This is a genomic window from Calothrix sp. CCY 0018 (assembly GCF_963920925.1).
Lineage (GTDB): Bacteria > Cyanobacteriota > Cyanobacteriia > Cyanobacteriales > Nostocaceae > Rivularia.
Map to the genome: position 1 here is coordinate 1 of NZ_CAWUDI010000044.1, position 57,671 is coordinate 57,671.

Below are 57,671 nucleotides of genomic sequence, written 5' to 3' on the forward strand. Positions count from 1 at the left end.
AAAATTTATCTTCCCCTTCCCTTGCCGATTTACAAGCATTCAATACAAAAATCGGTACGCCACAATCTGCTAAATTCTGAGCAATTTGTGCTGCTGTCACAACCTGCGGTGAACCATCAAGGTTTTCAAATACCAATACTCCTTGTCCCAAACCACCCAAACTATGCTGAAACCCTTGGCTGTTGGGGTCAAAATTTCCATGTCCGTCAAAGTGGACGATGTGATAAAATCCTTTGTTAGCGCTTAATTCCCGTTCAAATTCTTCAAAACTGGGGGGACGCAATACTTTTATATTGACTTTGTGACGTATTTCTGCTATAGAATCCAGCAGCGGACGCGCAATAGTTTTTAGAGCAATATCTCTTTCCCCATAGGGACGAGCAATTACCAAAAGTATATTTAGCTTATCTTGAGGTAGTGTCGGAATTTCTCCCCTTACCGCATAATCGCTCAAACTACGCGACATTCCCGCCAAAGAAGGTGCAAGAAATTGTCTGTCGCTAGGAGAATAAATCAACTCCCAAGGTAAATTTAAAATAGCGAAATCATCGGATGCGATCGCCAATTCGCAGTTATGCAAACCATCATAAGTAGCAGCTTGAAAAAACTCCCGCGCTTTCTCGCTACTGCGAAAAACCAAGTTAAATAATTGTTCTCCCCAAGTCTGTAATTTTTGCTCTATTTTTGCAGCGTCATCTGGGAAGATGCCATAAGGAAAGCGTAAATACTCTTCTAAATACCAGCGTAAATCTGTTAAAGCTTTTTTGTTAAATGGATGCTCAAATGTTACCGCATCGGCAAATCGAGGTGCTGCTTGCCCGCGCTGCCAGGAAAGTTGGATATTTTCGCCTTGATGAGTGATTCGCAAGCAGTTTTTCGCCATAGCTACGGGTAATTACTGGATCTTTATGATAACTAATAACATTGATTCACTTAGCTATAATTAAATTCCGGAAATACCTACTACCAAAACCCTGTCTCTTCCGAACGGCTGAAACTGTTGAAAAGAATGATACTAATTATGAATTAGAAGAAGCCACTGTAGCATTAGCTTGTGCTAATAATGATATTAATCTAGCTATTACTGCAAAGCAAGAACTTAGTAAGCTCTAGGTATAACCAATATCTAATTTTTCCATCGCCTTGCGCTTAGTCTCCTCCCCGCGTCGGTCATACCTACCCGTAGTAACAGGAGAAGCGTGTCCGGCTAATTTCTGCACCGTAACAATATCAACCCCCGCATCCAACAAATCAGAACAAAACGTCCTTCTAAAATCATGGGGACTAAATCGCTCAACGGACGCTTGCGTTGCCCGTTTTCTCAAAATCATCAACACAGATTGCGGAGTCATGCGCTTGTAATCTGTAAAACCCCCCTTCCTAAAAGGATGCAACAGAGGTCCCGGTCGCCTACCGCGTACACCAAGCCATTCCGTTACAGCCGCCATTGCCAGCGCAGACATATACACCGTTCTATCGACATCGCCCTTGGAACCAATAACTTCCAACTCCCCAGTCGTGACATCTAAATCCTTTAAATTCAAATTTACTACTTCCGCCCTTCTTAACCCGCACCGCAATATCCAAATTAAAGCCGCATCCCGGACACCAAGCACAGAAGAATCTTCTTGACATACCCGCATTAACGCTTTAATTTCTTCTTGTTTTAATGCCCTACCCTGCTGCTTTTTGCTAGACTTTACACAGCGTAAATCCACAGCCTTTTGGTATTGGCGTGCATCCATCAAATCCAACTTAAAAGCTTCTTCAAGTACCCTCCTCAAGGCGCACAACATCTTATTTACCGTTGCCGGGGCATATTTTTTCATCAAAGCAGAACGCACCGCAGCAGTATGCTGATACCGTAAGGATGCCCAATCAAGAGTCATGTAATCGCCCGAATTATTACTCAAAAGCTTCGCAATTACATTTAAAGCTTGTTCCATAGCTGGACGAGAACCGGGGGCAAGACTATCGAGATACACCGCCGCTGGATGCAAAGTCAGCGGAAGTGGCTCCGTTAATATTACCGTCGTAACTACCCCTGGACGCATGGATTTATCAGAATATGAGTTCTAAAAACCAATTATCCCACGCATGGGGCAAGACTATTCGCAATGAAAGTAGGCGCATAACGTGAAAATTTGAAGATCCGTTCTTTGATGCCGTTGTCTCCTTTATTTAACCGGGTGGTAAAGTTTATCTTTTTCGTTAAACCGCCACATATATTTAGCGCGATCGCGATTTTTACTCCACTCCGCGAATTCGGATGGAGTTAAGCTTTCATGTTTTTCTTTTAGCGTCGGAATGTTGACGTTAAGTCGTAATGCTAACTTTTGTTCGTCAAGCGGCTCCAATTGTGCCGGTCGTCCGCTTTGGTTGTAAGGATTGCCCGATGATTTGTATCGTCTTCCATTATTTGATGCGCCAAAATTATTATGTTGAATGGCTCCCAACGCCCCTTCTAGCTTTGCTACCCGATTGTTGAGCGCAACGAACTTTTCTTCAGTACGGGAATCTGTAGGGGTGTTATCTTTCTCGTTGATGCTACTTCTTAGTAGAATTAATTCGGATTCTAGCTTCTGCAATCGCGTTTCCGCGCTTTGCTCCACACCCGGTACTTCTCCGAGTTCGTGAATTAGCCCCCGAATTACTATATCCGTGGCGGTTTTACCCGGTTGTGGAGAAGCTGCTTTACGTAACGCGGAAGCTAAGGGCTTGGGCAATTTGAAATTCATTGACTCGCGCTCTACCCGCGTCATATCTACACCCAGGTACATACCGTATATATATAGCTTATAACGCAGTGGGGTACGAGGGAGCAATTAGCTTTACTCCGTTTGGGTGAAGTGGGTAAGAATGCAACGGATATTATGATTTTACGGAAAATTAAATATAAAGCTTCATCTGTTGTGTAAATCGTCCAACCTGCAATGGGAATTCTAGGTAAGTAGGGTGCTTATGTCTCGATTGTTATGGAATGGAAAAATTGGGCTAGCGTTGCTTTTAGTAAACGTAATCTTCTACCGTCAAGTTCTGGAATTTATATAATTATTGATGCTAATGATTGTGTATGGTATGTGGGGCAAGCTGCAAACCTTAAAAATCGGTGGATGGGTAGAACTCATCACAGGTATCCGCAATTAATTCGTTCTAACCGCAAGTTGTGTCACCGCATTTACTGGCAAGAATTTCCTTCCTATAGCTTAGACGAACGAGAAAGGTATTATATTGATTTATTTAGACCCGAATTAAACGGGTGTAAGGTTAAGAAATATTTGCCAAAACAACCGCAAGTTGAGCGAGAAATTAAGCGATTGTTAAAAGTATTAAATAAGCTAACAACGCTGTTTCCGGTAATTCGTTCTGTAGTGGTTGGCGAATATGAAGATTCAGATGGAACAACTTGTTTTTTAATATGTAGAAATATTAATGATGAGCAAATAATTTACAATTCGATGCGGAAGAGATATGCTTCTGAAGTTAGGAAAGCATGGAGTATTTATAAATACTATTGTGGTAAAGATGAGCAATTATATACTCAGGCATGGGTGTCAACTTATAATTTAGGCGGTTATAGATTTGAATTTATTGTTGTTGATTGGGAGTTTTTTAAATACCTTGAAAATAATAGGAATGCACGCACGCGATATATAGGTGAAGCGGAACTAAATGAGGTGAAGGTAAAGGCATTGAAAGACTTTAGTATTTTTGATGAACTATCTTTAGCAGAAGAGTCTACTTATACTAATAGTGAGGGTAAGAAAAGTTTAACATCTGTTGCTTATATTAATTATCGCCGACCAATACTAAGATGTATCGTACCAACTATTTAGTAGGGCTTTATTCAGCAGGCTTAGTAACATTTGGTTTACCTCGGTAGCTGAGATTGTTCCGATACAGTACGATGAAATCAACTTGCCAGATTACTTAGCAAAGGAGAATTTCTGAAATGCCCAAAGAGGTAATTGCTGCTCTGATTGCTTTAGGTGGCGTTTTCGTCTCAGTACTTGTCTCATATATTACTAGTTATAGACAAGCAAACTTAGAGATTCAGAAATTACGAGCAGAGATTCAACATCAATTCAGCAGTAAGCTTTTTGAAAAACGTCTTGAGCTATATCCTGAGCTTTACAATTATTTAAGCAAGTTTATAAGGATAATTCAGTTCAATAAAATCTCGAAAAAAGCTGTACAAGACCTTATTTCTGAAATACATGAATGGACTTCTAAGAATGCAATTTTGTTTAGTGGACCTACAGGCAGCATTAGTTACAAGCTAAGGTTATTCCTAATTGAATTATCTCAGAAATCAGATATGGAGTTGGAACAAGAGTTTTCTTCAAAAGAGGCGTTATCAGATTTAAGACGTAGAGTTCAAGAGCTAGAATTGGCATTAAAAAATGAACTTGGAATTTATGCCTTCGAGACTCCTACTGAATCTAAAGTTGCGGGGAAGTTCGGTTCATATAAAGAAATTGAGGTATGGATGAATGAACAGCGCAAAAGGCGAAGGTAAATTAAGTCTATTCTTCAGCAGACTAACAATAATGAAAAGGCGGTTACGCTTTTACTCGTGCTGATATCAAAACTTTTACCAGTTATGGTTACGTTTTTGTGTCGTTAAAATAAAAATTTATATGTTTGGTTGATGTGATTTGCCGACACCTAAATTTTATTATTCAAAAGCGATTCCTTAGCGCGTTCCGATAGTGGTTTATCATCACCTTCCACAGCCCAAAAGTAAGGACCTTGGAAAGAACCAGCACCAACTGTGCTAACGCTTAACCCTTTTTCATTAAGCGTTTGGGAATATTGTTCAATTATCCTTAAGTAATTTGGAGTACAATGATTAATGCACGAACCTTTCGTGCATAGATGGTTTATATCTCGAATTTTATTACTCGGAAGGTATATTACTCAAAGCTTCTTATTTAGATCAACTTGTGAGTATGATACGTTCATCTTCTTCACTGACCATCAAAACGTAATCTGCCATCTGTGCTGCTAAGTGGAGAACAATTGGGCGAGCTAGAGTATCTTTGTATTGCAATGCCATCCGACGTAATTCGTGTGTCAATATTGCCCAATGCTCTGGCTTATCTCCTGGTTGTATGCAAGCTACTGTTAATTCAAGTATTGCAGGGTTTGACCAGTGGAGTTGAGGTTTATCAAACTTACTGAAATCAAGCTTTTCTTTTGGCATTGTATTAGATTTTTCCCCAATACTGAGAAATATACGTTCATTATTGTCCAAATAAAATAGTCCCTCTGTTGCTACACTTATTTGTTCAAGTTCTACCAAATTATCAAACAATTTTACCTTCTGCTTTTTTGTATTATGCAGAGCATACCATTCTGGTGTTTCCCCATCCTGGCGCACTCGAACTACGCTAAGTTTTGGCATTAATTGAGGAGATTCCGTACCAAAAACTACCCCTTCTTGGGATATTTGTTTATCTTGTAACCATGTCCAATATCTTCGTATATTTTGAGCATCGCAGAGGAGTAATGTATCTTTACCTCTTAATTCTTTGCTTTGCAGCATTCGTTTAAGAAATCCTTTTATCTCCCTCTTTAATTCGTTATTATCACCTGTGATGGATATTCCTTCTGTGTTTATTTTTCTCAAGGCTTCATCGTAGGGTATCCAATTAGATAAACCATTAAAAGTAGCTTCAATTATTTGGGAATCGGAACGCATTTTTACCATAATTGGTATAAGTTGTTGTTTCCCATGAGCGCTGGTTTTAGAAGTGCGGTCAACCAACCACAAACCAACATAATTAATAGAGTCGGGAAGTGTTGCTGATGGGATAACTATGCGTGGCGGAGCTATCTGTACTCCCAGCGAACGTAGTAGGTCTAAAAAAGAAGTTATCGCTTTCTGTGGTAGTTCTTCTTGTAATTCTTTAATTTCGTTTCGCTCTCGGTTGTTTAACTCTCTACCTTTTTCTTTTGCTAGCTTCTCATATTTATTTTTAACTTCCTCATGTTCGGGGACAATAAATTTTGATACTCTGTCAATTTTTTCTTGAGCAAAGCCTAAGCGGATAGCTGCTTGGGGGTCTGTCCATTCAGGTTTCCAATGGTTTTCACCATACAATTCAACTAATACTCCTACTCTTCCTGTTACAGGTGGCATTTTATTAACTATTTCTGCTATTTCATCCATTCGGATGTTGATAGCTTTTTCTCGTGGTCCGGAAGTTGGTTTCTTCTTATTATCTGTAGATAAAGGTAAACGTTCTGCCAATTTACCTATTGCTTGGGTGCGTATAGTTACAGTCAAATCTATATCTGGGAATTTATGAGTATTTGCTGTTGATGTTTTCAATCCCAGGCAATACCATACTGCTTTTATAAGTGCATCGCGTGTTGAGGAGTTAATGTACCAAATTTCAATTGTTAGCTCTTTACCAATACAGTTACGTATGGCTTCGCAAAGTCTTTTCCCTTCCAAACTAAGTTTTTCTGCAAATTGTGCTAATAAATTTTCATACCTCACTTCAAATTCTTCATCTGTTTCAGCTTCTTTTTTAGAAAAACTTGTCCTTTCTGATTCTTGCTTTTTTAAAAGCTTATCGTATTTAACTTGGAATTTTTCTGATGATTCCGAAACTTTTTTTTGAAGAAGTTTATTTTTATCTAATTCTTGTTTTTTTAATAGATTCTCATACCGAGTTTTGAATTGCTCCTCTGATTCCGCTTTTCTTCTTTTTGGGACACCCATTGTCCAAGATGTTCCATCTGGCTTAGGTAAGTCAAATATTTTAGCGGATTTTTTGGTATTAATTTTATATTGAAACCGCTCATAGTTTATTAACTCCCAATCATCTTTTAACGATAATGCAATTTGTTCAATTAATTGACGACGGTTCTTTGGTGGTAATCCTTTCCCTACTTTATGACCTGGAATTATCCCGTCTTTATAAGTAATACAAATGTTGGGAATATCCTGAATATTAAGTGATTGTATGGGATTAGCTAAAATTTCTTGTGGAGTATAAGAAAGAGGGTTAAATTTATCTAATAAACTAGCTAAATTATTATCCCATTTAGGCTCTCCTTTCCATACCAGTGGAGCAATTTGAAAGTATTCGGTATACCCATAAGGATTTATCTTTTCGCCCCATTTAACCTTGGTACGAATATATACAGAGCTAGCTTGTCCTCCTAGTAGCAAACGAGTATCGTTCATACTGCACCACCGCCGTATGCTCATATCGCATTGCAGTTGGGGATATGGCTGGAACGGAACAGTTTGTACTTTTAAAGTCAGAACTATTGAGTAATAGTAATTACGTTTGTTGTGCGTGTGTGGCAGAGGAGGGAAAGATATCAATTCCGCTCCTCCTCCTTCCGATGGCGCACAGCGATAAAATTGAATTGTTTCATCATCCAATTTGAACTTTAAATCTGGGTCACTCAGTTGTGTTGCGAGAATGTCAGGCAATAGAATAAAACTATCTGCATCCTCGGTAATATCGGCAGTTCCGTTATCAAACTGTTTCCATAATTCTGTTTTGAGAGTCACCGATTCCCACTTGAAATTGTTGGGGGACAATAACACCCGCATTACGGCTTCTCGTTGGTCATAAGTTATCCCCTTTTTGGGTTTGCTGGGGTTCTCATCAGGAAACTCAGTATCTAGCCAATGCGAAAAAATTACTAATAATTTATCTGTTGGAATTTTAGCTGGGCTATATAACCAAAATTTCTCCCAAATTTTACCAATGTAAATTAAACCGGGTATGCTTGCCCTCAGAGCAGCATTGAGAGATGTAATGGGAATACTTACTTTGTTATTGGAACGATTGTCTCTTACTGCAACAAGATTTTTGATTAAATCTTTGGCTTCTTGTGGGAACTTCAGTGCATAAAATTGTTTTTCAGGTAAGTCGTGTTTGAGTTGGAAAGCGCACAGGCGAATTTTGTTGTATTGAGCTGACATAAATTAAATTAGGTGGTGAAATGTTTATAAAAAAATATCAGAAAAGATTTTTGGTGTTGGCGATCGCGTCATAAAATGGGCGATAAAGTGCCTGAACTATTTGCTTATCAATTTTGTTAGTTTGCTCCTCTGAGTCTTCAAAATAAGGCTGTAGCAAATCTCGGATACCAACAAGGATACTGGTTGAAGGTGTATCTTCTTGTTCGTTCATCTGTGCAACGTTTAGCCCAAATTTGGCATCGCACCAAAATAATTCTGCGTTACTACCACCGCGAATCAGACGACCTACCACTTGCCAGAGAGAAACGGTAATATCCCAATGCATCGCTTTTAGGTTCTCTTCATCAAGGGTTCTTAGTCTTATTGGTAGATGTAGCAACCGCAGCCATTGACGATAAGCTTCATCTCGAAAATTAGTACCTAACTCCTCAAGATTTTTCCCTGTAGCTGTTTTATAGTTTTCAATTGCCCAACGGTTGATGGAGTGAATTGCATAGCTGAGGTCGTCAGGGCTTGGGTGGGGTAGAACCAGGAAGTAAGCAGCCCCAATTGCTGCCATGCCATTTTCATCAACAATATTGTGACCGCGCTCCATTGCTTTTAGCGGAGCTATTAAAATTACTTTGTCAGGTTTGTAAGCTAACTCAGATACTCGTCCTCGTTGCAACGTGTCATAACTTTCGTTTTCTGAGTCATCATCTAACCACTCAGATTTATTATCATCTTTTATTAATGCTATAACTCGGTTTCCCCAACCTAAACTAATTAGATGGTCGTGGACTATTTTTACCTGTTCGTAGCTGTTAACTGCTAGTAGGATTTTCCGTCCTTTAAGGTCAGTTAGTTTTTGCTCAAGATATTCTTCTTCTACTAACTTAGTGACAATTTTCTCCAAATTCTTCTGTTTTTTATCCCCTGTTCCTGATACAAAAATTGGTTTATTTTGGTTATCGTATAGTTGTAAAAATTCTGAGTAGATTGAAAATTCCTTACCAGTATTTGGCGACAGGACTCCGGTTACTGGTATATCAACATGGTATGCCGGAGATTTACCCGCCCAACTGGTTCCTGACATCAGCAATACGTGAGGACTTGCGATGTTGTCACTGGTGAATAAATCATTGAAGTGTAAAAGCGACCAACGACCAACTCCCGTACAACGGAAGAATCGCAAACTTCCTAACTGTGCTTTGTAAGATTTGTGATACTGGAATGCAAACTGATTTCCCATTGGCATTGCTGGGATTACAGAATTATAGTCGGCGGGTGGTGCCTGAAACCACATTGAATCTTCTGCTTCTAGGTTAAGAATTTCTTGTACCTGTTTCCATCGGCTCATCATGAAACGGAGCTTCTGTTGTAAAACACAAACTAATAAAGCAAACTCTAACTTAATGGCTATTTCTTGACTCTTCTGGGGTTCTAAAGGAATTGTGGCTTTTTCATCAACCCATTTACGAAGAGCTTCCTTCTTACCACTACCTTTATGAGTTAGTGTAAAAAGTGAGTCTTTATCGTAATCTAAATTATTTATATAAGGTTCAAATATATCCTTCATTAAATTGTCGGCATTTTCAATTCCGGCTAAATCAATAGCAACTTCTCGCAACAGTAACCAATCGGTAAAATATTTTTTATTATTTTGCCATTGAATTAATTCAGGACAATCCCCTCCTAACATCCAATAAATTTGGTCTGTTACTCGTTTAGCTTGTTGACAAGCATCCCACCAATCACTAGCAATTTTTTTGCTAAGTGGTTGAGAATTTTGGCGTTTTAATTCAGTGTCAACTTTCTGTAAAACTTTATCCAACCAAGCATCTCTTGTTGGTCGGCATAATGTTTGTTCGGGGCTAAATGCTTTATCTAGATAAGCTTGATATTGGTCTACTTCATCTATAATTACTAAGTCGCTACGCTTCCAAACCAACTCAGTATAAAGTAAACTTTCTCGGTTTATCTGTTGTGGTACTCTACTGTAAATTAAACTTCCTGGTGTAGCAATCCAAATAGAAGCTTTTACTAAGTCACGTTCTTTTTGATGGTAAGAGCATACACTATAAGCAGGACAAGCCGCTTTTACTTGGGATGAATTTGACTGTTTCTCCGAAGGCTCATCATTTTCTGTGTCTGTTGCTTCTGACAAATTAATTAATTCTAAAGACGAACAAGGTTGTTGATTTATTTCAAAAGGTTTTGTCATTTCGGGCTTAACCAAACCACTTAACAGGCAAGTATTACCTAACCATTGAAAGCCAGTATGAATTTGATTAAATGGTTCTTCTGGATGGTTATTGTAAACAGCTTGATGCAAGCGATTAATATGACTCTTTCTGTTTGAATTTCCTAATATTGGAGCGACATTGGTAATTCCTACATCAGCAAAAGTCTTCGCCAATTCAAATATTTGGAGAACATCTCCTACTATTAACGTAACGTGCAGTCCTTTTCTTGCTGACCAAACTGCCAGAACTTTCATTAAATTTGATTTACCTGATGATACCATCCCTACCAGATGCATCATCCTATTTATAGTCAGGGATTCGACTGGAACTAAACAATCGTTATCACCAAATACCTGAAATTTGGTATTCTTTATCCAATTTTTCCACAGTGGTTTTAGCCCCCGCTTCTTAATTTGTTTATCCATCCATGCTGCGGTATCTTCCAGTTCTTTCCAAGTTATACTTATAGGTTCGCGCCTTTGATTACTAGTTAAATCGTGACCGTTTGGCGGAGTTTTTACTAGTGCAGAAGGAATTGTAATTGTTTCTATGATTCCGTTAACTTTACATTTATATGTTTGGTCAGCTTCAGCCCATTTTATTTCGTGTCTTTTGAACAATGGGATAGAAGATTTTAAGGTTTTAGCATATACGTCAAATCTAAAATTTGCAGTTGTTATATTGGTATTTATTTGGAAATCGTTTAGAGATTCAGATACTTCATATCCTCGCCTATCTACTGGCTCTGAGCGATAATTTTTAAGTGCTTCATCCCACAGATATGGTCTTCTGTAATTTGTCAGCAAATGACGTGCAGAGGCATACATTTTATGCTGCGAATGGTTCCAATTTTTGAATTCTGGGATAGAAAAAGGATAACCTGTTAGTAATATCCAGAGAATTTTTGCAGGTGCATTTGGAACTAAAGAACTTAATAAATATAGTCCCAATTCCACATCACATAAGATTTCGTCTAATCCTTCTTTGATTAGTCGATTTCGCCATTCCTTTGTATTTCTCATATTTATGCATTTCTCATGATTGGCATTCTGAATTTTTATGAACGTATTAATAATTTACAAATATCTAATTCAATAGATTTTATAAAGAAAATCGAAGTGCTATATTCATCAAATTGTTAGCGATTGACAACGAATTAATTTTTTCTCAACTTCTTGAATAAAAGCATCTTCAAACATTACCTGTGACTTTTTAAATTGAACTGGACAATGATTTATAAATTCTTGAATATACTCGTCCCCGTATTCTTTAATTTCGTCAGCAAAGACAAAAAATGCTTCATTATATGGCTGATGAGGAAGTTTAGGGATAGGCTCGTTAACGCTCTTTGCTAAGTTATATGCAGATTCCCAAAACTTGACATCAACTGCCCAGACGGTTTTATCAGGAAAGACAATATGCAAGTCGTATTTATCACAATCAGGATAAAGAGTAACTTCTAGCTCTAACTCTTTGATGCGTTTTTCTATTCTTAATTCCGCACACCCAGGACGGTGAACAAAATATCGCAGCCCCCTTTTTAGCCATAAAACTTCATCATCTTTATCGCACTCAAAAGGAACTGATTCTTTCCTTTGTTTCTTGCAATGCTTATTCTCGCACTTTAATTGATTGTCCGTAGTCCGATGCATTAACCCACCACAGTAACCACAGCAGTAAAACTTCCCCTGTTTTTTGTAAGAAACTGGAGCGACTGAATAGCTATCTTCTAATACTTTTTGTAATGGCTTAAGTTCGAGAACACTTTTAACATCTAAGTCTCCTTTTGTAATAACAGGATGGGTGACAAGTAAACGGCGAAACTCTACATATAAGCTTGGGTTTTCTGCCGACTTTTTAAACACTTCTTCCATCACCTCCTTTTGAATTCTGTCGGCTTCATTAATATATGACCCGTCTAACTCAATACAAAATCCACTAGGCTTTTGGTCTTCTATAAATCGAACATCCTTCCACTCTTCTGGGGAGTTAATTTCAATAGTCCAATCCTTTATAGGAAGTTCCCCCCAATTACTGAGAAATTCTGGAACCCCTTGAGGTTGGGTTTTATTTTGCATCACACAAAAAGCTTGTAACTTTTCTACTCCCAGTTGCAGAACAGGTGGATAAGGAAAAAGTTTCTGCTTTTGAATTTGTTGTGCATACTGCACTACCCCCTTAGCTATTTGACGTAGAGTTGATTCATCATCCGTTGTCTTTACATTTTTTGAACTTGCCTTTGTCTTGCGATTAGGTTTAGTACCGGGTACGTAAGAGTTTATGTCAAATCTCCTCTGCCCAGATGGTGTCCTGATTGCATGAATCTTGCCCGCTGCTTCCCACCGCCTCAAGGAATCTACACTCACCCCCAGCCGTCGTGCTGCCTCTTTGGGACTTACATACTCTGTAATAGCTTTTTCCTCAATTCTTGTTTTCTAAAATAACACAAATGCATAGTTTTTCCTATGCAAACCTATGCATTTTTACAAAATAATTCTGTGTAGTTGCTGAAAAACTTACATACTTAGACTTTTAGCTCATCAAACCTACTATTAATGGCTTCAGCTTAAATAAGTGTGTTGCTTGCATTGCTTATCAGTAGAACACCTTCCTTGTCTAGCTTGTTCGCGTTTAACCAAGCTTGCCGCTTTCTTTCTACTTTTGTAGTACTAATGTACAATTAGATTGCTGTTTTTTGGCGCGGACATCTAGACCGATTCCAGCCAAATACACAGTGACATCTACTCCTGAATTCTTGGAGGTAAGCAATGAAAGAATTTAATGATGCTCAGGAATTAACTCAACTGCAAAAAGCAGAGTATGCAGCCCAACACTTTGCCGAGGCAGTTTACCACGAATGTAGAGCTTGGACAGTAGTTACGAGAAAAACTTATGGCGTGCGATCGCTTTTTCGGGATGTTAAAAGCGAGCTGGTAAAAGAGATTGTTGAAGAGAAAAATATGAACCACATCCGGAATTCCATCCATGTTGTCTCAGATAGCGGCTATATCAAGTTCACGCCGAATGAGGCGTACTTGATAGCAAAATCGTTATTGCCGGAAGAAAGTGGGGAAGGCACAGCTTTATAATTGCGTTTTCCTTGTTTTGGAAATGGGACAAAATTGCAATAAAAATTTATTGGGGGAGGCGACAAAAGAGGTGTCATGACGCTCAAATTACGACTGGTTGGAATTTGGGCGTAAGAACGAGGCTGCATTCAATGCAAAAAGATTACCCGTAGTGAGCGCTCGATCGGACATATGGTAATATTTTTCGAGAAGCGCGATGTGTACTATAAATATGTCTTGCAACGTCCGCTTATAGATTAAAAACGTGAAATCAGTAGAGTTATTTACGGGTGCCGGAGGTTTGGCGATAGGAACAGCTATGGCTGGTTTCCATCACCTAGCACTCGTCGAACGGGATAAGCATAGCTGCCACACTATCCGCGAAAATCAACAGCGAGGTATTGCCTTTGTTAGCGACTGGTGCGTCCATCAGATGGACGTGGCGGATTTTGATTATTCTACCGTTAATGGAGAAATAGATTTACTGGCTGGTGGTCCGCCCTGTCAGCCGTTTTCTATTGGCGGTAGGCATGGTGCCCATCAAGACTCGCGGGATATGTTCCCCCGTTTTTTTCAAGCTGTACGCGAATTACGTCCTAAAGCTTTTCTAATTGAGAACGTGCGGGGGTTACTGCGTAAAAATTTTATCAATTATTTTGAGTATATTACTCTACAACTTGCTCACCCAGAGCTAGAGCCTAAACCGGATGAATCTTGGGTTGACCATTTGGCACGGCTGGAACGTTATCACAACAGTAGTATCAGTGATGACCTTGGTTATCGGATTACTTTTAGGTTGCTCAATGCAGCTGATTACGGCGTACCACAAAAACGCTCGCGAGTTTTTATAGTAGGTTTCCGCTCCGATCTAAATACTAATTGGTCATTTCCCGAACCAACCAATACCAAAGAGGCGTTGATTTGGCACAAGTGGGTAACAGGTGAATATTGGGAAAAGCACAGTATTTCTAGTAAGAACCGTCCAGAAATGCCATCAAAATTGCGGTCGCGTTTGGAACGATTTGGACCAAACTTGTTGGGAACAATGGCTGCCCCCTGGTGTACTATCCGCGATGCTATTTCTGACCTACCACCACCTGAAAATGTTGATATAGCTGCATCGATACCCAATCATGTTTATAATCCAGGGGCGAGAAGTTATCCAGGACACACAGGTAGTCCTTTAGATGAGCCAGCTAAAACCTTGAAAGCTGGGGTACATGGTGTTCCTGGTGGTGAGAATATGCTTGCCTTGCCAACTGGGGAAGTGCGTTATTTTACGGTACGGGAGGCAGCGAGGTTGCAGACTTTCCCCTCGGACTACTATTTCCCCTGTACCTGGGGTGAGTCGATGCGCCAAATTGGGAATGCTGTACCTGTGAGCCTTGCTTATATTATTGCTTCTAGTATCCGCGACCATTTACACGAAGTTTGCCACAAAGATACGGGCAGTGGGAAGCTTTACAACAAATCGACTGTCAGATCAAAATAGTAAGTGCTGTCTAGTTCTAATTACCATGCCCTTAGAGGTTTTTCAGGCACCTGCCACCTTGCGCGAACAGTTAATCGAGTTTCAATCTAGACAGCAATGCTATCCTTTTACGGAACTCGACCAACTTAAAGAGGAGTTGGCTGGCTATGTTGGTATCTATTTACTTTACTACAGGGGACAACTTCCTCTGTACTCAAGTATCCGGACTGCCAATCAGCACTCCTGTTGTATGCCAATTTACATCGGGAAGGCGGAAAATCCAGGTAAGCGTACTGGGAAGGGAAGCGTTGCGGGAGGCTTGATAGGGCGTTTAAGGGAGCATAGAAGTTCCATTCGCCAAGTAAACAATCTTGATATTGCGGATTTTGATTTTACAGTCGTGGCAATGGCGGTTGATTTAGTTGCTTGGGGAGAAGCTGTGCTAATACGGCACTTCCAGCCCGTGTGGTGCAGTATTATTTCTGGCTTTGGTATCCATGCACCGGGTAAGGGACGAGGAGCGCAGATGCGTTCGATGTGGGATGAAATACATCCCGGACGGTCATTTGCAGTACAGTTACCAGCTAATCCGGTTACTATTGAGAGTTTGCAGCCCCAGGTGGCGCAACATTGTCAGAATTTAGCCGTGCGCTTGGGGTGTCCGATGGAAGAACGGTAACAAGCGGATTTATTGCTCGTTAATAGTTTTCTTTTTAACCGCGCTGCTTTATGTTTGTTTGTAAAATGTGAATGCGATCGCGCTTTCCCGAAAGCGCGAAGGTTGTTATAAATCTTTTTTAATAAATCTGGTAGATTCAAAACCAATTTTATTCAAAAATTATAGGACTACCATTAAAATGCCCATAAATATTATTCGCTTCTAACCAATTGGGTAATGTTCTTTCCACTTCTTCCAATTCGTTACCATTATCGTCAACTAAGCCGTGTACAATTTGCACTCTAGATAATGGTGTTTCTCCATTGGCGGAAAACTTTTTAAGTTGAATTGTTCCCGATTTTCTGGCTTCAAATGTTCCTTCTACGGTACTTTCATTAGTAAAATAATGATTGATACCAATGAAGTATTCTTTGGCTTTACGAGTGTCTGTAAGGTGCATTGAGAAGAATTTCATTGCTGCTTCTTTACAGCTATCAATTTTCTTCAGGTTGGTAAATTCATCAATAATGATTTGCTGTTTTGTAGACGGTTTTTCTTTGATTCGCTGTAACCATCTATCAGTTGCATCCTCCAAAGACTGTCCGATTTCTTCTTCTGATTCGGCTTTTGATGTTGCATCTAATAATTTCCATACTTCCCAATTTTCTCCGGTAGCGTGTCTATCAATTAGTTGGTAAATTGGTGCATCGAAGCAGTATTTACGAATTAATGCGATCGCACCAGCGGTATTGGTTTTACCGCTACCTTGTGAACCAATCAGCCACAGGGGTTTAGCGTTTTTGATCAGGTCATATAGCCAACCGTCTTCATGGGTTTTTAGAGCTTCTATTAGGGAATTAACTAACTGTTTGTCGCTTCCTTGTTGAGTAATATTTGATTGAGATGATTTTTTGTTTTGTAGCTTCTCTATTTCTTTTTCTGCTTTATGTTTATCTAGTAGATTGGATGCAATTTGTTTGTCCATTTGGGAATGATTTACGGCTCTGGCTTTGAGATAATCTTCGAGTTGCAGTTGGTTTTTAATAGCTTCGTTTTCGTCGTCGGTTAGCCCTAATTCTTTTCTTTGCTGTAAGTCTTCTTGGGTTAAGCCGTCTTTTAAAATATCTGTATGTAATGAGCAGGAATGTTGTTTAATATCTCGTTTGCGTCTGTGTTGCTGCCAATTATAATAAGCCGTGCTTTTCTCTTCTTCTCCTAATTGGTAATCGGTTCTTTTAAGCCTACCGACGCGAGAAGCTAGCGTTAGGGAAATACCCCACAATCCAAGAATAGAAGCTACATTACCGTATATTTGATAAGGGTTATCTCTAGGGATAATTCTTACTAAGCTAATTGTGCTACCCATGTATGGAATAATTGAGCCATAACTGTTATATTTATCCCACTCTTCTGCAAGAACATATCTTGGTTGATGGCAGTATTTATTATCTAATTTTTCTTGCTCTTTTAAGTCATAGTATTTCAGCTTTTTGGCTTTCTTCTTATCGGCTAATATGTTCTCTTTTTTATTGGCTGATTTAGGACAAAATTGTATTTGTGCTAATGGGTATGGTTGGCGAGAATGGGAAAAGCAGAAGCCGGTTAACCCGACTACTGCTGATATGATAATTGTAGATAGTTCAATTCTATTTCTACTCATCTCCTGCTAATAATAAATAAAGAACCAAGTACTATACCTGCTGCAATACCAATTGATAACCAAGGGTCTAACCAAGGTCTTTCTTGATAAATAGTCTGAATATCGGCGCTGATTTGATATGCGCTATCTGTAGTCATTTGCTGGAAGTATTGATAATCTTTGATTGCGAGCCAAGTGCTTCCAGCAGCAATTACAAAGCCACCAATTATTTTTACTGGTTTCTCCATTCCTTCTACCTCAAATCCGTCGTTATAATTAGCTCTAAACCCAGATAAACCAACTATTGAACTAATAGAACAAATAGAAAAACACAATCCTGCTGCAAGCCATAGAGATGCACCACCGTTGATTAATAATAGTAGTCGTGCGAGAAAAAATCCGCTAGCACTTAATGACCAACTTATGAAATATTTCTGTACCAGTTCTGTTGTTTGAATAACTTGTTTTCTGTGCTTTTTTCGTTGTTCTAAATGCTGTATTAAGTCTTTGGGTAATTGAGTATCTGGTGTAGTTTCTGAATGTTCTTGTTCTTCTAATTCGTTAAATTGCTCAATCATATGTTAATGAATGTTGGGGGAAGTTAGAAGTTGGATAATTGAAGAAGAAAGATGGTTGATGAATTACAACGCATTTAGTATCGTTTTTCCAAAAACTTGAATCATAGATACTAAATAAAGTAGTAGGGAAGAATGTTTTAGCAGTATTAGAGAATCTTTTCTTCTTCCTTCTTCCTTCTGATTAAAATCCAAGAATCGTATCTTTAATCTTTTGAATTATTGAACGACCTGCATATTGTTTCTTGGGTTTTAAATCATCTCTAGCATTGTCACCAGCATCAAGATAATAGTTACCTAATTCTTTATCGTGTTGTAAATCAATTGTTTGCTGCCTTACTTCTGTCTTTAATTCTTCTTGCAGCATCTTGTATTCGCCATCAATACTCATCATATGTCTATCAATCCAAGCTTTTAATGTAATATGTTCTGTAGCTTGTTTATGGCGTAATTTTTCTTTGCTTTTAGCTCCTTCAAAGTCAAGGTTTAATTCTTCTAATTGATTTGCTAGTTTATCGTCGGCGAGGATGGATGATTGGATTTCTCGTTCAATACGTTCTCCACTTACACCCGCTTGTTTATAAATAGCTGCAAGAGTTGTGTTTAAATCTTCTGTTCCTTTTATTGCAGCTAGCATATTGTCTTTAACTTTTGGTGCAAATTCACTTATTTTTGCTCCATCATTGCCCATTTGACCTATTAGTTTTAGTGCTTTTTTATCGCCCATTAATGCTCTATAAACTAGGTTTGTAGAAGCGTTAAATTTACCGCGAAGTTGTTTTTCTAGGTGGCGAGATTTTGAAGAAACCAAGTTTTTTAGCTTGCCAGTATTTTTCACAGCGATTAATCCTCTCTTGAGTTAGTATTTCCGTGCATTGATAGTGCATCCACTGTTGGTATTGTTCTATTCGGTTTTTACGAGCTAGGTAGGCTTGGTATTTAAAGTGATAGCTGATTGATTGGTAACAGTAATCTATTAGGAATAAAGCAGGAATTATTATTACTAATAGCCTAAATAAATTTTGAAAATGCAGTTCTCTACTGTGTTTTGAATGCTGCTGCGAGACTTTTGGAGAAGCTTTTGAGACTAGAACTTTTTTGCTCTAACACCTCCTTTGTTGTTATGGCTCCTTCTACACTTTTTCTTTGCAAGGTGGTAGTTCTTTTATTGATATAGTCACGCAGGTTGCTGTTGCTAGCATCAATTTGTTGTTCAACTTCATCAAATTTACTTTGGGCGTAATTTTTGATTGATGAGTTGATAGTTTCTACAGCACTAACAAAGTCGGTAAGTGAGTCGTTAACGGTTTGGGAGATATCTGTGATTTCTGATTCGTCTAGCTTAATACCCAAAGATTCAGCTTGTACTGATATCAATTGCTCTTTTTGCTGATTGGTAATAGCTGTTGAGTTGGGTGTAGATGCATGATGCTCGTCCGATAAAGCAGATGTAATTTCTTCTGGTTCCGATACCGTCAATTCTGTATTTTGATGTTTATCTAAAAGCAATTGGGTAATCGTATCAATTTCCTCTTCTTCTAAAGCTTGAGGGGAGTAACCCAATGCAGCAATTTCACTCGTCAAATCTTGCTTTGATATTGAAATTGATTTCCTAGATAACCTGCTCTGAATTCTTTTGACTAAATCTGCCATTTTTATCGCTCCTTTGACTTTCTCAAATACCAACACCAAGCTGAAACTGTTACGGGAATAAGTTGTTCTGGTGTGTATTCATTTCTCTTCCTGAAATTCAAGCCAGCACGAATAAACCACCGATAAAATGTAATGTCTGGTATCCGTGATGGGATATTTCTAGTCAGCATTTTTCTAAATTGACTACCAACTATCGCTTCTGAATTTGAATTTTTTAATGTTTGTACGGATTCCCATATTTGAATGAATTCTGATAGCTGAATTGGTAATCTAGCGCAAGCCCTACGCATTTTGGCGTATACTTCTAGGTTTTCTTTGGTAACTTCTCCACAAGTGCCTCGAAGACAATCACAGACCCGATACCAAGATGAATCGCTGATCGGTTTACCTAGTTTTGATTCGTAGAAGTCTTTTAGCGGTCGTGTTGTCTCCCTCATAGTTTCTGTACTCTCGGTGACTGTCAACTTTTGATGTCATTGATTCTGCGTGACCTCCTCGCATTATTCAGGTTGTTGTTGGGTGATTGTCATGCAGCATCCTTTCTCCCATGCAGGCTATAGGTATTGGGTGCGTGGTTGTCTTGGTGGGACAGTTTTGAGAGTTTCAGTTACTGGGATAATCGATGCACTGCTCTAGCAGACTTTGTTAAAAGCCGTCTTGGGCATGAAAAAATTTTCTAATCGAAACAATACTAGCATAGAATACTATGATTATTCGATGGCAATTCTATGGCAATGCCATTTTATGGAATTCATGAAGATAAAATCAACAAGGTAAAAGCAATGAATAAATGGATGAGCAAAAAAATCACAATCGTGCTGCCTGATACGATTCATGAGGATTTAGCGAAATGGGCTGACGAAGAAGGTCGTGCTACAGCTAACTTGGCAAGCTTTCTAGTCGAACAATCCGTGAGAGTCAAATTTCCTAACAAGTATCCATCACCCAGCAGTAGTAGAGGAGGGGAAGGTTAACCAAAAATTTTTAGAACAATGCTACGGAGAGAAAAATTTTCGATTGACCCCTTGGGTGAGTACTACATGGACTTACTCACTATTGATTCGATTTTTAAAATACATAGTGTAGCGCGTTCTTTTGTAAAACATTTTGCAGATAAATGTTCCTTCGTGGGGTGAAATTAGTGAATACAAGGACATATAAACATAAGCGATCAAAATCAGCATCAGCCAAAGAGTTTCAACAAAAAAATAATACGGTTGGTACGCACCCAAGCCCCGTTACACAACCACCATTATTTCAAATAACTGATGATGCTCCCGTAATGACTTCTTACCCTTACTTATCAGGGGCGCAAGCTTGTTTAGGAAAAAATCTTTGGGATGATATTGAAGGTGTTCCTTGTTTCCGGCGCTTTTTTGGTCAAGGTTTTATTGAACACAACATCATCAAAGAAAACCCGGAAACCAACAGACTAGAACTTATAGCTGGGAATGCAGCCTGGGAAATTATTCAGAAGTTTAACCCAGAAGTTGCTTATATGTTTTTAGTTTTTGCGTCTTGTGCCACGGATTTAGATCAACCTTGGTTGGGTGCATTTACTATTAAAGGAACTGATTTAATTAAAACTTTTGGTTGGAGCAATAGAACCGATTTAAGTTTAGGTAAGAAGCTGAAAAAACTTGGGCTACTTGCCCAGCAAGTAGCCCACCTAAGTATCACTATTAATCAGCTTGATTTAAAGCGGATGAAATATTCAGCGGAAATTCAAGCTATGTGGCAACTAAAACTTCAGTATACAGGTCAATTGTCTTTAATTTTAGAGCATAATAATCCACACAAAATTGACCATGAATTTGATGACCCTACAGAGTTATTTATTACTGTTAGTGCTAATGACTGGGTTCGACCATTTCAAGATTTAGATAATTACCGTTCGCTATATGAGTACGGACTTTTAGCTAAAAGTACTTTACAAATTAACCCCTATCAAAATCCAATTGCTGCAAGGTTAGCCGTGTTGTTAACCATTATGAGCCGAATTAAACTTGATGGAGAATATAAGGTAAGAACATTACTAAAACGGATAGGATATCTTTGCGAAACACAATTACAAGAACTTCAAAGTAAAAGTGGATACATCAAAAGAATTAAACTGATTCAGCAGTGGGATAATGCTCTCCTAACCCTACAGGATTTAGGTTGGAAAATTAGTTTTGATTCAGTTACTTACCCAGCATCAATCCAACCAATTTGGGTATTGGTATTATTAGAAGATAAAAAAGAACAGCGACGACCTAACGGGTGGTTAAATATTTGGCTAGAAGCCAAAGTGATTATCAAACCTACAGAAAAAATTCAGGAGAAGCTAGAAGCGATCAACGCTCCTGTACTTCCAGTTAGTAAGTCCAAGCCCCACTCCGAGCCAAAGCTTAAAACCGTATTCACCGATCGGAAGCGTTCGCACCCTACCAAACAAAAACTCACAGTAGACAGCCGAAAAAAAATCCCTGGATGGGCGTTGGAAGAAGCTTTAAAACTGAAAGGATGGACTAAATCGCATCTAGCAGAACGGTTGGGCTTGCAAAAATCGCTTCCTGGCAAATGGATCAATGGAACCCGTAAAATTCAACCTCTTCATCTAAAACGGCTTTGGGAGTGGTTATCTCCAGAATTAAACCAAGTTATGAGCAATTAAAACCACACTCATACCTGTCTACTTGTCTACCTTTTCTAAAATCGCCTCACCCAAGCTGTCTACTTCTCTAGAATCGGGTAACAGTTTCTTAACTTTTCTTCAAACCAATCCTACATTCAAATTAACCTAATAACCCCAAGTCCTTGACAGTAGAAGGTCTGGGGTTTTGTCTACCTTTCTACCATAAGCTATTCTCAATAAGCAAAACGCTGAAGATATTGATAAATCGTCTGTCTACCCTGCTTATTGAGAACAAAACGGCTCAAATGCATACTCAATATATCGTTGAGTGGGTAGACAACTTTTCTAGAATCCGGTAATGAAACCTCTAGAATCCGGTAATGAAACCTCTAGAATCCGGTAATAAGTTTTTTTTGAAAGCAGTGTGAATCAAGAGATACAGCTTGGTAGACAATCTTAATTAAGTTAACTAAGTTAACTGATGCCGATTTTTAGGTGCAAAAAAAGCGGCGTGATATTAATAGTGATTGTTCCGTGCAAAGATAACCACCATGAAAATTTCTTTAGGAGGTACAAGGGCATCTAAGTCTTGCAGAGAATTACTACCCTTTTACTTTTTGTTCTTTCAAGTTTCATATCCGGTTAAAGTGCTGCATCAGCCCACAACCCGGATGGAAACTGCTGTTCGCGTCAAAAATATCTTCATATAAAAAAGCTGGTTAGCACTCACGCCCCCGCTGCTTCTGCTTCCCCGACATCAACTTCAAGAAGAAGTTCTAGTCAGTAGCACCACACCCAAGCACGCTCGCTGCCAACCAACACAAAATCACTTAAACCTTAGCAAATTACAAGGCATAACATTGAAAGCTTTGTAACTATTTCAAACTTCTAGGGGAAGGTGTGAGTGCTAATCGGCTCCAAAAAAGGAGTCAGAAAATGCAAAGAATCTTCACCCGACGGGTTTGAAGGGGTGTACTTTGATGTCAGAAAGCACCAAACACCTCAACAACCTAACGCCCAGCCAATACCAAGAACTCGCCATAGATAGCGCCATCCACCCCGCGCTAATCGCAGCGAACTTCAAACACATCGCGGGCGTAACCGCTTACGAATACCTATTCATCTCAAAAGACCTACCCCGCACCAATCCCGGAAAAATCACGAGTGGCTACCTCAAGCGCTATGCTCACGCAGAACACGGCGGATTATGGATTAGCGGGCTAGACCCCCATAACAAATGGAAACCAATGGAATGGGGGCGTTTTAAGCCCACCTACCCCCGAATTGATGAAAAAGGCAGATTCGTCAAATACGAATCCCCCCCCAAAACCCCCAACCGCGTCACCTACTTTGATGTACCCGACTGCATTTGGGACAAAGTAGCCAAACGGTACGGAATCAAGCGGTACAATTCCCCCCTAGCATTGCGCCTCCGCGATAGATTGCATCCGCTAAACTTCTGGGAATGGGTACTGGCACATCCAGAAATTCCCATAATCCTGTGCGAAGGCGAAAAAAAAGCCGCTGCATTGTTGAGTTTGGGATTTGTGGCTATAGCACTCCCTGGTATTTGGAACGGACGAGTTGGTAAGAAAGACTTTGACGAACGCTTGCACCCCGATTTACTGCCACTGGCACAACCGGGACGTAAATTCCAAATTCTTTTCGACCACGAAACCAAATTTAAAACCCGGTGGGCAGTGTTCCAAGCCACCATTCGTACCGGGAAGGCTGTAGAAGCCGTGAAGTCTGCCACCGGGGATAATCCCCGTGGCGAGCTTCACGTCAAATGTCAATGTGAGGTCATAACACTTCCGGGACCAGAGAAGGGCGTTGATGACTTCGCTAGCGCCCGCAAAAAGGACGCTGATGTTTTACTCACAGCCATCATCAACGATGCCAGGTTACTTGACGATTATCGGCGTTCATTCCACATCAGCCACCGGGGACTGAGCAGCAAATACAAACCACACGTCCGGGTAAATGTCAAGTATTTATCCGATGCCATAAAACTTCCATTGTCAGGACTAGTTGTTTTGTCCAGCGACATGGGGACTGGTAAAACCGAATTGATGAGAAAATGGCGATTGGAACATCCCAATGTAAAATTTCTTAACAATGGGCATCGGGTGAATTTGCTCAAAAACCTGTCAGAACGCTTGCAAACCGATATGTACTCGTCCTTGAGTTACGGCGATTTAGCTAAAGCCAAAGCTTTGAGCATCACCATTGACAGTTTACATAAGCTCAACACCGAAGCCCTGGAATACGGCTGTGTTTTTATAGACGAAGCTTGTCAGTACCTCACCCACCTGCTAACTAGCAAAACCTGTAGGGAATACCGGGCGCAAATTTTGGAAGTACTCGAATACATCGTCTACAACGCCCAACTGGTGGTGATTGCGGATGCCCACATGGACGACATAACCGTGGACTTCTTCCGAGCAATCCGTCCCCAAGGCGAAGAACCGTTAATTTTTGTTAACGATTGGAGAAACGGGGGACGTGTTGTTCACTGGTACGAAGGCAAAGATTCTTCTAGCTTGGTAGCCCAAATTTCCTCCGCGCTGATGACGGGGCAGAAAATCATGGTAGTTGCCGATTCTAAAAAATTCATCAAGAAACTTGAAAAGTCGCTTTTGATGTCCATGCGGGTGGAGGTTTCTGAGGAAGAGGCAGGGGGCAGGGGGCTCTTAGCAGGGGGAGCAGGGGGAGAAATAAATTCGGATGAGGCTTCGGGCGCTTCTAGAACCGTGTCGCAACGTCGTGTTTCCCACTCGGACGTTACGTCAGGGGACGGGGCAAGTGGCGCAGAAGTAGTTGAGTCCGCAAATAATTCTTCAGATCAAAAGCTCACCCCTGATGTGCCTCGCCGCATCTCCCAGGAAAATGCAACAGGAGCAAAGGCAAAGGGGTTCTTAGCAGGGGACTTCGGACAAGGAGAAACCTCTCCCACTCCTCCACTCCCCCACTCCCCCACTCCTCTACGCATCTGGTCAATTCACTCGGATAATTCCGGTAGTAAAGAAAATGTTGCCTTCATCAAGGACATAACTAACTCTGTAAAGGACGTAGATGCCCTTCTAGCGTCTCCTAGCCTGGGAACTGGGGTTGATATTCCTAATTATCATTTCGATGCCGTTTACGGGGCATTTCACGGGGTTTCTCAAACTGCTACCGAATGCGCCCAACAACTTTACCGCTATCGTCCCAAAGTTCCCTTTCATATCTGGGTCGCTCCTAGACCGCCTTTTGGTTACAAAGACACCAATGCCAATAAAATCAAAGAGCGGCTGCTGCAAACCAATCAATTGACCGCGTTCCTGATCCGAATTGACCGGGAAACGGGTAAGCGCGGTGCTGAAAAAGATTGGGCATTGGATGCATTTTGTCAAATTGAAGCCAAACGCAACCGATCGATGAACAACCTGCGTACCGATTTACGCGAGTTGTTGACGGAAATGGGCAATCAAATTATCCCAATGGGGGCGGAGGATGATAAAGAAACCGCAGAACGCCTAAAAGATGCCGCAGCTGCGTTGGCTATTGCATATAACACTGGTGTCGTCGAAGCCAAGGATATTTCTGCGAAAGAATACCGCAGCTACAGAAGTAAGGATTATCTCAACCCCGAAGAAATGCTCTCGTGCGAGAAATTCCGCATTAAAGATGCTTACGGGATGGAAATCACTGAGGAGTTGGTAGCAAGGGATGATAAAGGTAAGTTAATTAAGTCAATCATTAATTTGGAAGCAATTTTATCTGAGACAGATGGTGTAATTACTGATGATAAAACGGGAAGACAACACCCGGCTCCACCAAAAATTGTGACTGAGAAAGACCATTCAGAACGCTTACATTACCCGTTATGTATGGATTGGGGTAATTACTCTGCAAAATGGCAGGCTCGGTTCTTCCTGGGGCTAGATAAAATGCTCAAACGTTTGATAAATGGAGAAAGAATTACTGCCAAAGACCCAGAATTATTACGGATGACTAAACTTGCCGAACAAATGGGGCAACATATAAAAGCCATCCTTGGGTTTACCGTCCCAGAGAATTCCGAACCAATATGGTTGTTGGGATTGTTACTTGAACAATTGGGCTTAAAGCTGGATGACGATAAACCTGGTGCAAGGGGTAAACAAGTTAAACATCACTTTTTAGATGCTGAGAAGTTGGAGTTTGCACTCTCGGTAATTGAGCATCGGGAAAATAAACGTCAGCGAAAAGAGGAACGAGCGCGTCAAGATGCGGAATCCCAGCGGCGATATCAGGCTGGAAGGGAAGCACAGTACGGGGTTGCACCTCCGCCTGACCCGGTATCCACCCCCCCCCCTAATGGTATAGGGAATTCCCCATTGAGGGGGGTGGATACTACCGCAAATAATGGGGTGAATTTGGAGAAAAGCGATAATTCCTCCCCTATATATGAAGTCGGTGGGGATTGGGAACCCAATGATGGGGACAGCACTCCGATTAGAACCAGCCTAGCTATGCTTCGGGAAGCGATTGTCGGAGGTGTGGAAGCGGTTCTCGCTACTATATGTCGTTGGACTTGCGATCTGCTTGCAGCAGCGCTTCGCTATCGACGTTGGTGTGCGGTGCTGCTGTTGGAGGAAGTTGCTGAAGGTGAGTTACGTAAGTTGGAACAAATGATACCTTCTTTTTATGCGTGGTTGGGTGAATTTGCTAGTTAATTAGTGAATTTACGTAACTTAATTTATACAGCGTCAACAGCAATTAATTGACGTGTAGGATTTGTTTGTCTAAAAATCGTAATTAACTGCTTGAAATCGGAGGTTTATCGCTTTTTATTAATCTTAGTCATAGAGTATTGTAACACCTGCCTAATACTCTTCTTGATGCCGGTAATGCTTCATAATCATATGATTTTGGAAGAATTAAGCTATTTCTCCCATCTCTGTTTGCCGTAAAGAAATTGAGAAGTTTCTCCTAAACCTTGACCGCGTTTCCATAGGTGCATTCCTAAATTAAGTTGGTCTAATTCCCAGGCATTTAGAGCATTAAGAACATCGTGGTCATACTCGACGAGAGCATCAGCTAATGTAATCGCGTTTTGAGCAGCTTTGGATACACTTGCTGCTGTATGAGGACGGGGAATAAACGCTGCATCTCCTACCAATACAACGCGCTCGAACGCCATATTAGGTACGCCCAAATCTAAAATTGCCTGTACAAAAGGTTCTTTAGTTGCTGCGATCAGTTTTTGAAAAGGTGGAACTAGCACGCGCTCGGCATATTGTCGCATTTCTAAATCGATATCATTCGCCATCATTCCTGGCGGAATAGAATAATCTCGACGTTTGCCATTTTTATCCGTTAAAACGCGGGGTAGTTCTGTAGCTTCATCATAATTGACATACCAAACCCAGTTAAAGCGACGTTCTCCAGGAACTAACGATTCATTCTCACCTGGAATCACATACTGAAGAATATGGGAATTGCGGAATTGATAGAAAACAAATCTTTCAGTCATGATTGCTGCTGTCTCTGGATCTAGTTCCCCTTCATTTACTAATCCCCGAAAGCCAACATAGCCAGCGTACATGGGGTCGTAAGTTGGTAAAAGGATATGACGAACGGTAGAAGTAACTCCATCAGCACCAACTAATAAATCTCCCGTTGTTTGAGTGCCATCGGCAAAAAATGCCGTAACTTGTTTGTCGTTTTGTTGAAGATTGGTTAGAGATTTGCCTTGATGATAATGCTCGTCGGGAAAATGCCGTCTCAAAGAATTGTAAAGAGAATTCCAAGAAGTTAGAGTCTGACGCATGGGCATTGCCTGAATACTGCCATTGCGCTGTAAATAATACCTTTCGGATGCCACTACGCCTAAGTCCTGATGAGGAATGCCAGCCAAATTGAAAGCTTCTACTACATCTGGCTGTAAAACCACCCCACCTCCCCGACTGCTGAGGTTACGCTTAGTTCGTTCGTAAATATCCACCTGCCAGCCAATAGCGCGTAGTAAAACTCCTGTAAATAATCCAGCGAGCGAACCACCAATTACAATCGCCTGACGATTTACATTCATTTGGTTTCCTCCAAATACTTGTGGACGAACGTAACCGCCATTGCGCCTTCCCCAACGGCAGAAGCAACTCGTTTGACCGAACCGTGCCGGACATCTCCTGCCGCAAAAGAGCCAGGAACGCTAGTTTCGAGGAAAAAAGGGTCGCGATCTAGTTTCCAACAATCGGGGCAACCATTTTTGAGTAAGTCAGAACCAGTAAGCAGAAATCCCGCCTTATCCCGAATAATATTGGTATCTTTCGCCCATTCCGTATTAGGAACACCACCAATACAAACAAAGAGATGCTGGGTATCAACTTGAATAGTCTCACCATTACGACGGTCAGCAATAGTAATCTGCTGTAAATTTTTATCTCCTTGAAGTTCGCTAACTTGAGAGTTAAATAGCACTTCAACATTGCTGGTATTGGTAATGCGATCGCTCAAGTATTGGGATAGAGAATCGGCTAAGTTACTGCCGCGAACCAGCATAGTCACTTTGAGGGCATACTGAGAAAAATACATTACAGCCTGCCCTGCTGAATTGCCGCCACCGACAACAAATATGTGCTTATTAGAACAGAATGGAGCTTCGCTAGCTCCCGCCCCATAAAACACTCCTTGATTGAGGAATCGGTCTTCATTCTTGAGATTGAGCTTTCGATATTCAACACCTGTAGCGCAAATGTTGGCACGGGCAACCATTTTGCTGCCGTTTGCCATATCCACATGAATTCGATTGTTTCTAAATTCTGCTTTGACTCCTTCCCGCAAAATCAGTAATTCAATCCCAAATTTGACCGCTTGCTGTCGAGCTTTTTCTGCTAAGTCAGCACCGCTAATTCCTTCGGGAAAACCTAGATAATTTTCAATTAGCGAACTGCTACCTGCTTGTCCACCAACAGCATGACGTTCGATCAGAACTGTACGCAATCCTTCAGAGGCTCCATAAACCGCAGCACTCAAACCAGCAGGACCGGCACCATAAATCGATAAGTCGTACTCCTTAAATTTCGGCTGTGTTACCCAGCCTAAGTGTTGGGCAACCTCTCGAACGGTGGGAGCAAACAGTTGAGTGCCGTTACTCAGTTCGACGATTGGTAAGCGCAACTCATCCAGCGACGAAAACCCTAATTTTCGATTACAATCTTCATCGCAAGTCAACTCAATCCAATCAAACTCAACTACGCTACGTTTGAGAAAATCTCGGATTTCATAGGCTTGTGCGGAATTTGGTTGACCGTAAAGCTTAACTTTGGAAATATTTGCATCATTATTCATAATTTGTATCTGTTACTTGATAACCTCTGTATGCCGTAAGTAAATAAGTAGTTATGCTTTTGTCAAAAGCATGAGAGCATTTTGTAAGGCAGCTAGAAAGACTTCTACCGATTGCCCACCAACAATGATTTCTCGACCGATTTTGATGGTTGGTACGCTGCGAATTCCGGAAATAGCAGCAATTTTTTCTAACTCTCGAACTTCTTGTATTCCTGCATCGGTATGAAGAAAATCTTTGGCTTTTTGCTCATTGATTCCGACATCAGCCGCAAGTTTAGCTAGAGTTTCGATATCTGTAATATCTTTTCCTTCAGTGAAATAAGCGTTGAGAATGCCTGTAGCCATTTCTGTCGCTTTACCTGAAGACGCAGCCAACCAAGTCAAACGGTGAGCTTTCAGTGTATTAGGAGTCTTTTTCATTAGGTCATAACGAAAGTTAATCCCATCTCCCTTAGTTGTCTGTATAGTTTGAGCATCAAGCTGTTGAGAATATTCCCAGCTACCAAATTTGCCTGTGCGATAAGCTTTACGCTCCATTCCTGCTTCTGGCATAGTGGGGTTTAGTTCGTAGGGATACCAAATTCGCTTAATGTCGATATTAGTATCTAGCTGTTTTATCGCTTTATTTAGTCGTGTTTCTGCAACTAAACACCAAGGGCAAATAAAGTCTGAGGTGATCGCGATTTCAATGGTTATCATGTTCATCTACTTATAGAATGAGACAGCATTAATTTTTTCAGTTGTATTTAGAACAATGTAAGTCGCCGCTAAATTATTCAAGGGTTGGATAATCGGTATATCCTTCTGCTCCACTGGTATAGAAAGTGTCGCGATTGTATTTGTTGAGAGAAGCATTAAGGGCAAAGCGTTTAGGTAAATCGGGATTGGCTAAGAAATGACGACCATAAGCGACAAAATCAGCATCATTACTTTGTAGAATTGCTTCACCCGTATCGCGGCTGTAGCCTCCTGCGGTGATTATTTTTCCGGTGAATATCGGACGGAAAAACTTTACTCCTAAGCCTAACCCATCATCTTCGATGGTCACATTACCTTTGATACGTGGTTCGATAATATGGAGATAAACTATGTCCAAACGACTTAATTCCCGAACAACATAACTAAAAGTAGCGTTCTTGTTTGAGTCGTGCATATCGTTAAAGTTACTACCAGGAGACAAGCGCACCCCTACTTTTTCTTTACCCCAAACGTTTACTACTGCTTGAGTAACTTCTAAAATAAAACGCGATCGCTTTTCTATCGAACCACCGTACTCATCTTCCCGTTGGTTGGAATTATCTTGGAGAAATTGATCTAACAAGTAGCCATTAGCACTGTGAATTTCTACCCCATCAAATCCAGCATCCTGAGCATTTTTCGCACCTTGTTGAAACTGTTCGATAACAGCAGGTATTTCTTCTAGTTTTATTTCTGCGGGGGTAACATGGGGCTGCTGTCCTTCGGTGGTATCTGCCATAGCTGAAGCAGCAATAGGACTGGGGGCAATAGGTAGTTCTCCTGGTTCTAAAAAAGAAGGATGGGCAACTCTTCCAGCGTGCCATAGCTGTAGAAAGATTTTTCCTCCTTTGCTATGTACGGCTTGAGTTACTTGTTTCCAGCCTTCTACTTGCTCTTGACTATAAATTCCTGGGGTGTTGGGATAGCCCATACCATTACGAGCTACTTGAGTGGCTTCACTAATAATCAATCCCGCAGAAGCACGTTGAGCATAATAGAGAGCATTTATTGGCTGAGGAACATAGCCAGCACCCGCACGACAGCGAGTTAAAGGGGCGAAAATTATGCGATTAGAAAGTTCAATTTTGCCTAAAGTCGTAGGAGAAAGTAATTTAAGCATCGGCAATTATTTTGTCTTTATAAGTTTATGTTTTAGAACGGGCAGCCACAGCCAAAAGAAAGGCGACTCCAATCAACAGCAATCCCGCAGTGCAGACTCCCTTCCACTGCCCAACGCTCCAGCCGTAAGTACCAGCTACTGAGCCTAGTGATGCTCCCAAAAATGTTGCGACCATAAATACTGTATTAAGACGGCTACGGGCATCTTTGTCGAGACTGTAAACTTTAACTTGGTTAGCTACCAGTGCGCCTTGACTACCTAAATTGAGCAACACACTGCCGATAATCAGTCCCCAAAGTTGGGTGCTAAACTGCCAAAAAATTAAGTAAGAGAAGGTTGCGACTACGACGGCAGCACTTACCATCGAGTGTAGAGTTTTGGCAGTTCCTTTATCTGCCATCTGTCCTAATAAGGGAGCGACAATAATTCCCGCAATACCGACTAACCCAAATAAACCAACGGCATTACTGCCATAGTTATAGGGAGGACGAGTAAGTAAAAAAGCTAGGGTTGACCAGAATACGCTAAACGCTCCAAACAGCATTGCTTGGATTAAGCTTGCCGAACGTAAAGCAGGATAAGACTTGATTAATTCCCACAGAGATCGCAGTAGTTGTCCGTAGCTCAATTTGGATTTAGGTTGATTTTTGGGAAGCAGTTGAGAAGATGCGATTGCCAGTATTGCCATTACACTTCCTGCCATCCAATAAATACTGCGCCATCCGAATTGTTCTCCCAACCAACCGCCAAGGGGTCTAGCAAGTAGAATCCCCACAAATAAAGCACTCATTAGATTGCCAACCATTTTTCCTTGAATACGGTCAGGAACTAAGTCGGTAGCAAAGGGCAATAAGATTTGAGCCGCAATAGTAGCCGCACCGATACCGTAACTTGCCAAAATCAAAATATTGAGACTGGGAGACAGTGCCGCAATGAATAGAGTAATGGAGGTAATTGAGAGCATAGTTACAATTAGGCTGCGTCGTTCCAGGCGATCGCCTAATGGCACAAACAGCAGCAAGCCTGTGGCATATCCCATTTGAGTTAGGGTAGGAATCCAACCTACTTGGGCAGCATTCTTATTAAAACTCTGGGCAATTTCGGCTAAAATTGGCTGATTGTAGTAAAGATTCGCCACTGCAAAAGCACAGATAATCGCCATCAACCAAAAGGTTTTAGGTTTCATATATTTTCTGCGAGCTTTCTTTGACCCGTTGTGACTCAAAGTTAGTTAGTTGGCGGTCGATTACACCAGGAAGTAAATAAAATAAGGAAATCAACCCATAAAGCACCAAGCTCAAAGAAGAATTTATCAGAGCTAGGAACGCTGTCAGCAAATAGGCGATGGGATAACCTATACTCCAAATAGATGCAAGGCGAATAATGTGGCGTTGGATTGAATTCTCGCTTTTTATGTACCTATTTAGAACATAAAACCAAAGAATGTTGTAAACAAAACCAGTAATTGCTAGAGAAAAGCCATAAAAGGCAACTATAAGCGGGTATTGTCGATATGTGCCTAAGATTGCAGTCGAGCAGGGAATAAAAGCAATACACATCAGCAAGAACAAGTTAATAGTCAAACTAACGCGATCTACTCGTTTCAGGAAATGAAACAAAGCATGATGATTGAGCCAAATTACGCCAATTACAATGAAGCTCGTACCATAGGTAATGATATGAGGGAAAAGATTTAGCAGTGCATTCCAAACCTGTTCGGATGTCGCATTGGTGATATCTTCAATCCGAATTTCTAGTGCTAACAAAGTAATAGCGATTGCAAAAACACCGTCACTAAATGCCTCAAAACGACTGAAGCTCATTTGCATATTTTCGCTCTCTCGTTGGATATTGAGACATTGTTAAATCTGACTGCTTCATAAACTTTAGTCTGGCTCTTTAATTAATTGAAAAGATTTTTGATTTACTAAAAATGCTGTGGGATAAACCCTGACTGTAAATTGAATGGGCATCGGCAATTATTTGTCGCTATGAAAGATACACTTAATCTTATAAAGACTTTGCGGTTAAATAAATAGACAAAGTAAGGTATTTAGCTGTATGAAGTTAATATAAAAAGATATTTAAGCTATTTTGCCTTATTAAATTCAAACTATGAATAATCAACTACAAAAACTGCTTGACGAAACAAGTTGGCAGATTCTCGCTATTTTACAAGAGAACGCCCGTATTCCCTTTAAGGAACTGGGAGAGCAGGTAGGACTGTCTGCGCCAGCCGTAGCCGAACGAGTACGTCGCTTAGAAGAAGCAGAAGTAATTACCCGCTATAGTGCAGAATTAGACTTAGAAAAACTTGGATTGCCGATTGTAGCTTTTATAACTCTCAAATCATTTGGACATAATTGTTCGGAAGTTAGATCGCTTCTACATAAATGTCCAGAAGTACGAGGCTGTTATCGTGTCACAGGTAGCGATCATTATTTAGCTAAGGTATCTGTAACCTCTGTTAGCCATTTAGAGCAATTAGTTGATCGCTTTATCCCTTATGCAAATGTGACTACTTCAATTGTGCTTTCAACTCCCTTTACCGAGCGAGCGATTAATAATGATATTTTCCAATAATTAATAGGATAAAAATCCAAAAATCATCCGCCTCGAAAAGTATACTATTTGAATAGGTCACTTAAATCACTTATGACCAAAATCATCGCTATTTTCAACCAGGCTGGAGGAGTTGCCAAAACCACCCTAACCCAAAACCTGGGCTACCACCTAGCACTCCGCAAACACAACGTCCTGCTCATAGACATGGACCCGCAAGGCTCCTTAACAATCTTCATGGGCTTAGTTCCCAGAGAATTGGAGAAAAGTATATATGATGCCATAGTAGAAGAACAACCCCTACCAATAACGTCGGGGATTCACGGCATGGACTTAGCACCTACTAACACCACCCTGAGTACGGCGGAAATGCAACTAGTCAATGCCGATTTACGCGACTTTCGCCTCAAATACGCCATTGAACCAATTCAAGAAGAATACGACTTCATCTTGATAGATTGCCCTCCCAGCTTAGGACTGCTAAGTTACGTTTCTCTTGTCGCAGCAACTCACGTCCTCGTACCCATAGAAACCCACTTCAAAGCCTTTGAAGGCACCAACGAACTCCTTAAAACCGTCGCCAAAGTTCGTACTAGAGTTAACCGTTCTCTGGAAATAGGCGGATTTGTTCCCACTAAATACGATGCCCGTAACTCCCAGGACACCCGCACCTTGGGAGCCATCCAAGAACAACTTGCCGGAGTCGGAAAAGTCCTTCCTCCCATTTCTCGCTCAACCACCTTTGTTGATGCATCAGAAGAAAGAATGCCCTTAGCCGTATATCAGCCAAAGCATCCAGCTATTCCCGTACTTGAACAAATAGCCATTCATATGGAGTCATTATGAACCGCAAACGTAGCCAACCACTTAAAAGTCAAATTGACGTACCTTGGGACACCACAGATGTTTCAGCTACCGAGAAAGCCGATTCCACCAAGAACGTACCATTAAAACAAATTCATCTAGCCGCAACTCAACCCCGCCGCTACTTTGACCCCAAAGCGCTCTCAGAATTAGCCCACTCCATCAAACAACACGGCATCTTACAACCCCTATTGGTGCGTCCTAGAGCTAGAACTGGATACGAATTGGTAGCAGGAGAGCGACGTTACCGTGCAGCCAAAGAATGCGGATTAAAAGATGTACCCGTAGTTATCCGTGAATTAAGCAACGAAGCAGCCTTCCAACTAGCATTAATTGAGAACCTGCAACGAGAAGACCTCAACCCCGTAGAGGAAACAGAAGGCATCTTACACCTACTGGCTATCAGATTAAGTAGAGCAGTTGAAGAAATTCCTCCCTTACTGCGCCGTTTACAACATGAACGTAAAGAAGCTGCAAAATATAATGACAATAACGCTATTAGCAAAGAAGAAACTGAAGAACTAGAATCTTCCAATAACGTTATTGGGAAAAACAAAGATGATAATTTAGACGCAGAAAATAAAGTTATTGTCACAGAAGAATCTTATATAGAAGAATCTTCCAATAACGTTATTGGAAAGAAAGAAACTGAACAATTAGACGTTGACAATAAAGTTATTGTCACAGAAGAATCTTATATAGAAGAGTCCTCCAATAACGTTATTGTCAAAAACAAAGATGATAATTTAGACGCTGCCAATAACGTTATTGAGGAAAAGGAATTAGACCCACAAGAAACTGACAATAACGTTATTGTCAAAAATGAATCGGATAAAAGCAAGTTATCTAATCAAGAAAATCCAGAGCTAAAAATTGTTGAGGAAGTGTTTAACGGCTTGGGTTTAATGACCTGGGAATCATTCGCTAACAACCGCCTGCCCTTATTAAACCTCCCAGAGGACATTTTAGAAGCACTAAGAAAAGGCTCCCTTGAATACACCAAAGCCAGAGCCATCGCCCAAATTAAAGATACTTCTGAGCGCGTCGTCTTCTTAGAGCAAGCTATTAAAGAAAACTGGTCTTTAAGCTCAATCAAACAACGCATCAGTGAGAAGAAAACCCCAGACTCTACCCCAATAACCGAATCTAACGATTACAAAGAGCGCTTTACTGCTGCGGCTACGAAGCTGAAGAAGTCGCCTATTTGGTCAGACCAGAAAAAACGCAAGCTCCTAGAAAAATTGCTTTCACAACTGGAGGCACTCACACAGTCAGGTTGAGATAAATCATAACCATATATAGTTTTACTTGGCTCATGTTAGAACAAAGAAACTTCAACTATGAATGACTATTTTTATTTATCTCCTATGTGGAACTAGGAATGTGGAACTAGGAATAATTTCTTACTATTATCTGCCTTCCGCGTCATAATAAAATAGCTAGAGGAAGTAACAGGATAATATTTTAATCCGTAGCCATTAAAAATAGGAGTAAAGTAATGAACGCTCACAAAGTAGAAGCCGTTTTAACTGAAGATGGAACTTTGATGCTGCATGGCTTGCCTTTTCATGCAGGGGATACTGTAGAAGTAATTATTCTCGAATCTCAAGCTTCACAGCAGACCGTTGTACTACCTAGTCAAGTGGAAACAAATCTTTATCCTCTGCGTGGAAAAGTAGTCCGTTATGATGACCCAACAGAACCCGTAGGTTTGGAAGATTGGTCCGTTTTGCAATGATTATACTTGACACGCATATCTGGGTTTGGTGGGTTGATGGTAATAAGCGATTAACTGAAAAACATCGGGAATATATAGAGGGACATCAATCGAGCGGGTTTGGGAGTAAATATTGTTTCTTGTTGGGAAGTTGCCAAATTAGTAGAAAAGAATCGACTTATTTTTTCTTGCTCAGTTCATGAATGGTTGGAAGCAGCTTTGGCTTATCCGGGAGTACAATTATTAAATTTGACCCTACCAATAGTAGTTGATTCAACTCAACTAAGCGATTTTCATAGTGACCCTTTTGACCAAATTATTGTAGCTACAGCCTTCTTCTTATGGGTGTCCTTTATTAACTGTTGACGCGAAAATCCTTAGTTATTCAGGTGTGACAACGTTAAATTAGGTTTGTCAAGTTGTTATAAATATTCTTGAAAAGTTCAAGAGTATTCCGGGCTTGACTGGCAAGAATCAAGAATTCATATTAACTTAGATTCAACGTCACTTCCTTCGTCCTCGTTCGGAGTTCCCATGCAGCCGTCAGAAAAACTCATTCAAATAGTACAATCCTGGTTATCGTACATTAGATTAGAAGAACTGACTACTGCCGAAGTAGAACGTGGGTCGAATGCTTACCCAAAAATAATAGATAAAGGTGTGCAACTTGTCGGCAATAAGTTAATGTTGGATAACTCACTCTTCAAACAACTTTGCTCACAGCAAGCCGCAGTCAATAAAAGTAAACCCAATGAATTTCAAATAGCTGTAACCTTTCCCCAAATATACATAGTCCAAGGAAGAGCAAGAGAACAAAAAATCAAATATCTGCCACTCTTCACCATTGACATTTCTCAAATATTCCGAGGAAGATATCGCAAAACAGGTTGGGACTTGACCGAATTCGAGTTTCAACCAGTAATCGTCAACTTAATGCGACTCTACGGCTTAGAAGAAGAAGTTGCCGAATCATTAATTGTCGCAGAAGGCATATTGAAATTTTTCTCCGATACTTGGCAAAGAAAATTTTCAACCATAAACGACTTTATCGACCAAGTAGACTTACCGGACGGTAACTATAAAGCTGGACGACAACCTTATTTACTGCGCTGCGACTTTGTACCATACAACGCTCAATTAAAACAAGACCTGCGAGACATATTAAAGCAACTTCAAGATGCACCAGATGATTGTAAATGGCTGGTTGATAATCATCCTGCTCTTGAATATATTTGCAGTACACCATTACCACCCGAACATGAAGTCATGTTTTGGGGAGCATTTCCTTCTCACGCACCCGACTCATTCCAAGCCTCAGCACTCAAACACGCCCAACAGAATCCGATAACTGCCGTTCATGGACCACCAGGGACGGGAAAGACTGAATTATTTTTACATTTAGTAGCACAGCAAGTTGTAGGAAGAGCGCTGCGAATTGTTCGCGGGGAAGAAGATGCGAGTAATCTAACGTTATTTGCCAGCACCAACAACAGTGCTATTCAAAAATTTCAGCAAAGATTTTATGAGAAATTCCCCACCGAACACTTTTATTTAGACGGTGGTAGTCAAGGAGTTATCAAGCGTTCAACACTACCAAAACTACAACAGGCACAAGACTGGCTGCGAGCTACTGAATTCAATCAAGAGACATGGGAACAAGCCAAACTTGATTTATTATCAGCAGAAAACGAAATCCAACAACTCATAGAGCAAGATAGTTTCAACGAGAGCCAACAAGCTGCTAACACAGAACAGTTATCCCAACTAGATGCCCAAATCCAATCTCTCAATGACGAAATTGCTGCTATTCATGAGGAGTTACGAGTAATAAGCGAGCAGCAAAAGAGTTTGGGAGATTATGCCGATTTCCCTTCTTATGCCTACCAGCAAATAAAAGAAGGATTATTAAGAGCAGAACGGGAATTACCAAAACAGTCCGACTCAATCGCCAAACGCGCCTTTAACTTAATTAATTTTACGAATGATAAACTAGTTTTTAAGCGTCTAGCGAATCACATAAACGCTGCTGTTTTAAATACCTTGGCGACAGAACATCCTTTCCAGCTACCTATAAATCGAGAAGGTTTAGCTGCATCCCAGACATCCGTAAACCAAAAACTCTTATCCTCCCAACAATGGCAGAATCTTAATCCAAAAGTAACCGCAATTCAAACGCAACTGACAGCGTTAAATCAGCAACTGGATTCAAAACAAAGTCATTACCAACAACTCCAAACACAACTTGATAGCTATCCAGACGAAGACTTTTACAGCCGCTTTTACCACGACTATCACTCACAACAAGTAGAACTATTTCAACGTGCTTTCTCGTTCCTTCAACAAGAAACACTCCGACGTAAAGATAAAGTCATGCAGGCAGTAGAAACCTACGGAAGCGCTTTAACGGGAGACGGAGATGCATTGCTCAAACTTGAAACTGAACCCGATTCTATCTACCGTTTTTTAAGTTTAATTTTCCCCGTTATTAGTTCCAGCTTGCAATCAATACGCAATATGCTACCCACCCTTCACTTCAATAGCATTGCGCTGGCTCTTGCTGATGAAGCAGGAACAACTTTAATACATCAACTATTCCCCTTGCTGGTTCGTTCCCAGCAAGCAGTTGTAGCAGGCGACCCAAAACAAATTGAGCCAATTATAAACCTGTGCGACGACACCATCAAACAATACCTCAAAACCGCATTTCTGGAACAAGGTATGACCAATGAAGACTATTATCGTTATGCCCCCACAGCTAAATACACCGCTACCGCTTATCATCGCGCTGCTGGCGCTAACGGCACAGAAGGAGACTTAGGTACTGGAATTGTCTTAAGAAATCACTACCGCTGTGTCCCCCCTATTATCAAGTTTTGCAGCCCCAACTATAAAGATGGCTTGCAAATACTTTCAAATTACGATGACTCTACACAACAGCCGCACCTACTGGCTTACCACGTCCAAGGAAGCCATATAAATAACACCAATCCAGAAGAAATTGATGCTGTAGAAAACGCGATCGCCTTTCTACTAAAAAATGGCTACTCTATTAATTCGGGCAAGGAAGGCGAAAACTTGAAGACAATTGGGGTAATGTCACCGTTTTTGCAACAAGCCAACGCACTCAAATATCGGCTGATGAAGTGTTGGCAAGACTTTTCTTATCACGATATTGGTACAGTTCATACCTTCCAAGGAGGAGAGAAAGCAGCCATAATATTATCTCCTTACCAATGCCATCAAGAGCATAGTTTTTGGTTCCTCAATCGTAAACCTAATTTGCTAAATACAGCCGTTAGTAGGGCAAGGGAATTGTTTGTTTTAGTGGGCAATCTTGAAGAATTAAAACGGGCTGGTGGGGAAACTAAGCGGTTAGTCGAACACATCGAACAACATGGTGAAATTCGCTCTATTAATTCTTAAATTCTTCCGAGGCTCTTATCAAAATAAGATGGAAGGTCGTAGAAACGTCTCGATATATTTGTAGTAAATATTAATAGGTAAAAAACGAGTTAAATTATATTCTAGTAAGCGGCTTTGCTACGCTAAACATAAATTACCTTACAAATATGCCATGACTCTCAGCGAAATTTTACCAACAGTTAACCAGCTATCACATCAAGATAAACTACGATTAATTCACTTTCTCCTGTTGGCAGTTGCTAAAGAAGAAGGATGTAGCTTAGAAACCAGTGACGCAGAGAGTACGCTCTTGAATCAACTCGCTTCAACCAGTGCCACCGTTTGGTCGCCTCAAGCTGATAATAAGTCAGTACAAGCCTTATCAGACCTGTTAGCAAAAGCAAAAAAAGAATCCAATGCTTGAAGGTCATCGTTTTTCATTCACAGAAAGAACCGATAGTTTTGGGGAAATCAGCACCATGCCCTATTTACCATTAACTCTTAGTAATGGTAATAAATCCCTAGAAATAATGGGACTATTAGATACAGGTGCAAGTGTGAATGTTTTACCTTATGAAATTGGGTTACAACTAGGTTACGTTTGGGAAGAACAAACCGTACCAATAGCCTTAAGCGGGAATCTGGGTGATAGCGAAGCACGGGGGTTAGTTTTATCGGGTGAAATTGTTAACTTTACACCGATATTGCTGGCATTTGCTTGGACTCAATCAAACAATGCACCTGTAATCCTTGGACACCTGAACTTTTTTGCAGAATTCAATGTGTGTTTTTATCGGCATGAATCAACTTTTGAAATTTGTCCCAGAAAATAGGAGATAGGCAATTGACCTTCCTACTGGCTATAAAAATCATTTATCTAGAACTGTTAGTATTCCAAGCCTTCCGGCGCTTTTATTACAATTTTGGAAAGAGTACCAATTTATTAGCAACTGGAAAAATCTGGCGGAAGGGTAGGTGCTGCCATGCGTAAATGTGTTATCCCACGAGTAATTTTTGTGGCAGTGACTACCCCCGCCTGATTTAGCGAAGCGGTTTCCAGTTGCGTCCTTGCTTGTGGTTTGTTATTAGACAGATGGTTAAGAAACCAGGTAATGGGGGTTAAAATTTAATAGATGCGGTCTTATGCATTGGCTGTACAATTCCGTTAGCGTTCCAATCCCCGATTCTTTTTCTTAGATGCTTCAAATTGCTGCACTTTTTGAAGCTGCAAACGCTCCAATTCCGCATTCCAATCCTTTGCTTTCGGGTGTGCTATGGTTGTCTGCGGTAGTAATTCTTTTATGGCTTGTGCAGTAGAGCGTCCCGCATCATCGTTATCGTAGGCAGCGGTAATAGCTCTCACTTCTCTAAGAAATTCTAACGGTAGGCAAATGGTGCTATCCACCGCCATATACATGGTTCTTTCGGATGGCATACCGGAGCGTTCATTTAGCCCAATCTTGGCGCACGAGAGCGCCTCAATAGGAGATTTACAGAGGACTACTTTTTGTATTTCATCCCCTGGCTTACCGCCCAAATGGAAGTAAAACCATCCCTCTCTCCGTTTTGAATTGGGCGTGTATCCCATAAACGAATTATCTTCTCCCCGCGTCCCCCGCAAAAATGCACCTTTCAAGGTAGTTTCTGCATTTCGTTGAAATTCTGCACTTACTGGAAGTTCGCGCATAGTAAATACGGCATTTTGCTGTTCATCAGCATATAGCCATCCCTTTTGATGAAGTCCTACGATAAAGTTTTCAGGCAATCCGCGTTTCTGTACCAAATAATCTTGTACGGATAGCCACTTTGATTCATCCGGGGTTGGTGGCTTAAAGGCTGGTACGGGTTCTTCTTGGACAATTTTAGTAGCTTGTTTTTCTATAAAAGCTTTGGTGGCACGCAGCATTTCTTCTTCCCCAAATTGGTCGTGTAACCAAGCAACAGAAGACCGAAAATTAGCATCGTTAACGTGCATGACTAAATCAATAGCCCTACCGCCACCTTTTTCTTCTGTAAAGTCGTACCACTTAGAACCATTAATACTGATAACTCTTCCCAAGCCCTTCCAACGATTTTCTCCAATATCTGCTTTATCAAGTCCTAAATTCCATGCCACTTCTTCCAGGGGCAAGTCCCTTAATTTGTCAGCTTGCTGTTTCCAATAAAAGTTTTCTGCTTCTAATTCAGCTACGCGCTTTTCTAACTGCTGCCGTAATTTTTCAGAAGCCGTTGCCCTTTGAGATGCCCGTCTTTCTAACTCTACAATTCTTTTGTGGTCTGCTAGCTGGTGATTGATGGATTGGATTGTGGGGTTTGCTTTGATACGTTCAAATAATTGCTGTGCCGTCTCCCCCCGTTTGGGTGCCAGTCGGTCTAATTCCAGCGTCAAAGGTTCTTGGTTGACTGCTTGGTAATATTCCTTAACTTTGGTGTGGGTGGCTTTGCTGCCCTTCACACCCCTTTCAATTCCCAAATGTGCCAAAGAATTGGCATAGCTATCCTGGAGTTTGGACATTTTAATGCTGGCTTGTTTACCATCACCCCCAAACATTTCTTTGTGGCTTAGTTGTTTAGTTTTGTCGTTGACTGGAACGATATAAGCGTGGATGTGGGGAGTAGATTCATCCAAATGTAGTTCAGCCCTAACGCATTTTTCTCCAAAATTTTCTTGCAACCATTTCGTCGAAGCATTAGCAAAATTCCACATCAATTTATCATTCCATTCCCCAGCTTTATTCGGGTCATGAGGACGAAAATATTCTGGGGATGCGCTTAAGAAAATTTCGCTGCATAGTACCGCATCTTTACGCGGCTTATGTTTAGTATTATCAGCTATTTTAGCTTTTACTATTTCTTCTAAAGACGGGTCAAAATCATTTCCAATCAGTCGAATATTTTCTTTATAAGGGTCAGCATTTGGTGTATCTTGGAGACGGGCTGTATGTTTTTCACTACCGCCCACATTCCCAAAACTTTTTAATTTCCCAACGCGCATGATTGCTAAAGCAGTCATTGAAAAACCCCACCAACAACGAGAGTGTGACAAGCCCCGTAGGGCGAACGTAACTTCTGTGTCCGAGAGAGCGTACAGCGAGCGAGGATGGGCGCAGCCCACCCCGCAGGGGCGCAGAAGTGAAGTGAGTACACGTACATTATAACGAAGCTACTCGAAATTGCTTTCGGGGGTAGGCGGAACGAGTAATGGTGGGGGAATATCTAGGGAGTACGAGAGGAGTAGCGCAATCCCGCGTACTATCAGTTAACTTGGTTGGGGCGAGACGTTTGTTTTAATTTATTAAAAGTTAAAATAAACCCCGATTTTATTATTTAAAAATGCAGAAATTATAAATAATATCAACCCTTTATAAATAATAAAATAACTCATTACAAATCACATTTTTAACCATAAATTAGGAACATAAATGGACAATCTTTCGCTATCGCATCTATTATTCACTTGTTAAAATAAGAATTAAAGTAGAGGAACTATACTGGTTTATCTATCGATAAAAAATTTCGGCATATTGGAGTATTTACTTGTTTATCAATAAATTCTTTATGTGAAGCAATTTCAGATTCATAAGTTGTCCTAATACCATTTATTTTGATGGAAATAGTTCCTCCACAACAACTATTACTGATTCGTCCTTTAGCGGGAAGAACATTCAAATGTGTAGGTTTTGAACTAGGAAGAGTAGCAGTACATTGTTTTGATAACTGAGTACATAAAATATGAGCATCTGGAACAGAAGAACGCACACCCTCTATTATTTTCGTATTTGGATTCTTGAAGCGATTACGACCGATTGAGAATATTATTAGTTTTGGTTTGGTCAAATTACATAACTCCTGAGCAAATGTTTTGCTATCTCCACTACCAGGTTTTCCACCATGATGAGGAAAAACAAGTATGTCCGCACTCAAACTACTTGCTTCCTTACTCAAATTATCAAGCCCCACTGTATCAATATCTGCTGCTAGTATAGCTACTCTATGAGAATCGTGAACTATGCCAACAACAGCCGATATTGAGTTGGAAGTCAATCGCCGTTTCTGTAAATCTGTTCCCCCTGCACCACTCAAAATCAATTCAGGAGTTGGTGCAAGTACTTCTATATTCACTGAGCCAATGTTAAATTGTCCCGTCTTGGTTGTCGTCAATTCTGATGAAACTTTAGTTCCAGAACGTTTACGTGCATCTTTTAAAGCAATACGTAAATCTAACCAAATATCACTTTTTTTGATTGAGTCAGGATTGATATGTACGTTATGAATTTTAATATCTTCATTTAATAGTAGATTAATAATACCTGCAATATGATCCGCATCAGAATGGGAAATTAGGATATGCAAAATTTCTGTAATAGATCGACATTCCAAAGTTTCTATCAAGCTAACTCCTAGTGGGCAGTCAATGACAATTACACCATCTGTATCTCTTACAACCGCACAATTTCCATGACCAACATCTAGAATAATAAGTTCAGGCGAGTCCATCATCTTCATCCGGCTCAGGTGCTAATTCAAACTTCTCAAAATACAAATCATCAGATTTTTCGGCTCCAATGTTAACGTGAGCAAATAAACGGACATTTGGCTTTAATTTATCTCTCAGATGTTCGGGAACAAGGGAAGCAGGAAAACGAACAGCTTTATGAGGATTCCAGCCTGGAACAAATGCATCTACAACAGGTTCGTGAGATTCTTCATCAATATCAGTAATCCTAACTATTGTTCTATAAGATTTTCTGGTACTTGGTATATGACCATGAAGTTCTAAGGTACAATCTTCAATTCCTTTGGCAATATTTGATGCATCAGCTTGCTCACGACTTAATAGCACAGGTATTTTACGTCTCCATTTTCTAATCGAAAAAGATGCATCCATATCTGTGTACTGAGTTATGAGTAGTGATGGAATTTGTCGGTCGTATAAAGTTGCTACTAATTCTGCTCCATAAAAGTTAGCAAGTCCAGAATTCATTAATCGGTGATCGCACACAGCTCCTTGAGCATTGTTCATAATGCGTGATGCCAATTCATTAACATCTTGAAAATGTCCCTCGAATAATAAAAGTGTTTCATAACCAGCTTCCTCTAAATCCCAAGCAGTTATTTCAGCTAGTTCTTTGTCATCATCAACTATAGCTATTGTTTTGTTATTGCAAGCTTCTGTTACCGTCATAATGGCTTTTTCCCGACGAGTGGTAATTCTATAACAAATTCTGCTCCACCTAACTCACCATTTGCAATCACCTGTATCTTTCCTCCCAGATCGGATACAGAATCTTTGACAATTGTCAATCCCAAACCTGTGCCACTTTGTCTAGTTGTTCTACCAGGCAACCATATTTCATCTAGTTTTATATCACGAATACCAAGCCCATTATCTAAAACTTTGAGCCGCACATAACCTTCTCCTGTTTCAGTAGATATAATTACCTTGCGTCCTTCATTACGTCCCCCTTCCACATTAAAAGCATTGATAGTATTGGTCAAAAGGTTTGTTACAATAGCTTCTAGAAGAGCAGTGCTTCCATAAATGCAAGGCTCACCATCAAGTTTTTTCCGGTTGACTTTAATTTTACCGTCATCAAAAAAAGGTTGAAAAAGTTCAACTACATCATCAATCACACTATGAATATTGACAACACCTGTGCGACGTTTTTCCCGTTTCAATAAGTGCAGTGGAAAATTGGAGAAGCGCAGCAATGATTTAGCTATTTGATAAAGCTTTGTAACAGGTTCTTCTAAAACATTTTGATATTTTTCTTTTAGACTTTCTTGACCTTTCTTTTCGATTCTCTTAGCTATTTTTTCAATTAAGGTAACTGGTTTACCAGACTCATGAGCAAAAACTGCTGCTGTTGTTCCTGCTGTAGCCAGACTACGATAAAGCTGAAGGTCTTCACGCAAGACCTTTGTTTCTACCTCTTTTGCACTTTCATACTGCTGAACAACTCTTAGGACAATCTCACGAGATTCCTCTGGAACTTCTTCTTTAATAACCTCTTCAATTCTTGCTTTTGCAACTGTAACCTGATGACTAGATTGTTGCTTAACTATTTCTCGCTTATTTTCAATTGTTTTCAGCCTTTCTTTAGCTATCCAATCCAATACATCAGTAGTGAATCTTTTTAATTCCAAAAAGGCTTCATTTTCAATAAAACCAAGCCGGTCAGTTTTTTGAATTAACTTATTATCAGGGTCATTGACAATTACTCTACCAATAACTGTACTTGTTGATGGTCGTACCTCTGGATTCCTCGCTCGTGCATAGTTTAATTTTAGCCAATCATCACCTTGGTCTCCATAAGGCTTGACTCGTAGATTTCGGTGGTATAAATGAACGTTTCCTACTTCTGCAAGCCATTTTCTAACAACTGTAGCAGAGACAGAAGAATTTTTCGCTGAAAAACTTTGAGGATTTAATAGAAAGATCCATAATTCAAATTTTGCTAGAGACGTTTTGTAAGAAGGTTCTTGAGTAATATCCTTATGCTGTGCATGAAACAATAAGTCTCCCTTCCAATCTAGCAATTTGGCTTCCGCAATACCTTGCGAATTTATATGGGAATACAACCGATATTCAGCATTTTCAAAGTAACTATCATTTACTTGTTTAGCAATGTCAGAAAATTCTGGAGCAATTAGCTGAGGACGGAAAGCAATATTACTATCAAATGGATCTGCTAGCAGTAAAAGTTCTCTAGCTAGTCTTTTAATATCACGATTACTGAATGTGTTCTTCAGATTATTAATTTTAATATTAGTTCCTTGCCTTTCATTAGTGCTACTTTTTTGGACATCAAAAGCAATATCTTCTACTACATCAGCTTCCTGAAAATCATGCCAATCAATTGTCAGAGAATATTCTATTCCTGGCTCATTTTTTGGTCTAGTTTTCAAGATTACTTGAGAACCTTGTTGTAGAGCTGCTAGCCTCCCTAATCCTTTATTACCTACAGGTCGGCGACCTAATGGAGTGATTTCATTAGCATCTTTTTTTGAGCGTCCTAGCACTAGCCATCCCTCACTGATAGCATTAATATCCATACCAACACCATTATCTGAAATGATAATCGAACCACCTATGGCGCTAGTATTGACAAGTTTTACTGTGCATTCAGTAGCATCAGCATCATAAGAATTCTTAACCAATTCAATAATTCCTTGGTCTGGATTCGGAACAAGTTCCTCTCCCAGCCTATTTAGGATTTTTGGTGAAAACTTAAAATGCATCATAATATGGGTAACATTTCAACAATTTTTATTTGATTAATTTAACTAAAAGCAATTTTACTCAAAATAAATTAGAAATTGAGGTAAGCTGTTCTGCATTTAATTTATATAACAGCCGTAGGCAAGATGCCTGTGCTACAGCAACCTGATGTTTAAATAGCTACTATCTCTCATGCTATAGATAGCCATATTGTTTAACTATAAGAGTAAATTGTTAAATCAAATCATCAAGCATCCTGATCAAAGCGTAAGGTGAGTAATTCTAGTACGAATTTTTTAAGTTTTGCTTACTTTTTAGGTCGGTGAATTAGGTATAAGAATAAATTGTAAAGTAAGAATTATTTTTGTGCGATCGCCCTATTTTATTTAGATGTAAAAGCTCGCGCTGCTAGTTCATCTACATTTAGAAAAAAGTTAAATTACATTTTATTATATTGACAAATTACACAAAATATGAATAAAGCTAGCACATAAACGACGGCTTTCTTGCCCAATTAATGCGCCCAGAAAATAATCAGACATCAAAAGTCTAAGGGTAAACCATTTATGTATAAACAGTTCGCACATTAAGTATCGGAAAGGCAATTTGCCTTCAAACCAAAACCGAGCAAAAAGCAAGGTATAATACTACAAGTGTCCAAACCCCTACAGCTAGGAGACTTCACCCCCACACCCACCTACTCTGGGCACCCACGATGCTCAGCATCAGTTCCTGAAAGTACTGTGTTTAAAGCATATGTGACAAGATGTGATGGTTAATATTCTTACTTTTACCTTAGTTTATTATGTAATACATTATTACATTAATAAAGTGTCACAGTTATAGTTGCAATTATGATGATTCTATGTGTTGAAAATCTTGATTAATGCATCAATAATTTTTGATTGATATATGTCTTCATAACTGTGATCTGCTTGCAGCAGCGCTTCGCTATCGCAGGCTACTTCATATTAGATTTACGAAAAGGCGATACAAGAAGGAAGGGGTCGGCGAAGCCATCGCAATTTCTCCCGACTCGAATTCCGTGCATGCACTTCAGGGCGACCTAACTTAATGCAATAAGGGTTGGCGGAAATCAAATTGAAGAGATGGAGTGTCAATAAAATACCAGTGATAAAGCCGTAGGAATGAACTAATGAAACCCTAAAAATTTAGGCTAATTAGACTTTGTGAACTTCCTTTTAAACTTTCAAACTTTCCCTAAACTTTTTTTTCTACTGAATACTAAAAAATAAATTTGTATATATAGTTACATTTGTTCATGTATTATTATAACGAAATATAGTAATTGTAACATTTTATATTTTATGACTAAGATTTTCAGTATACATAAGTATCTACGCATGACAGTTACAATTATGACATCATGAAGACTCAGGTATAAGTACAATACCTCAAATAAATGCAAAATAAAATATGAGGTATTGTATCAACGGATGATGTAGCCGCTTAATTAGGTTTTCTGTTCGATTGCTACTTACGGGGGTTTTTATGCAGGATAGTAAAACATTACACTTATGGGTACTGCGGAACTTCAAAAATGCTTATATTATTTATACTAGATTTGCTTTTTGTGGGTCGTTTTTCATCTCTTAGTCTAAACTTCATAAAACTCTCTTTATAGGAGAAATAAATATTACATTGAGTCAGTTTTTGCCAGATGAAACCAGTTACCTATTGAAGAAATAAACACATCGATAGAAAACAGTACCATAACTTATCTTTTGAAGTTTAAAGTTCTAAATATTTTCAATATGTTATGAGTCTCAGGTATCAAAATGAAATACTATATTATATAGCAAAAATAATAAAGATAATATAATATAATATTTCATTTTCAAGAGTAACTAATTCTAATTTGTTGCATTCTAAAAGTAAAATCTAAATCATTTATTTGTTGCATAACTAACATGAATAAAGAAGCTTTACTAGTCAAGAGCTTTCAAAAAGTATTTGAGAGTATGAATAATGAAGGGATAAAAGAGAGCGTTGATAAAAATGGAATTGATAAGTTCATTTCGGATTGTGCATTATTAGCTGCTACAACAGGTGCAGCTAGTGGATTTGGGGGATTTACTACGATGATTGTTGGAGTCCCAGCAGATGTAATAAATAACGTTATTCAACAGTTTAGAGTTACTTTGGGAGTTATATACCATAAAAAGGGAGTATATAAGGTTTCTTTCAGCGAATTTATGACAATAGTAGGCGTTTCATTGGGTGTAGAAGTTGGTGCATCTATAACAAAATCTGTAATGATAAGTATTGCTAGCAAAATACTTATTAGATTGTCTGCATCTACAGCAGGTAAGGCTATACCTTTTTTAGGTGCGGCTATTGGTGGGAGTGTAAATTATGGCTTTATTAAAGCTATAGGAGTTGCTGTCAAAAAAGTAGATATGAGTAATATTGTGCTTGATGCACACCTGAAACAGAATGATTCCGATATTAAAACTCGTTCGCTTCCCTCTTGAAAAATAATGAATTATTTATGTTATCAAATAATAATTAAAATAAAATATAAGAATGCTATCTTTTGATGTTATATCTACTAAAAATAAATCTTTATAAGGAGAGTTAGTTTGTCTAAATTATCGAATAATATTAGCTTAAGCGAATTAATTGCTAAAGTTAAAGAGCAATTAAAAAATAGAAATAAAGACTCGCCATTTTTCTTATTAGAAAAGGCAGAACTAGAGCTTCAAGTTATTTTTTCAAAAGAGATTTATGGAGAGGTTGAAAGAAAGCTAAATCAGAACTTAAAAAGCCTTCGTAGAATTATAAGACTCTCGTCGCAGTGCCGGAGTGCGCCATACTCTTCCACTTTGCTGAGTATTATTTACCAAGGTGAGTGCCCCATCTCAACAAAGTATTTTTAGCAATCGGAAATTGGATTTCAGGCTAATTATTTGTTACTTCAGTGACTAAAGGGAGGGTGTGCGATAACGTGGGTGGGGTTCACCTGATTTCTTTGCAAAACGCTGTAAGTGAACGCGAATATTTTAAGTATCATATTTTACTATTTATGCGAGTTTTAACACGAAAGTGGGAAGTGGAATTGAATGCATGAACAAAGACTAGATGCTTATGAGAGGCTCATTGAAGAGCTTTTGTGGTGTGTGAGTGGGGAAGAAGGAGCAATATTGCAGCAGCACGCCGAACTAGTGGATACGGATCTGCTAAAAGTAATGGCGCTGGAAGCGGAGCGGTTGAAGCAACGAGGAAATGCGAAAGCGGCACAGCGGTTATTGGATCTGGCGGAGTTGGTGGAGCAGTTGACAGAATCTCTGCGAATCGTAAATGCAGAGGCAAAGGAGTCACCACCCAGTGACTCGGTGCAATTTTTGCTGGAGGTGTTAGAGCTTGTGAAAAACAGCCAGGGCACTGCACAAAAGGTTTATCCATTTTTAGCACAGCATCAAGAAAAGTTGAATGAGCAACTGCTGCAAATTTTACCGAAAGTGGCAGCAAATTTGCTAGTAGGCAAATCACGGCAGCAGCAGGAAGCATTTGCTCTGAATATGTTCGGCATCTTGATTCAACAATTTCCCTTGGGGCAACGCTGGCTGAATCTGGAATTGGGCATCACCGCCTATCAATTAGCCCTGCAAGTCAGAACCCGTGAAGGTTTTCCCCAACAGTGGGCACATACCCAGCATAATCTGGCAAATGCTTACAGAGAGAGGATTTTGGGGCATAAGGCAGATAATGTTGAACAATCCATCGCCACTTTTCAACTTGCCCTACAAGTCTTTACCCGTGGGGCGTTTCCCCAAGAATGGGCAATGTCCCAGCATAATCTGGCACTTGCCTACGTTGAGCGGATTCGGGGAGATAAGGCAGACAACATCGAACAAGCGATCATCGCTTTTCAACTCGCTCTGCAAGTCTTTACTCATAAAGCCTTTTCTGAAAATTGGGCACTCACCCAAAGTAATCTGGCATTTATCTACGTTGAGCGGATTCGGGGGGATAAGGCAGATAACCTCGAACAAGCGATCGCTGCTTCTCAATTCGCCCTGGAAGTCTTGACCCGTGATGCGTTTCCCCAAAAGTGGGCACATACCCAGCATAATCTGGCACTTGCCTACGTTGAGCGGATTCGGGGGGATAAGGCAGATAACCTCGAACAATCCATCGCTGCTTCTCAATTCGCCTTGCAAGTCAGAACCCGTGAAGAATTTCCCAAAGATTGGGCAGAAACACAGAGTAATCTGGCAACTGCTTACATAAGGCGAATTCGAGGGGATAAGGCAGATAACCTCGAACAATCCATCGCTGTTTCTAAACTCGCCTTGCAAGTCTTTAACCGTGAAGGATTTCCTCAACAGTGGGCACATACCCAGCATAATCTGGCACTTGCCTACGTTGAGCGGATTCGGGGAGATAAGGCAGACAACATCGAACAAGCGATCGCTGCTTATCAATTCGCCCTGCAAGTCAGAACTCGTGAAGCCTTTCCCAAAGATTGGGCAATCACTCAGTATAATCTCGGAAATGCCTACGTTGAGCGAATTCAGGGGGAGAAGGCAGATAACCTCGAACAAGCGATCGCTGCTTATCAACTCGCTCTGCAAGTCTCGACCCGTCAAGCGTTTCCCCAACAGTGGGCAGTGATCCAGAATAATCTGGGAAATGTCTACGTTGAGCGAATTCAGGGGGAGAAGGCAGATAACCTCGAACAAGCGATCACCGCTTCTCAACTTGCTCTGCAAGTCTTTAGTCGTGAGACGTTTCCCCAACAGTGGGCAATGTCTCAGTATAATTTGGCACGTGCTTACAGGAGGCGGATTCGGGGAGATAAGGAAAAGAATCTCGAACAAGCGAACGCTGGTTGTGAACTTTCCCTAGAAGTCTTTACCCGTGAAGCGTTTCCCAAAGATTGGGCAATGACCCAAAATAATTTGGCAAAGGACTACATAGATCGGAATCGAGGAGATATTGCAGATAATCTCGAACGAGCGATCGCTGCTTCTAAACTTGCCCTGGAAGTATATACTCGTGAGGCGTTTCCCAAAGATTGGGCAATGACCCAAAATAATCTGTCAAACGCTTACAGAGAGAGGGTTAGGGGAGATAGGGCAGATAATCTCGAACAAGCGATCAGCGCTTGTGAACTTGCTTTGCAAGTCTTTACCCGTGAGGCGTTTCCTCAAGATTGGGCACTCGCTCAGTTTTCTCTGGCAAATGCCTACCTTGAGCGGATTCGGGGGGATAGGGCAAAGAACCTTGAACAAGCTATCGCCATTTATCAACTCGCTCTGCAAGTGAGAACCCGTGAGGCGTTTCTCGAAGATTGGGCAGCCACCCAGATGAATCTGGCAAATGCTTACCTTGAGAGGATTCGAGGGGAGAGGGCAGATAACCTCGAACAAGCCATTACCACTTTTCAACTTGCCCTGCAAGTCTTTACCCGTGAGGCGTTTCCCAAAGATTGGGCAATGACCCAAAATAATCTGGGAATTGCCTACAGGGAGAGGATTCGAGAGAAGAAAGCAGATAATGTGGAACAAGCCATTGCTGCTTTTCAACTCGCTCTGCAAGTCTTTACCCGTGAAGCATTTCCTCAGAGGTGGGCAGAAACACAAATGAATCTGGCAAATGCCTACCATGAGAGGATTCGAGGAGAGAGGGCAGATAACCTCGAACAAGCCATTGCTGCTTGTCAACTCGCCCTGCAAGTCGTTACCCGTGAAGCATTTCCTCAAAGGTGGGCACTTACTCAGCTTAATCTGGCACTTGCATATAGTGAGCGGATTCGGGGGGATAGGGCAGATAATCTCAAACAAGCGATCAACGCTTGTGAACTCGCCCTACAAGTCTTGACCCGTGAAGCATTTCCCGAAGAATGGGCAAAGACCCAGATAAATTTAGCGCTTGCCTACAGTAAGCCAATTTGGGGGGATAGGGCAGAGAATCTCGAAAAAGCCATTGGTGCTTGTGAACTCGCCCTGCAAGTCTTTACCCGTGAAGCGTTTCCCCAAAAGTGGGCAATAACCCAGAGTAATCTTGTAACTGCTTATCTTGAGAGGATTCGGGGGGATAGAGCAGATAACGTCGAACAATCCATTGCTGCTTGTCAACTTGCCATGCAAGTTTTGACTCGTGAAGCGTTTCCCGAACAGTGGGCAATGAATCAGAGTAATCTTGCAAATGCCTATAAGGAGAGGATTCGGGGGGATAGAGCAGAGAATCTCAAAAAAGCCATTGCTGCTTATAAACTTGCACTGGAAGTCAGAACCCGTGAGGCGCTTCCCAAAAATTGCCGCCATACTGCACGCAACCTAGCCAACCTCTACTTTGATCAACAAGCTTGGGCAGAAGCTGCCAATAATTACACTCTCGCTGTTGAAGCAGGCGAAATCCTCTACCAATCCGCCATTTTACTTGATGGCAAAGCCGCTGAACTTGCCGAAATCGATGACTTGCCCCGCCGTGCTGCCTATGCCCTTGCTCGCATTGGCGACCTGCGAACAGCCATCCTTATTCTAGAACAAAGTCGCGCCCGTGGATTGAGTGAAACCCTAGACCGAGATAGAAGCGACCTTACTCAACTTCAGCAACTCGCCCCTAGTCTTTATATTCAATACAGAGATACCACCAACCAACGACGTAACCTCGAAAGCCAAGAACGCCTGCGGATGACTCTAGATGATCGCCATAGTCTCACTCCTGAAGCTCTCCGCACCGAAGCCCTACAAGTACACGAAACCTTGACGAAAATCATCGAGCAAATCCGTCAAGTTCGCGGCTATGAAGACTTTCTGGCTAAACCCAGCTATAATGATATCCGCCAAACTCTCCGCTCCGATATTCCCCTAGTCTACCTCGTAACCACTTCTGCTGGCAGCCTTGCTCTCATACTTACCCAAGAGGGCATTGATGAGCTTTGGTTGGATGAACTCACCGAAAACTGCCTACAAGAAATCTTCCAAGCCTGGTTCAGGGCTTATTATGACCAATCGCAAACTAACCGTCAAGCTTGGCTAAATGCCATTGACCAAGGTACTCGCCAACTTTGGCAACCCCTCATGTTACCCTTAATCAACCACCTCCAGCAGCGCAATTTCCAACAAACTATCCTCATCCCCACGGGACTCCTCAGCTTTCTCCCCCTCCATGCCGCCTGGGTCGAAGATTCTAATACTCCTACTGGAAGGTACTACGCCCTGGATGCCATTCACTTTACCTATGCTCCCAATGCGCGATCGCTTTCAACGGCTCAGGAAATTGCTCAACGAACTGTAGCAGATTCGATTTTGGCAATTGATGAACCCAAACATGAAGGCGCTCGTCCCTTGCCCAACTCAAAACGAGAAGTTCAAGCTGCTAGTGCCACTTTCCAAAATTCCCGACTTCTCACTCAAGAACAAGCAACCAGAGAGGCAGTTCTGTCTGCATTACCGCATTACAAAATTTTACACTGTTCCTGCCACGGCAACGCTTACCTAAAAGAACCCCTCAAAAGTGGTCTTGCCATGACAGGTGAAGGTGAGGAAGCCATCCTTACCCTGCGTGACCTACTCGACCTTAAACTGGTGGAAAATAACCAGGGTGGTATTCGCCTTACTATTCTTTCCGCCTGCGAAACTGGATTGCCAGGAATTGAACTAGCTGATGAAGCCATTAGCTTGCCTACAGGCTTACTTCAGGCAGGTGTCGCTGGGGTTGCTGCTTCCCTTTGGTCAGTTTCTGACCTCAGTACAATGGTTCTGCTAAGTCGGTTTTACACACTTTGGCGTAACCACCACCTAGAACCATCACAAGCTTTAATCACAGCCCAAAAATGGCTTCGGGATGCCGAACCGCGTGATATAGTTGCTCACTGTGAAACGTTTTTTCCGGAACTTGCGTCCAAAAAAGGGGATTTATATAGATCGCTGCGATTTGACTTCTCCCATCCCTACCATTGGGCAGCCTTCAGCTATATGGGAGTTTAATCATTATTCCAGCCTATTACTTAACTAAGCAACAATGAGTAATAATATCTCAATTTTAGAAACTGCTCTGGCGATTCGTCCTCACCTCTCCCAATTACTGGGCACTGAAGCAGGAAAACAAATGCGCCAAGAACTTGACCAACTCCTACAAGAAGCTCAATCTGGAGAATCTGTTGAGGATTCCATCTGGGATCTATTGACGGACACTAGAGCCACTCGCAACTGGGTAACGCAATTCCAACAAACCAATATACCTCAAAAAGGATCAGATAAACCACCTGGTAAAATATCTGAAATTTCTGCACCGGAATTTAAATGTCCTCAGTGCGATTACACTTGGTCACGCGATCGCATTGGTCGGCCCACGCCCTTTTGCCCCATTCACGACGATACTCCTCTGGAACCTGCTTTGAATTCAGTTGGCTAACTCAGAAGCCTCATCTCTATTAACTCTCTCGGCAAAGCGATGCCCACAAAATTCCTAGAAAGCTTTGGCAGCAAACTTGCTGAAAAATGGGTTGCTACTCTACTCACCCCCGCCTTTGTCTTTTGGTTAGGCGGAGCCGCAGCAGGGCTACAGCGCTTTGGCTGGAAATCTGCTAGCACTTGGTTCAGTCAACAGCCTGAACCTCTACAGATTGCTCTCCTTATCGGGGTATTATGCGTTATTGCCGCTTCTGCCTTTGTGGTACAACGTTTTGATTTACCTGTGCTGCGCTTTCTGGAAGGCTACTGGCATCCTTGGCTCCGTCCTTTGCGTCGTTGCTTAATTGCCTTAGAAGCCAAACGTAGTCAACGGATTAGCACTCGGTGGCAAACACTTAAACGCATCGATCCCTCTCAACGCAATGCCGAACAGCGCGATGAACTGGTTCAACTTGACTGGCAGCAACTTCATCTGCCCCTGGAAAAACAACTTATGCCCACTCGCCTGGGCAACATCCTCCGTGCAGCCGAACAACGCCCCTTGGAAAAATATGGATTAGATACAATTGTCTGCTGGTCACGCTTGTGGCTTATTCTTCCTGATGCTGTTAAGAAAGACCTACAAGAAGCCCGTGCTGACCTCAACACTGCATCTCGCTTCTGGCTGTGGAGCCTACTATTTTTTATCTTCTGGACATTCTTGGCATGGTGGGCGGCTCCTGTGGGCATCTTCTCAGCTATCTTTGCTTACAACTGGGCACTTGATGCTGCCAGAAACTATGGTGAACTAATTGAAGCCACCTTTGATATGCACCGCCATCTACTCTATCAATCTCTACGTTGGAATTTGCCCCCCGATCCAAATGAAGAACGTCGTGTGGGACAGCAACTTACCGAATACTTATGGCGGGGTTGGGGTTAATTCTATTTCAATATTATAATTTATCTACAAAAATAAATCTTTATAAGGAGAATCATCTTGTCTAACTTATCAAATAATATTAGCTTAAGCGAACTAATTGCTAAAGTTAAAGAGGAATTAGAAAGTACAAATAAAGACTCGCCAGTTTTCTTCGTAGAAAAGGCAGAATTAGAGCTTCAAGTTACTTTTTCAAAAGAAATTTCTGGAGAGGTAGAAGGAAAAGCTAAATCAGAACTTAAAGTACAGGTTTTAGGTGTTGATTTTCTAAAAATGGGAGAATTAGAAGGTGCCGGAAAAGTTGCAAGAAAGTCTAATCGAGAAGATGTACACAAAATTAATCTTACTCTTACTCCAGCTATTAATTTGAGTGAAGAAGCATGGAAGCGGTTGAAGCCAGAATTACAGCAAAAAATAGAAGAAGCAACTCCAAAAGTAATTTTACAAGGCGATGATGAAGATATTTAATCTGTTTATAATAGATGTCTTCCAATAAAGTAATTGAAAATGAAAAAATTAAAACTATATTTATCTCCAATTAATGATGGAATAAAATTTAGGATTAATGCTGATAAATATGGAGAAATAGAATCTTCATTACCTTTTTCAGATGGGAATGAAGACGCTAAATTGTTTACTGTACTTAATGCACTTAATACTTTTAATCTTAAATATGAGCATCGTTTAAACGATGATAAGGATTGGATGGTTGAAGAAGGAATTCTCCTTAAAGATAATGACGAGTATTTCTTCCATGAAAAAATACGTGAGAATATAGGTCGAAAAATCTATAAAGCTTTATTCCCTGAAGAGATTAGAGAAACACTGTACAGCAAACTTGGAGCAACTAGGTCAGAAGAAGATTTACATATTCAAATTCAATATTATGCTGATGCTATTACAAAATCTAGATTACCCCTATATCCTTGGCAAATAGCCCATAATGGAGCCTATTTTTTGGCAGAGCGAGTCAATTTCTCATACTTGGTAGCTCATAGAAATACACTCCCAGTAGTAAAAAAAAAGGTTGAACAGCTTAAAATTTTACTAATATCATCAAGCGCATCTGAAAAAGATAATCAAAAACTACTTAGTAAAGAGTCAAAAATAATTAATGGAATAAGAAAAGCGGAAGAGAAAGGTCGTGCCTATTTATTAAATTGGTATAAGTCGAACCAAACATATAAACAACTTACTACATATTTAACAGAGAATTTAGACCAAAATAAAAAGCTGCCAGATGTAATCCATTTTGACGGACATGGCATTTTTAAAAAGCAATGTAAAAATCCTTCTTGTCCTAAAAATGGTACTAGTGAAATTTATTATCATAGGAATCAAAGTAGATGTAAGTTTTGCGATACTCCTTTAGGTAATCCTTCAGGATTTCTTCTCTTTGAGAATGAAGAAGGAAATCCCGACTATATCAGTGCTGAAAGATTTACCCGTGCATTAGAGATTGGTAAACCTAAATTGGTTGTTATCACAGCTTGTAAATCAGCTTTAGCTCATCAAAGTGAGTCAGTTTTCAATGGTATTGCTCAAAGCGTACTTCGTGTAGTT

The 57,671-nt window shown here is 40.5% G+C and carries 44 protein-coding genes (1 of these 44 running past the window's edge); 23 read left to right on the forward strand and 21 right to left on the reverse strand.

What is annotated here, in order from left to right; all coding sequences use genetic code 11:
- From ACM03V_RS26205 to ACM03V_RS26215, 3 genes are all read right to left on the reverse strand, one after another.
- On the reverse strand, positions 1-883 hold an 883-nt coding region (locus ACM03V_RS26205), incomplete at its 3' end, for a CHAT domain-containing protein (protein WP_414623736.1).
- A gap of 226 nt (positions 884-1,109) precedes the next feature.
- The gene (locus ACM03V_RS26210) at positions 1,110-2,054 is read right to left on the reverse strand and encodes a tyrosine-type recombinase/integrase (protein ID WP_414623737.1); all 945 of its coding nucleotides are present in this window, start codon (positions 2,052-2,054) and stop codon (positions 1,110-1,112) included.
- Between the two features lie 123 nt (positions 2,055-2,177).
- Complete coding sequence (locus ACM03V_RS26215) at positions 2,178-2,825, reverse strand: hypothetical protein (protein ID WP_414623738.1); 648 nt, start codon at positions 2,823-2,825, stop codon at positions 2,178-2,180.
- Between the two features lie 150 nt (positions 2,826-2,975).
- On the opposite strand from ACM03V_RS26215, the gene ACM03V_RS26220 reads away from it, so the two are divergent.
- Entirely contained in the window at positions 2,976-3,836 is an 861-nt protein-coding gene (locus tag ACM03V_RS26220; protein WP_414623739.1) for a GIY-YIG nuclease family protein, read from the forward strand.
- A 116-nt stretch (positions 3,837-3,952) separates the two neighbouring features.
- The gene (locus tag ACM03V_RS26225) at positions 3,953-4,519 is read left to right on the forward strand and encodes a hypothetical protein (RefSeq protein WP_414623740.1); all 567 of its coding nucleotides are present in this window, start codon (positions 3,953-3,955) and stop codon (positions 4,517-4,519) included.
- A gap of 420 nt (positions 4,520-4,939) precedes the next feature.
- On the opposite strand, the gene ACM03V_RS26230 is transcribed toward ACM03V_RS26225, so the two are convergent.
- The 3 genes from ACM03V_RS26230 to ACM03V_RS26240 all read right to left on the reverse strand — a co-directional run bounded on the left by ACM03V_RS26230 (position 4,940) and on the right by ACM03V_RS26240 (position 12,605).
- Positions 4,940-7,954 carry an RNaseH domain-containing protein gene (locus tag ACM03V_RS26230; RefSeq protein ID WP_414623741.1) on the reverse strand — a complete coding sequence of 1,005 codons (3,015 nt, stop codon included), beginning with the start codon at positions 7,952-7,954 and terminating at the stop codon, positions 4,940-4,942.
- A 37-nt stretch (positions 7,955-7,991) separates the two neighbouring features.
- Positions 7,992-11,201, reverse strand: a complete 3,210-nt coding sequence (locus ACM03V_RS26235) for a hypothetical protein (protein ID WP_414623742.1) — start codon at positions 11,199-11,201, stop codon at positions 7,992-7,994.
- A gap of 108 nt (positions 11,202-11,309) precedes the next feature.
- Positions 11,310-12,605, reverse strand: a complete 1,296-nt coding sequence (locus ACM03V_RS26240) for a MerR family DNA-binding transcriptional regulator (RefSeq protein WP_414623786.1) — start codon at positions 12,603-12,605, stop codon at positions 11,310-11,312.
- Positions 12,606-12,947: 342 nt separating this feature from the next.
- Between ACM03V_RS26240 and ACM03V_RS26245 the strand changes: the two genes are divergently transcribed.
- The 3 genes from ACM03V_RS26245 (at position 12,948) to ACM03V_RS26255 (ending at position 15,397) form a co-directional block, all read left to right on the forward strand.
- Complete coding sequence (locus tag ACM03V_RS26245; RefSeq protein WP_414623743.1) at positions 12,948-13,268, forward strand: hypothetical protein; 321 nt, start codon at positions 12,948-12,950, stop codon at positions 13,266-13,268.
- A 244-nt stretch (positions 13,269-13,512) separates the two neighbouring features.
- On the forward strand, positions 13,513-14,739 hold the full coding sequence (locus ACM03V_RS26250) for a DNA cytosine methyltransferase (protein WP_414623744.1): 1,227 nt from the start codon (positions 13,513-13,515) through the stop codon (positions 14,737-14,739).
- A 25-nt stretch (positions 14,740-14,764) separates the two neighbouring features.
- On the forward strand, positions 14,765-15,397 hold the full coding sequence (locus tag ACM03V_RS26255; RefSeq protein ID WP_414623745.1) for an Eco29kI family restriction endonuclease: 633 nt from the start codon (positions 14,765-14,767) through the stop codon (positions 15,395-15,397).
- Between the two features lie 148 nt (positions 15,398-15,545).
- Here ACM03V_RS26255 and ACM03V_RS26260 read toward each other — a convergent pair whose 3' ends face one another.
- The 5 genes from ACM03V_RS26260 to ACM03V_RS26280 all read right to left on the reverse strand — a co-directional run bounded on the left by ACM03V_RS26260 (position 15,546) and on the right by ACM03V_RS26280 (position 19,680).
- The gene (locus ACM03V_RS26260) at positions 15,546-17,036 is read right to left on the reverse strand and encodes a hypothetical protein (protein WP_414623746.1); all 1,491 of its coding nucleotides are present in this window, start codon (positions 17,034-17,036) and stop codon (positions 15,546-15,548) included.
- Positions 17,033-17,593: a hypothetical protein gene (locus tag ACM03V_RS26265; RefSeq protein ID WP_414623747.1), complete on the reverse strand. Its 561-nt coding sequence runs from the start codon at positions 17,591-17,593 to the stop codon at positions 17,033-17,035. Before ACM03V_RS26265 ends, ACM03V_RS26260 begins: the two co-directional genes overlap by 4 nt.
- A gap of 181 nt (positions 17,594-17,774) precedes the next feature.
- Positions 17,775-18,428 carry a hypothetical protein gene (locus ACM03V_RS26270; protein WP_414623748.1) on the reverse strand — a complete coding sequence of 218 codons (654 nt, stop codon included), beginning with the start codon at positions 18,426-18,428 and terminating at the stop codon, positions 17,775-17,777.
- A 200-nt stretch (positions 18,429-18,628) separates the two neighbouring features.
- Positions 18,629-19,243 carry a hypothetical protein gene (locus ACM03V_RS26275; protein ID WP_414623749.1) on the reverse strand — a complete coding sequence of 205 codons (615 nt, stop codon included), beginning with the start codon at positions 19,241-19,243 and terminating at the stop codon, positions 18,629-18,631.
- A gap of 2 nt (positions 19,244-19,245) precedes the next feature.
- Complete coding sequence (locus tag ACM03V_RS26280) at positions 19,246-19,680, reverse strand: hypothetical protein (protein WP_414623750.1); 435 nt, start codon at positions 19,678-19,680, stop codon at positions 19,246-19,248.
- A 291-nt stretch (positions 19,681-19,971) separates the two neighbouring features.
- Here ACM03V_RS26280 and ACM03V_RS26285 point away from each other — a divergent pair, with 291 nt between their 5' ends.
- The 3 genes from ACM03V_RS26285 (at position 19,972) to ACM03V_RS26295 (ending at position 26,560) form a co-directional block, all read left to right on the forward strand.
- Entirely contained in the window at positions 19,972-20,217 is a 246-nt protein-coding gene (locus tag ACM03V_RS26285; RefSeq protein ID WP_414623751.1) for a ribbon-helix-helix domain-containing protein, read from the forward strand.
- A 167-nt stretch (positions 20,218-20,384) separates the two neighbouring features.
- On the forward strand, positions 20,385-21,899 hold the full coding sequence (locus ACM03V_RS26290; protein ID WP_414623752.1) for a helix-turn-helix domain-containing protein: 1,515 nt from the start codon (positions 20,385-20,387) through the stop codon (positions 21,897-21,899).
- A gap of 941 nt (positions 21,900-22,840) precedes the next feature.
- Complete coding sequence (locus ACM03V_RS26295; protein ID WP_414623753.1) at positions 22,841-26,560, forward strand: DUF3854 domain-containing protein; 3,720 nt, start codon at positions 22,841-22,843, stop codon at positions 26,558-26,560.
- A gap of 209 nt (positions 26,561-26,769) precedes the next feature.
- On the opposite strand, the gene ACM03V_RS26300 is transcribed toward ACM03V_RS26295, so the two are convergent.
- From ACM03V_RS26300 to ACM03V_RS26325, 6 genes are all read right to left on the reverse strand, one after another.
- Positions 26,770-27,918, reverse strand: a complete 1,149-nt coding sequence (locus tag ACM03V_RS26300; protein WP_414623754.1) for an FAD binding domain-containing protein — start codon at positions 27,916-27,918, stop codon at positions 26,770-26,772.
- Positions 27,915-29,177 carry an NAD(P)/FAD-dependent oxidoreductase gene (locus ACM03V_RS26305; protein WP_414623755.1) on the reverse strand — a complete coding sequence of 421 codons (1,263 nt, stop codon included), beginning with the start codon at positions 29,175-29,177 and terminating at the stop codon, positions 27,915-27,917. Before ACM03V_RS26305 ends, ACM03V_RS26300 begins: the two co-directional genes overlap by 4 nt.
- Positions 29,178-29,228: 51 nt before the next feature.
- Positions 29,229-29,876, reverse strand: a complete 648-nt coding sequence (locus ACM03V_RS26310; RefSeq protein WP_414623756.1) for a DsbA family oxidoreductase — start codon at positions 29,874-29,876, stop codon at positions 29,229-29,231.
- Between the two features lie 73 nt (positions 29,877-29,949).
- Entirely contained in the window at positions 29,950-31,035 is a 1,086-nt protein-coding gene (locus tag ACM03V_RS26315; RefSeq protein ID WP_414623757.1) for an alkene reductase, read from the reverse strand.
- Positions 31,036-31,060: 25 nt separating this feature from the next.
- Positions 31,061-32,221, reverse strand: a complete 1,161-nt coding sequence (locus ACM03V_RS26320) for an MFS transporter (protein WP_414623758.1) — start codon at positions 32,219-32,221, stop codon at positions 31,061-31,063.
- Positions 32,211-32,858, reverse strand: a complete 648-nt coding sequence (locus tag ACM03V_RS26325; RefSeq protein ID WP_414623759.1) for a TMEM175 family protein — start codon at positions 32,856-32,858, stop codon at positions 32,211-32,213. The genes ACM03V_RS26320 and ACM03V_RS26325 overlap by 11 nt, the downstream gene beginning before the upstream one ends.
- A 292-nt stretch (positions 32,859-33,150) precedes the next feature.
- Between ACM03V_RS26325 and ACM03V_RS26330 the strand changes: the two genes are divergently transcribed.
- The 8 genes from ACM03V_RS26330 (at position 33,151) to ACM03V_RS26365 (ending at position 40,413) form a co-directional block, all read left to right on the forward strand.
- Positions 33,151-33,618 (forward strand): Lrp/AsnC family transcriptional regulator, encoded by a 468-nt coding sequence (locus ACM03V_RS26330; RefSeq protein ID WP_414623760.1) that lies wholly within the window; start codon positions 33,151-33,153, stop codon positions 33,616-33,618.
- Between the two features lie 72 nt (positions 33,619-33,690).
- Positions 33,691-34,443 carry a ParA family protein gene (locus ACM03V_RS26335; RefSeq protein ID WP_414623761.1) on the forward strand — a complete coding sequence of 251 codons (753 nt, stop codon included), beginning with the start codon at positions 33,691-33,693 and terminating at the stop codon, positions 34,441-34,443.
- Positions 34,440-35,741: a ParB/RepB/Spo0J family partition protein gene (locus tag ACM03V_RS26340; protein ID WP_414623762.1), complete on the forward strand. Its 1,302-nt coding sequence runs from the start codon at positions 34,440-34,442 to the stop codon at positions 35,739-35,741. The genes ACM03V_RS26335 and ACM03V_RS26340 overlap by 4 nt, the downstream gene beginning before the upstream one ends.
- Before the next feature lie 218 nt (positions 35,742-35,959).
- Positions 35,960-36,199 carry a hypothetical protein gene (locus ACM03V_RS26345; RefSeq protein ID WP_414623763.1) on the forward strand — a complete coding sequence of 80 codons (240 nt, stop codon included), beginning with the start codon at positions 35,960-35,962 and terminating at the stop codon, positions 36,197-36,199.
- Between the two features lie 99 nt (positions 36,200-36,298).
- Positions 36,299-36,544 (forward strand): type II toxin-antitoxin system VapC family toxin, encoded by a 246-nt coding sequence (locus ACM03V_RS26350; RefSeq protein ID WP_414623764.1) that lies wholly within the window; start codon positions 36,299-36,301, stop codon positions 36,542-36,544.
- 168 nt (positions 36,545-36,712) lie between these two features.
- Complete coding sequence (locus ACM03V_RS26355) at positions 36,713-39,601, forward strand: AAA domain-containing protein (protein WP_414623765.1); 2,889 nt, start codon at positions 36,713-36,715, stop codon at positions 39,599-39,601.
- A gap of 151 nt (positions 39,602-39,752) precedes the next feature.
- Positions 39,753-40,004, forward strand: coding sequence for a hypothetical protein (locus ACM03V_RS26360; RefSeq protein WP_414623766.1), 252 nt, complete (start codon positions 39,753-39,755; stop codon positions 40,002-40,004).
- On the forward strand, positions 39,997-40,413 hold the full coding sequence (locus tag ACM03V_RS26365) for a hypothetical protein (RefSeq protein ID WP_414623767.1): 417 nt from the start codon (positions 39,997-39,999) through the stop codon (positions 40,411-40,413). Before ACM03V_RS26360 ends, ACM03V_RS26365 begins: the two co-directional genes overlap by 8 nt.
- A gap of 332 nt (positions 40,414-40,745) precedes the next feature.
- On the opposite strand, the gene mobV is transcribed toward ACM03V_RS26365, so the two are convergent.
- From mobV to ACM03V_RS26385, 4 genes are all read right to left on the reverse strand, one after another.
- A complete protein-coding gene (gene mobV, locus ACM03V_RS26370; RefSeq protein WP_414623768.1) occupies positions 40,746-42,593 on the reverse strand; it encodes a MobV family relaxase in 1,848 nt (615 codons plus the stop codon).
- A gap of 473 nt (positions 42,594-43,066) precedes the next feature.
- Positions 43,067-44,080, reverse strand: a complete 1,014-nt coding sequence (locus ACM03V_RS26375) for a ComEC/Rec2 family competence protein (RefSeq protein ID WP_414623769.1) — start codon at positions 44,078-44,080, stop codon at positions 43,067-43,069.
- On the reverse strand, positions 44,064-44,765 hold the full coding sequence (locus ACM03V_RS26380; protein WP_414623770.1) for a hypothetical protein: 702 nt from the start codon (positions 44,763-44,765) through the stop codon (positions 44,064-44,066). The genes ACM03V_RS26375 and ACM03V_RS26380 overlap by 17 nt, the downstream gene beginning before the upstream one ends.
- A complete protein-coding gene (locus ACM03V_RS26385) occupies positions 44,762-46,825 on the reverse strand; it encodes an ATP-binding protein (protein WP_414623771.1) in 2,064 nt (687 codons plus the stop codon). The genes ACM03V_RS26380 and ACM03V_RS26385 overlap by 4 nt, the downstream gene beginning before the upstream one ends.
- Positions 46,826-48,733: 1,908 nt before the next feature.
- Between ACM03V_RS26385 and ACM03V_RS26390 the strand changes: the two genes are divergently transcribed.
- The 7 genes from ACM03V_RS26390 to ACM03V_RS26420 all read left to right on the forward strand — a co-directional run.
- On the forward strand, positions 48,734-49,297 hold the full coding sequence (locus ACM03V_RS26390; RefSeq protein ID WP_414623772.1) for a hypothetical protein: 564 nt from the start codon (positions 48,734-48,736) through the stop codon (positions 49,295-49,297).
- A gap of 108 nt (positions 49,298-49,405) precedes the next feature.
- Complete coding sequence (locus ACM03V_RS26395; RefSeq protein WP_414623773.1) at positions 49,406-49,702, forward strand: trypco2 family protein; 297 nt, start codon at positions 49,406-49,408, stop codon at positions 49,700-49,702.
- 183 nt (positions 49,703-49,885) lie between these two features.
- Entirely contained in the window at positions 49,886-54,763 is a 4,878-nt protein-coding gene (locus ACM03V_RS26400) for a CHAT domain-containing protein (protein WP_414623774.1), read from the forward strand.
- Between the two features lie 34 nt (positions 54,764-54,797).
- Positions 54,798-55,190 carry a hypothetical protein gene (locus ACM03V_RS26405; protein WP_414623775.1) on the forward strand — a complete coding sequence of 131 codons (393 nt, stop codon included), beginning with the start codon at positions 54,798-54,800 and terminating at the stop codon, positions 55,188-55,190.
- 39 nt (positions 55,191-55,229) lie between these two features.
- On the forward strand, positions 55,230-56,111 hold the full coding sequence (locus ACM03V_RS26410) for a hypothetical protein (RefSeq protein ID WP_414623776.1): 882 nt from the start codon (positions 55,230-55,232) through the stop codon (positions 56,109-56,111).
- A gap of 57 nt (positions 56,112-56,168) precedes the next feature.
- Positions 56,169-56,576: a trypco2 family protein gene (locus tag ACM03V_RS26415; RefSeq protein WP_414623777.1), complete on the forward strand. Its 408-nt coding sequence runs from the start codon at positions 56,169-56,171 to the stop codon at positions 56,574-56,576.
- Between the two features lie 39 nt (positions 56,577-56,615).
- A protein-coding gene (locus ACM03V_RS26420; protein WP_414623778.1) for a CHAT domain-containing protein crosses the window boundary here: on the forward strand, positions 56,616-57,671 show its 5' portion. Its footprint extends 789 nt past the window's final position; the window shows 1,056 of its 1,845 coding nt (coding positions 1-1,056); its start codon is at positions 56,616-56,618; the stop codon falls past the right edge of the window.

Excerpts from the sequence above, each read along its gene's own strand:
- ACM03V_RS26210 (WP_414623737.1), bottom strand. The coding sequence starts at position 2,054 with ATGCGTCCAGGGGTAGTTACGACGGTAATATTAACGGAGCCACTTCCG.
- ACM03V_RS26220 (WP_414623739.1), top strand. The coding sequence starts at position 2,976 with ATGGAATGGAAAAATTGGGCTAGCGTTGCTTTTAGTAAACGTAATCTT.
- ACM03V_RS26225 (WP_414623740.1), top strand. The coding sequence starts at position 3,953 with ATGCCCAAAGAGGTAATTGCTGCTCTGATTGCTTTAGGTGGCGTTTTC.
- ACM03V_RS26230 (WP_414623741.1), bottom strand. The coding sequence starts at position 7,954 with ATGTCAGCTCAATACAACAAAATTCGCCTGTGCGCTTTCCAACTCAAA.
- ACM03V_RS26235 (WP_414623742.1), bottom strand. The coding sequence starts at position 11,201 with ATGAGAAATACAAAGGAATGGCGAAATCGACTAATCAAAGAAGGATTA.
- ACM03V_RS26245 (WP_414623743.1), top strand. The coding sequence starts at position 12,948 with ATGAAAGAATTTAATGATGCTCAGGAATTAACTCAACTGCAAAAAGCA.
- ACM03V_RS26255 (WP_414623745.1), top strand. The coding sequence starts at position 14,765 with ATGCCCTTAGAGGTTTTTCAGGCACCTGCCACCTTGCGCGAACAGTTA.
- ACM03V_RS26260 (WP_414623746.1), bottom strand. The coding sequence starts at position 17,036 with ATGAGTAGAAATAGAATTGAACTATCTACAATTATCATATCAGCAGTA.
- ACM03V_RS26265 (WP_414623747.1), bottom strand. The coding sequence starts at position 17,593 with ATGATTGAGCAATTTAACGAATTAGAAGAACAAGAACATTCAGAAACT.
- ACM03V_RS26275 (WP_414623749.1), bottom strand. The coding sequence starts at position 19,243 with ATGGCAGATTTAGTCAAAAGAATTCAGAGCAGGTTATCTAGGAAATCA.
- ACM03V_RS26280 (WP_414623750.1), bottom strand. The coding sequence starts at position 19,680 with ATGAGGGAGACAACACGACCGCTAAAAGACTTCTACGAATCAAAACTA.
- ACM03V_RS26285 (WP_414623751.1), top strand. The coding sequence starts at position 19,972 with ATGGCAATGCCATTTTATGGAATTCATGAAGATAAAATCAACAAGGTA.
- ACM03V_RS26295 (WP_414623753.1), top strand. The coding sequence starts at position 22,841 with ATGTCAGAAAGCACCAAACACCTCAACAACCTAACGCCCAGCCAATAC.
- ACM03V_RS26300 (WP_414623754.1), bottom strand. The coding sequence starts at position 27,918 with ATGAATGTAAATCGTCAGGCGATTGTAATTGGTGGTTCGCTCGCTGGA.
- ACM03V_RS26305 (WP_414623755.1), bottom strand. The coding sequence starts at position 29,177 with ATGAATAATGATGCAAATATTTCCAAAGTTAAGCTTTACGGTCAACCA.
- ACM03V_RS26310 (WP_414623756.1), bottom strand. The coding sequence starts at position 29,876 with ATGATAACCATTGAAATCGCGATCACCTCAGACTTTATTTGCCCTTGG.
- ACM03V_RS26315 (WP_414623757.1), bottom strand. The coding sequence starts at position 31,035 with ATGCTTAAATTACTTTCTCCTACGACTTTAGGCAAAATTGAACTTTCT.
- ACM03V_RS26320 (WP_414623758.1), bottom strand. The coding sequence starts at position 32,221 with ATGAAACCTAAAACCTTTTGGTTGATGGCGATTATCTGTGCTTTTGCA.
- ACM03V_RS26325 (WP_414623759.1), bottom strand. The coding sequence starts at position 32,858 with ATGAGCTTCAGTCGTTTTGAGGCATTTAGTGACGGTGTTTTTGCAATC.
- ACM03V_RS26330 (WP_414623760.1), top strand. The coding sequence starts at position 33,151 with ATGAATAATCAACTACAAAAACTGCTTGACGAAACAAGTTGGCAGATT.
- ACM03V_RS26335 (WP_414623761.1), top strand. The coding sequence starts at position 33,691 with ATGACCAAAATCATCGCTATTTTCAACCAGGCTGGAGGAGTTGCCAAA.
- ACM03V_RS26340 (WP_414623762.1), top strand. The coding sequence starts at position 34,440 with ATGAACCGCAAACGTAGCCAACCACTTAAAAGTCAAATTGACGTACCT.
- ACM03V_RS26345 (WP_414623763.1), top strand. The coding sequence starts at position 35,960 with ATGAACGCTCACAAAGTAGAAGCCGTTTTAACTGAAGATGGAACTTTG.
- ACM03V_RS26355 (WP_414623765.1), top strand. The coding sequence starts at position 36,713 with ATGCAGCCGTCAGAAAAACTCATTCAAATAGTACAATCCTGGTTATCG.
- ACM03V_RS26360 (WP_414623766.1), top strand. The coding sequence starts at position 39,753 with ATGACTCTCAGCGAAATTTTACCAACAGTTAACCAGCTATCACATCAA.
- ACM03V_RS26365 (WP_414623767.1), top strand. The coding sequence starts at position 39,997 with ATGCTTGAAGGTCATCGTTTTTCATTCACAGAAAGAACCGATAGTTTT.
- mobV (WP_414623768.1), bottom strand. The coding sequence starts at position 42,593 with ATGACTGCTTTAGCAATCATGCGCGTTGGGAAATTAAAAAGTTTTGGG.
- ACM03V_RS26375 (WP_414623769.1), bottom strand. The coding sequence starts at position 44,080 with ATGATGGACTCGCCTGAACTTATTATTCTAGATGTTGGTCATGGAAAT.
- ACM03V_RS26380 (WP_414623770.1), bottom strand. The coding sequence starts at position 44,765 with ATGACGGTAACAGAAGCTTGCAATAACAAAACAATAGCTATAGTTGAT.
- ACM03V_RS26385 (WP_414623771.1), bottom strand. The coding sequence starts at position 46,825 with ATGATGCATTTTAAGTTTTCACCAAAAATCCTAAATAGGCTGGGAGAG.
- ACM03V_RS26390 (WP_414623772.1), top strand. The coding sequence starts at position 48,734 with ATGAATAAAGAAGCTTTACTAGTCAAGAGCTTTCAAAAAGTATTTGAG.
- ACM03V_RS26400 (WP_414623774.1), top strand. The coding sequence starts at position 49,886 with ATGCATGAACAAAGACTAGATGCTTATGAGAGGCTCATTGAAGAGCTT.
- ACM03V_RS26405 (WP_414623775.1), top strand. The coding sequence starts at position 54,798 with ATGAGTAATAATATCTCAATTTTAGAAACTGCTCTGGCGATTCGTCCT.
- ACM03V_RS26410 (WP_414623776.1), top strand. The coding sequence starts at position 55,230 with ATGCCCACAAAATTCCTAGAAAGCTTTGGCAGCAAACTTGCTGAAAAA.